This is a genomic window from Campylobacter taeniopygiae (genome assembly GCF_005406225.1).
Classification (GTDB): domain Bacteria; phylum Campylobacterota; class Campylobacteria; order Campylobacterales; family Campylobacteraceae; genus Campylobacter_D; species Campylobacter_D taeniopygiae.
On sequence record NZ_NXLY01000002.1, the window covers coordinates 1 to 57,671 of the forward strand.

The 57,671-nt window shown below is 29.0% G+C and carries 61 protein-coding genes and 2 pseudogenes (1 of these 63 running past the window's edge); 22 read left to right on the forward strand and 41 right to left on the reverse strand.

Annotated elements, in window-relative coordinates; all coding sequences use genetic code 11:
• Positions 1-1,193: pseudogene (locus tag CQA75_RS00970) on the reverse strand (hypothetical protein); the annotation flags it as partial.
• Positions 1,194-1,725: 532 nt separating this feature from the next.
• Here CQA75_RS00970 and CQA75_RS09105 point away from each other — a divergent pair.
• Positions 1,726-1,893 (forward strand): hypothetical protein, encoded by a 168-nt coding sequence (locus CQA75_RS09105; protein WP_171000062.1) that lies wholly within the window; start codon positions 1,726-1,728, stop codon positions 1,891-1,893.
• A 447-nt stretch (positions 1,894-2,340) separates the two neighbouring features.
• Here CQA75_RS09105 and CQA75_RS00980 read toward each other — a convergent pair whose 3' ends face one another.
• Both CQA75_RS00980 and CQA75_RS00985 read right to left on the reverse strand, forming a co-directional pair.
• Positions 2,341-3,108, reverse strand: coding sequence for a type II secretion system protein (locus tag CQA75_RS00980; RefSeq protein WP_137623196.1), 768 nt, complete (start codon positions 3,106-3,108; stop codon positions 2,341-2,343).
• The gene (locus CQA75_RS00985) at positions 3,074-4,297 is read right to left on the reverse strand and encodes a glycosyltransferase family 39 protein (RefSeq protein ID WP_137623197.1); all 1,224 of its coding nucleotides are present in this window, start codon (positions 4,295-4,297) and stop codon (positions 3,074-3,076) included. The genes CQA75_RS00980 and CQA75_RS00985 overlap by 35 nt, the downstream gene beginning before the upstream one ends.
• A 107-nt stretch (positions 4,298-4,404) precedes the next feature.
• On the opposite strand from CQA75_RS00985, the gene CQA75_RS00990 reads away from it, so the two are divergent.
• A complete protein-coding gene (locus tag CQA75_RS00990) occupies positions 4,405-4,989 on the forward strand; it encodes an IMPACT family protein (protein WP_137623198.1) in 585 nt (194 codons plus the stop codon).
• A 22-nt stretch (positions 4,990-5,011) separates the two neighbouring features.
• Here CQA75_RS00990 and CQA75_RS00995 read toward each other — a convergent pair whose 3' ends face one another.
• The 6 genes from CQA75_RS00995 to CQA75_RS09110 all read right to left on the reverse strand — a co-directional run bounded on the left by CQA75_RS00995 (position 5,012) and on the right by CQA75_RS09110 (position 8,724).
• Complete coding sequence (locus CQA75_RS00995) at positions 5,012-5,374, reverse strand: hypothetical protein (RefSeq protein WP_137623199.1); 363 nt, start codon at positions 5,372-5,374, stop codon at positions 5,012-5,014.
• Positions 5,375-5,433: 59 nt separating this feature from the next.
• Entirely contained in the window at positions 5,434-5,769 is a 336-nt protein-coding gene (locus CQA75_RS01000) for a hypothetical protein (RefSeq protein ID WP_137623200.1), read from the reverse strand.
• Complete coding sequence (locus CQA75_RS01005) at positions 5,759-7,336, reverse strand: ABC-F family ATP-binding cassette domain-containing protein (RefSeq protein WP_137623201.1); 1,578 nt, start codon at positions 7,334-7,336, stop codon at positions 5,759-5,761. The genes CQA75_RS01000 and CQA75_RS01005 overlap by 11 nt, the downstream gene beginning before the upstream one ends.
• A 100-nt stretch (positions 7,337-7,436) precedes the next feature.
• Positions 7,437-7,967 (reverse strand): hypothetical protein, encoded by a 531-nt coding sequence (locus CQA75_RS01010; protein WP_137623202.1) that lies wholly within the window; start codon positions 7,965-7,967, stop codon positions 7,437-7,439.
• The gene (locus CQA75_RS01015) at positions 7,964-8,227 is read right to left on the reverse strand and encodes a hypothetical protein (protein ID WP_137623203.1); all 264 of its coding nucleotides are present in this window, start codon (positions 8,225-8,227) and stop codon (positions 7,964-7,966) included. Before CQA75_RS01015 ends, CQA75_RS01010 begins: the two co-directional genes overlap by 4 nt.
• Before the next feature lie 320 nt (positions 8,228-8,547).
• Positions 8,548-8,724: a hypothetical protein gene (locus tag CQA75_RS09110; protein WP_171000063.1), complete on the reverse strand. Its 177-nt coding sequence runs from the start codon at positions 8,722-8,724 to the stop codon at positions 8,548-8,550.
• A 185-nt stretch (positions 8,725-8,909) separates the two neighbouring features.
• Here CQA75_RS09110 and CQA75_RS01020 point away from each other — a divergent pair, with 185 nt between their 5' ends.
• Both CQA75_RS01020 and CQA75_RS01025 read left to right on the forward strand, forming a co-directional pair.
• Positions 8,910-9,125 carry a transcriptional regulator gene (locus tag CQA75_RS01020; protein ID WP_137622034.1) on the forward strand — a complete coding sequence of 72 codons (216 nt, stop codon included), beginning with the start codon at positions 8,910-8,912 and terminating at the stop codon, positions 9,123-9,125.
• 54 nt (positions 9,126-9,179) lie between these two features.
• Complete coding sequence (locus CQA75_RS01025) at positions 9,180-10,133, forward strand: hypothetical protein (protein WP_137623204.1); 954 nt, start codon at positions 9,180-9,182, stop codon at positions 10,131-10,133.
• Positions 10,134-10,141: 8 nt separating this feature from the next.
• On the opposite strand, the gene CQA75_RS01030 is transcribed toward CQA75_RS01025, so the two are convergent.
• Together CQA75_RS01030 and CQA75_RS01035 are read right to left on the reverse strand one after the other, a co-directional pair.
• A complete protein-coding gene (locus CQA75_RS01030) occupies positions 10,142-10,714 on the reverse strand; it encodes a YceI family protein (protein ID WP_137623205.1) in 573 nt (190 codons plus the stop codon).
• 67 nt (positions 10,715-10,781) lie between these two features.
• Positions 10,782-11,144: an HIT family protein gene (locus tag CQA75_RS01035; protein ID WP_137623206.1), complete on the reverse strand. Its 363-nt coding sequence runs from the start codon at positions 11,142-11,144 to the stop codon at positions 10,782-10,784.
• Positions 11,145-11,245: 101 nt separating this feature from the next.
• Here CQA75_RS01035 and CQA75_RS01040 point away from each other — a divergent pair, with 101 nt between their 5' ends.
• Positions 11,246-11,947, forward strand: a complete 702-nt coding sequence (locus CQA75_RS01040; RefSeq protein ID WP_137623207.1) for a putative metalloprotease CJM1_0395 family protein — start codon at positions 11,246-11,248, stop codon at positions 11,945-11,947.
• A gap of 87 nt (positions 11,948-12,034) precedes the next feature.
• Here the strand turns inward: CQA75_RS01040 and CQA75_RS01045 are convergent, their stop codons facing one another.
• From CQA75_RS01045 to lgt, 9 genes are all read right to left on the reverse strand, one after another.
• Positions 12,035-13,756, reverse strand: a complete 1,722-nt coding sequence (locus CQA75_RS01045; RefSeq protein ID WP_137623208.1) for a GMC family oxidoreductase — start codon at positions 13,754-13,756, stop codon at positions 12,035-12,037.
• A gap of 1 nt (position 13,757) precedes the next feature.
• Positions 13,758-14,486 carry a gluconate 2-dehydrogenase subunit 3 family protein gene (locus CQA75_RS01050; RefSeq protein ID WP_137623209.1) on the reverse strand — a complete coding sequence of 243 codons (729 nt, stop codon included), beginning with the start codon at positions 14,484-14,486 and terminating at the stop codon, positions 13,758-13,760.
• 115 nt (positions 14,487-14,601) lie between these two features.
• Positions 14,602-15,312, reverse strand: coding sequence for a tetratricopeptide repeat protein (locus CQA75_RS01055; RefSeq protein WP_137623210.1), 711 nt, complete (start codon positions 15,310-15,312; stop codon positions 14,602-14,604).
• Between the two features lie 2 nt (positions 15,313-15,314).
• Complete coding sequence (locus CQA75_RS01060) at positions 15,315-17,141, reverse strand: dynamin family protein (RefSeq protein ID WP_137623211.1); 1,827 nt, start codon at positions 17,139-17,141, stop codon at positions 15,315-15,317.
• Positions 17,131-19,311, reverse strand: a complete 2,181-nt coding sequence (locus CQA75_RS01065; RefSeq protein WP_137623212.1) for a dynamin family protein — start codon at positions 19,309-19,311, stop codon at positions 17,131-17,133. Before CQA75_RS01065 ends, CQA75_RS01060 begins: the two co-directional genes overlap by 11 nt.
• A gap of 27 nt (positions 19,312-19,338) precedes the next feature.
• Positions 19,339-20,064 carry a fumarate reductase iron-sulfur subunit gene (locus CQA75_RS01070; RefSeq protein ID WP_137623213.1) on the reverse strand — a complete coding sequence of 242 codons (726 nt, stop codon included), beginning with the start codon at positions 20,062-20,064 and terminating at the stop codon, positions 19,339-19,341.
• A complete protein-coding gene (locus tag CQA75_RS01075; protein WP_137623214.1) occupies positions 20,057-22,048 on the reverse strand; it encodes a fumarate reductase flavoprotein subunit in 1,992 nt (663 codons plus the stop codon). The genes CQA75_RS01070 and CQA75_RS01075 overlap by 8 nt, the downstream gene beginning before the upstream one ends.
• Before the next feature lie 69 nt (positions 22,049-22,117).
• Positions 22,118-22,840, reverse strand: coding sequence for a fumarate reductase cytochrome b subunit (locus CQA75_RS01080; protein WP_137623215.1), 723 nt, complete (start codon positions 22,838-22,840; stop codon positions 22,118-22,120).
• 63 nt (positions 22,841-22,903) lie between these two features.
• The gene (gene lgt / locus CQA75_RS01085) at positions 22,904-23,719 is read right to left on the reverse strand and encodes a prolipoprotein diacylglyceryl transferase (protein WP_137623216.1); all 816 of its coding nucleotides are present in this window, start codon (positions 23,717-23,719) and stop codon (positions 22,904-22,906) included.
• Positions 23,720-23,810: 91 nt separating this feature from the next.
• On the opposite strand from lgt, the gene CQA75_RS01090 reads away from it, so the two are divergent.
• Positions 23,811-24,695 (forward strand): hypothetical protein, encoded by an 885-nt coding sequence (locus CQA75_RS01090; protein ID WP_137623217.1) that lies wholly within the window; start codon positions 23,811-23,813, stop codon positions 24,693-24,695.
• A 35-nt stretch (positions 24,696-24,730) separates the two neighbouring features.
• Here the strand turns inward: CQA75_RS01090 and CQA75_RS01095 are convergent, their stop codons facing one another.
• The 8 genes from CQA75_RS01095 to gatC all read right to left on the reverse strand — a co-directional run bounded on the left by CQA75_RS01095 (position 24,731) and on the right by gatC (position 31,049).
• Positions 24,731-25,519, reverse strand: coding sequence for a shikimate dehydrogenase (locus tag CQA75_RS01095; protein WP_137623218.1), 789 nt, complete (start codon positions 25,517-25,519; stop codon positions 24,731-24,733).
• Positions 25,516-26,373, reverse strand: coding sequence for an SPOR domain-containing protein (locus CQA75_RS01100; RefSeq protein WP_137623219.1), 858 nt, complete (start codon positions 26,371-26,373; stop codon positions 25,516-25,518). The genes CQA75_RS01095 and CQA75_RS01100 overlap by 4 nt, the downstream gene beginning before the upstream one ends.
• Before the next feature lie 12 nt (positions 26,374-26,385).
• Entirely contained in the window at positions 26,386-26,931 is a 546-nt protein-coding gene (locus tag CQA75_RS01105) for a DUF1882 domain-containing protein (protein ID WP_137623220.1), read from the reverse strand.
• Complete coding sequence (locus CQA75_RS01110) at positions 26,928-28,172, reverse strand: serine hydroxymethyltransferase (RefSeq protein ID WP_137623221.1); 1,245 nt, start codon at positions 28,170-28,172, stop codon at positions 26,928-26,930. The genes CQA75_RS01105 and CQA75_RS01110 overlap by 4 nt, the downstream gene beginning before the upstream one ends.
• Positions 28,169-29,677, reverse strand: coding sequence for a lysine--tRNA ligase (lysS, locus tag CQA75_RS01115; RefSeq protein ID WP_137623222.1), 1,509 nt, complete (start codon positions 29,675-29,677; stop codon positions 28,169-28,171). The genes CQA75_RS01110 and lysS overlap by 4 nt, the downstream gene beginning before the upstream one ends.
• Positions 29,677-30,147 carry a Fur family transcriptional regulator gene (locus CQA75_RS01120; RefSeq protein WP_137623223.1) on the reverse strand — a complete coding sequence of 157 codons (471 nt, stop codon included), beginning with the start codon at positions 30,145-30,147 and terminating at the stop codon, positions 29,677-29,679. The genes lysS and CQA75_RS01120 overlap by 1 nt, the downstream gene beginning before the upstream one ends.
• The gene (locus CQA75_RS01125) at positions 30,148-30,699 is read right to left on the reverse strand and encodes a CvpA family protein (RefSeq protein WP_137623224.1); all 552 of its coding nucleotides are present in this window, start codon (positions 30,697-30,699) and stop codon (positions 30,148-30,150) included.
• 62 nt (positions 30,700-30,761) lie between these two features.
• A complete protein-coding gene (gene gatC, locus CQA75_RS01130; RefSeq protein ID WP_137623225.1) occupies positions 30,762-31,049 on the reverse strand; it encodes an Asp-tRNA(Asn)/Glu-tRNA(Gln) amidotransferase subunit GatC in 288 nt (95 codons plus the stop codon).
• A gap of 144 nt (positions 31,050-31,193) precedes the next feature.
• On the opposite strand from gatC, the gene CQA75_RS01135 reads away from it, so the two are divergent.
• The 7 genes from CQA75_RS01135 to CQA75_RS01165 all read left to right on the forward strand — a co-directional run bounded on the left by CQA75_RS01135 (position 31,194) and on the right by CQA75_RS01165 (position 37,311).
• Complete coding sequence (locus tag CQA75_RS01135; protein WP_137623226.1) at positions 31,194-31,772, forward strand: hypothetical protein; 579 nt, start codon at positions 31,194-31,196, stop codon at positions 31,770-31,772.
• On the forward strand, positions 31,769-32,767 hold the full coding sequence (locus tag CQA75_RS01140; RefSeq protein WP_137623227.1) for a hypothetical protein: 999 nt from the start codon (positions 31,769-31,771) through the stop codon (positions 32,765-32,767). The genes CQA75_RS01135 and CQA75_RS01140 overlap by 4 nt, the downstream gene beginning before the upstream one ends.
• Positions 32,764-33,051: a tram-like protein gene (locus tag CQA75_RS01145; protein ID WP_137623228.1), complete on the forward strand. Its 288-nt coding sequence runs from the start codon at positions 32,764-32,766 to the stop codon at positions 33,049-33,051. Before CQA75_RS01140 ends, CQA75_RS01145 begins: the two co-directional genes overlap by 4 nt.
• Positions 33,038-33,667: a type III pantothenate kinase gene (locus CQA75_RS01150; protein WP_137623229.1), complete on the forward strand. Its 630-nt coding sequence runs from the start codon at positions 33,038-33,040 to the stop codon at positions 33,665-33,667. The genes CQA75_RS01145 and CQA75_RS01150 overlap by 14 nt, the downstream gene beginning before the upstream one ends.
• Before the next feature lie 117 nt (positions 33,668-33,784).
• Positions 33,785-35,131 (forward strand): FAD-dependent oxidoreductase, encoded by a 1,347-nt coding sequence (locus CQA75_RS01155; RefSeq protein WP_137623230.1) that lies wholly within the window; start codon positions 33,785-33,787, stop codon positions 35,129-35,131.
• 28 nt (positions 35,132-35,159) lie between these two features.
• The gene (gene pyk, locus CQA75_RS01160; protein ID WP_137623231.1) at positions 35,160-36,602 is read left to right on the forward strand and encodes a pyruvate kinase; all 1,443 of its coding nucleotides are present in this window, start codon (positions 35,160-35,162) and stop codon (positions 36,600-36,602) included.
• Between the two features lie 70 nt (positions 36,603-36,672).
• Positions 36,673-37,311 (forward strand): hypothetical protein, encoded by a 639-nt coding sequence (locus CQA75_RS01165; RefSeq protein WP_137623232.1) that lies wholly within the window; start codon positions 36,673-36,675, stop codon positions 37,309-37,311.
• A 33-nt stretch (positions 37,312-37,344) separates the two neighbouring features.
• On the opposite strand, the gene pflB is transcribed toward CQA75_RS01165, so the two are convergent.
• From pflB to der, 5 genes are read right to left on the reverse strand one after another with little or no spacing between them, the layout of a single operon-like run.
• On the reverse strand, positions 37,345-39,801 hold the full coding sequence (gene pflB / locus CQA75_RS01170; RefSeq protein ID WP_137623233.1) for a motility protein PflB: 2,457 nt from the start codon (positions 39,799-39,801) through the stop codon (positions 37,345-37,347).
• A gap of 9 nt (positions 39,802-39,810) precedes the next feature.
• Positions 39,811-41,046: a serine--tRNA ligase gene (gene serS, locus CQA75_RS01175; RefSeq protein WP_137623234.1), complete on the reverse strand. Its 1,236-nt coding sequence runs from the start codon at positions 41,044-41,046 to the stop codon at positions 39,811-39,813.
• 10 nt (positions 41,047-41,056) lie between these two features.
• Complete coding sequence (gene trpS / locus CQA75_RS01180) at positions 41,057-42,016, reverse strand: tryptophan--tRNA ligase (RefSeq protein ID WP_137623235.1); 960 nt, start codon at positions 42,014-42,016, stop codon at positions 41,057-41,059.
• Positions 42,013-42,507: a shikimate kinase gene (locus CQA75_RS01185; RefSeq protein ID WP_246023726.1), complete on the reverse strand. Its 495-nt coding sequence runs from the start codon at positions 42,505-42,507 to the stop codon at positions 42,013-42,015. The genes trpS and CQA75_RS01185 overlap by 4 nt, the downstream gene beginning before the upstream one ends.
• The gene (gene der / locus CQA75_RS01190; RefSeq protein ID WP_137623237.1) at positions 42,494-43,882 is read right to left on the reverse strand and encodes a ribosome biogenesis GTPase Der; all 1,389 of its coding nucleotides are present in this window, start codon (positions 43,880-43,882) and stop codon (positions 42,494-42,496) included. Before der ends, CQA75_RS01185 begins: the two co-directional genes overlap by 14 nt.
• A 119-nt stretch (positions 43,883-44,001) precedes the next feature.
• On the opposite strand from der, the gene CQA75_RS01195 reads away from it, so the two are divergent.
• The 8 genes and pseudogenes from CQA75_RS01195 to CQA75_RS01230 all read left to right on the forward strand — a co-directional run bounded on the left by CQA75_RS01195 (position 44,002) and on the right by CQA75_RS01230 (position 49,719).
• Positions 44,002-44,931: a DMT family transporter gene (locus CQA75_RS01195; protein WP_137623238.1), complete on the forward strand. Its 930-nt coding sequence runs from the start codon at positions 44,002-44,004 to the stop codon at positions 44,929-44,931.
• Complete coding sequence (gene kdsA, locus CQA75_RS01200; protein ID WP_137623239.1) at positions 44,928-45,740, forward strand: 3-deoxy-8-phosphooctulonate synthase; 813 nt, start codon at positions 44,928-44,930, stop codon at positions 45,738-45,740. Before CQA75_RS01195 ends, kdsA begins: the two co-directional genes overlap by 4 nt.
• Positions 45,740-46,204, forward strand: a complete 465-nt coding sequence (ribH, locus tag CQA75_RS01205) for a 6,7-dimethyl-8-ribityllumazine synthase (protein ID WP_137623240.1) — start codon at positions 45,740-45,742, stop codon at positions 46,202-46,204. Before kdsA ends, ribH begins: the two co-directional genes overlap by 1 nt.
• A complete protein-coding gene (gene nusB / locus CQA75_RS01210; protein ID WP_137623241.1) occupies positions 46,204-46,602 on the forward strand; it encodes a transcription antitermination factor NusB in 399 nt (132 codons plus the stop codon). The genes ribH and nusB overlap by 1 nt, the downstream gene beginning before the upstream one ends.
• Positions 46,599-47,440 (forward strand): annotated as a pseudogene (gene pyrF / locus CQA75_RS01215) (orotidine-5'-phosphate decarboxylase). Before nusB ends, pyrF begins: the two are co-directional and overlap by 4 nt.
• Complete coding sequence (locus CQA75_RS01220) at positions 47,437-48,219, forward strand: hypothetical protein (RefSeq protein ID WP_137623243.1); 783 nt, start codon at positions 47,437-47,439, stop codon at positions 48,217-48,219. Before pyrF ends, CQA75_RS01220 begins: the two are co-directional and overlap by 4 nt.
• Positions 48,220-48,274: 55 nt before the next feature.
• On the forward strand, positions 48,275-49,168 hold the full coding sequence (gene msrP, locus CQA75_RS01225; RefSeq protein ID WP_137623244.1) for a protein-methionine-sulfoxide reductase catalytic subunit MsrP: 894 nt from the start codon (positions 48,275-48,277) through the stop codon (positions 49,166-49,168).
• Positions 49,168-49,719, forward strand: a complete 552-nt coding sequence (locus CQA75_RS01230; RefSeq protein ID WP_137623245.1) for a ferric reductase-like transmembrane domain-containing protein — start codon at positions 49,168-49,170, stop codon at positions 49,717-49,719. Before msrP ends, CQA75_RS01230 begins: the two co-directional genes overlap by 1 nt.
• Here CQA75_RS01230 and CQA75_RS01235 read toward each other — a convergent pair.
• The 8 genes from CQA75_RS01235 to rpsU all read right to left on the reverse strand — a co-directional run bounded on the left by CQA75_RS01235 (position 49,685) and on the right by rpsU (position 56,296).
• Positions 49,685-51,400: an ATP-binding protein gene (locus CQA75_RS01235; protein ID WP_137623246.1), complete on the reverse strand. Its 1,716-nt coding sequence runs from the start codon at positions 51,398-51,400 to the stop codon at positions 49,685-49,687. The genes CQA75_RS01230 and CQA75_RS01235 overlap by 35 nt on opposite strands.
• Entirely contained in the window at positions 51,400-52,221 is an 822-nt protein-coding gene (locus CQA75_RS01240) for a hypothetical protein (protein ID WP_137623247.1), read from the reverse strand. Before CQA75_RS01240 ends, CQA75_RS01235 begins: the two co-directional genes overlap by 1 nt.
• A 4-nt stretch (positions 52,222-52,225) precedes the next feature.
• Positions 52,226-52,702 carry a hypothetical protein gene (locus CQA75_RS01245; RefSeq protein WP_137623248.1) on the reverse strand — a complete coding sequence of 159 codons (477 nt, stop codon included), beginning with the start codon at positions 52,700-52,702 and terminating at the stop codon, positions 52,226-52,228.
• Between the two features lie 11 nt (positions 52,703-52,713).
• A complete protein-coding gene (locus CQA75_RS01250) occupies positions 52,714-53,205 on the reverse strand; it encodes a YajQ family cyclic di-GMP-binding protein (protein WP_137623249.1) in 492 nt (163 codons plus the stop codon).
• Positions 53,195-54,133 carry a D-2-hydroxyacid dehydrogenase gene (locus CQA75_RS01255; protein ID WP_137623250.1) on the reverse strand — a complete coding sequence of 313 codons (939 nt, stop codon included), beginning with the start codon at positions 54,131-54,133 and terminating at the stop codon, positions 53,195-53,197. The genes CQA75_RS01250 and CQA75_RS01255 overlap by 11 nt, the downstream gene beginning before the upstream one ends.
• Positions 54,134-54,136: 3 nt before the next feature.
• On the reverse strand, positions 54,137-55,306 hold the full coding sequence (locus CQA75_RS01260; RefSeq protein WP_137623251.1) for a glutathionylspermidine synthase family protein: 1,170 nt from the start codon (positions 55,304-55,306) through the stop codon (positions 54,137-54,139).
• Positions 55,307-55,315: 9 nt separating this feature from the next.
• Positions 55,316-55,915, reverse strand: a complete 600-nt coding sequence (locus tag CQA75_RS01265; protein WP_137623252.1) for a UPF0323 family lipoprotein — start codon at positions 55,913-55,915, stop codon at positions 55,316-55,318.
• Positions 55,916-56,083: 168 nt separating this feature from the next.
• Positions 56,084-56,296, reverse strand: coding sequence for a 30S ribosomal protein S21 (rpsU, locus tag CQA75_RS01270; RefSeq protein ID WP_002780697.1), 213 nt, complete (start codon positions 56,294-56,296; stop codon positions 56,084-56,086).
• A gap of 179 nt (positions 56,297-56,475) precedes the next feature.
• On the opposite strand from rpsU, the gene ccoG reads away from it, so the two are divergent.
• Positions 56,476-57,671, forward strand: the 5' portion of a protein-coding gene (ccoG, locus tag CQA75_RS01275; protein WP_137623253.1) for a cytochrome c oxidase accessory protein CcoG. 172 nt of this gene lie beyond the right edge of the window; the window shows 1,196 of its 1,368 coding nt (coding positions 1-1,196); its start codon is at positions 56,476-56,478; its stop codon lies beyond the right edge, outside the window.

The window sequence follows — 57,671 nt, forward strand, 5'->3', positions numbered from 1 at the left end:
TTTACTCCTGAAATGAGATTGCTAACATTATCAAGTTGTCCTAAATCAAGTCCGCTTTGATCTACAGTAACTTTATCTACAGTTACATTGTCTTTATTATCTCCACCTACCACAACAGTTTCTAATTGACCATTTTCATCAGTAGAAACAACCCAATCTTGTATATTAACACTACCTCCACCATTGTTAGTTACTGTATTGCCATCTTTATCTTTACCAACATTGCCTTGATTAGAGATTACTAAATCAGCACTTCCGTTATTAACAATACCACCACCTATAGTAGCACCTTCTCCATTGGAGATTTCTAATTTATTATCACTATTGTTTGTGATAGAACCTGAAATACCTGTATCAGAAGTAGAAGTATTGACTATGGAGTCAAGTTGGCCACCTTCTTCTACTGTGATAGAACCTGTGATAGAACCATTACCTTGATTGACTATACCACCAGCTAAGCTACCACCTTCTTCTATCTTGATACCTGTGTCTCCACTGCTATCAGAGCCAGAGCCAATCACACCTTCATTGATAATACCTGCTTTTCCACCTTTAACTTCACCTGATATTTTAATTAAAGTATCAAGTTGTTTTCCACCACCTATGAAAATACCAGCATTACCTCCTTCTACTTTAGCACCTTTTTTTACTTCAATACCTTTGGCTTTGATGTCTTGAATTCCACCATCTATATAAATACCATTTTGACCAGCTTTAATGATGCTACCAGATTCTAGGTTGATTTGACCAAGTTCTGATACACCATCACCCAATCCCACAAAGATGAAAAAATTTATCCCATTGCCTTCAACATCTATAGTTCCTTTGTTGGTAAAAGTTTCTATTTTATTACTAGTTGTTATAGAAACACCATGATTATTGCTTTTTATAGTCCCTTCATTGGTAAATGTTTTAATAATTGATGGTTTGCTTCCATTAAATGTTCCAAGTAATAGAGCCGATCCATAACTAAGATTTGTATTTATGTCTATAATACCTGTATTTTTAAAATTATCTATAGTAACACCATTGCTCATATTAATTCCTTGAGTTATAGTTCCACTATTAGTAAAGTTTGTTATGGTAGCGTTTTTTATAAAGATGCTTTCATTAGTGCTTGAATTTATAGTTCCACTATTAGTAAAGTTTGTTATGGTTGATTGAGTTTTATCATCTCCCGACCAAATTACCACGCCGTATTTAGAATTTCCATTACCTATGATTCCATTATTTTCAAAAGTAGTGATAGTGACACCGTCTTTTTTATCTTCACCAATTTCAATACTAGCTTTTTTATTTCCACCTTGAATTGTTCCTGTATTTTTGAAAGTCGCTATAGTTGAATTTGATTTAATGGCTAAACCATTATGATTAGCACTGATGATTGTTCCACTATTAGTAAAATTATCTATACTAGCATTTGAGAGATAGACAGCTTCATTTTTTGAATTTATGGTTCCACTATTTGTAAAAGTATTTATGGTAGATTTTTTATCATCACTACCCCAAACAGTTACACCAAATTTAGAAGTTCCATTACCTATGATTCCGCTATTTTCAAAATTAGTGATGGTGGCACCATTGCTTTTTCCAATTTCAATACTAGCAGTATTGCTTCCACCTACTACTGTTCCTTGGTTTTTGAAAGTTTCAATCGATGAGTTGTTTTGAAAATTAATAGCGATATCATTATCACCGCTTAGTTTAACTGAACCACCTTCTTCAATGGTTAATGTATTATTAGCTCCATCTATAGTAATTTTGGTTGTTTCGGGGCCACTAACTGTTCCACAAGTTCCATTACATCCAGCACCGCTAATTGTAGCATCAGCACAGGTGCTTAAAACAGAAACTGTTGCTAAAGAAAATAAGAATTTTTTAGAAAGAGATTGATTTTTTAAATCCCCCCCCCCCGTTAGACAAGTTTTTATTTTTCATCATTTCTCCTTGAAAAATCATTTCTATATTTAAGAAATAATTTATATTATTTTTAAGCAATTATGATTATTGCAACTTGATTTGATTTTGAGTAGAGTTAAAGCTGATATTATAGGGTTTATTTTGATAGCTTTAACCCAAATTTAAAAGTTTATCTTTAAAAATAATTTATATTATTATTAAAAATAATTGTAATTATAATAAATTATAATTGAAGTTATCAAATTAAAATTTTTTATTATTATAGATAAATAAATTTTATTATTTTTTTTGAAAGTGGTTTAATAGTGGATGTATTTTTTAGATCATTTGTAAAAATTAAGATTTTTAATTTTAAAAAATATGATTAAAATAACTAAGATGTAGAAGTTACTTTATGCGATGCTTAAATTTTATTTTTAACTAAATTTTAGAACACTCTGTTATTTTTTCATTGTAGATGAGTGATTGTTGATTAAAATTGCTAAATTTAGGAATATGAGCATATCCACTTAAAGGATCAATCACTATACAAATTTGACGTTTGTATTTGGAGGTTAAGCGAATGATGCAATTTTTGCCGCTTTTTGCTAAATTTTTATCATAGAGGCTTTTGGAATTTTTAAGCGGAGAATATAATCTTCCCATTTCATCAAAAACAATTCTTGTCGAACCGCTGCAAGATCCTTTAAATTCAACTTTTTCTATATCGAAAGTTTTAAAAATATTAAATCTTTTGGTTACTTTTTCATCATCCTTATCGATCACTCCGCTTTGTCCTGAATTCATGAGTTTTTTAGGATTTAAGATATCTATGGCAATTTCTCTATCAATATTGATATCTGTTTTACCTAAATTTGCATTACCATCGCCATTTTTATCTAAAAAAATAGTATAAGTTTGCTCATAATCAGTCGCTGCAGATTTGATAAAATAGAGTTGCCATCTGCTTTTATACCATTCTCTTTTGGCCACTGCTAGATCTGAATTTCTAAAACTTTCTTGTATCATGGCTAAATTTCTAAGATAATTGATATCGTTAAGAATTTGTTTTGCGCCTAAAATCGATCTGTCTTGTTTTATATTGATTTTAACTATAGAAATAACAATACCTAAAATAAAAATAATCAAAACAAGTTCTAAAAGAGTAAAAGCCCTACTTAAAGCTTTTGATTTGATATTTTTTTTCAAATTTACCCAACTTGACTTTGATTATTTTTTGATTCTTATCATCTTCTTTATCATTTTTTATAGCACTTAAATAAAAAGTATTGCTATCTTTAATCCCATAAAATTTTAATCTTTTTTGCAAGGCATCAGAAACTCTGATCGCAAAAATATTTTGCTTTTTTAATTCTTGACTTAATTCTTTGGCAAAATGGTAATTGTTTGCAAAATTTCTTTTAGGATTTGAAACTATATAATATAAAAATTGATTTCCTATAATGACAAAATAGCAAAATAGCAAAAAAATAACTGTGCATTCTATAAAAATTTTATATTTCAATCTAAACACAGATAATCTTACGCGATAGCTTTCCATAAGAGTTTTTATCATCAAAGGGGTGCAAATAACACAAAATGGAAGAAAATCTTCCAAATAAAGTTTTTGCCTTAAAGAAAGCAAGGAGCAAAAAATAAAAGTAATACTCATCAAAAACCAAAGCAAGCTTTTTTTCTCTCTAAACATCAAACGATAAATAACATAAAAAAAATAAATAAAAACAAGCGGAGAAAAACAAGCGGAGAAAATTCCTAAAGTATCCAAAAAATACCCTCTTGGACGTCCGCTTATATCAAAGCCGTAAAAACTGATATTGATCCCAAAAAGTATCAAAGATAAATTCAATAAAAGAAAATCTTTTTTATAAATTCCAAAAAAGAAAAAGGTTAAAAATAAAATATTAAATGATTTATCCACACACAAAGAAAGGATCAAAAGAAGATAAAAAAGCCATTTTTTCTCATACTCGTAGGCACAAAGTATTGCTAATGTTAAAAAAATAACTATAGCGGCCTCATTGACCAATAAAGCACTCGCAACAGTGCCAGGAAGTAAAATAAAAAGCAAAAGCGAAAGAAAGGTATCAAGAGGCGTTTTGGTATATTTTTGTGCTAATTTATAAAGTAAAAAACAACTTAAAAAATGAAAAAACAAAATAGGAAATCTTAAGCCAAAATCATTTTGACCCAAAATAAAAGTTCCAAAATGAGTCAGATAATAAAGCAAATCATGCGAAAAAAATAAAAGAGAATTTCTTTCTCCAAAATAAATTTCAGCTTCATCACTACTGATACTTAAAGTAGAAATTCCATAAAAAAGGGCTAAAAAATCAAAGATCAATAAAATAATAAAATGCGTTTTTTTGACTTTTTTCATGAATTTAATTCTAGCAAATTAATCTTAAATTATAAATTTAGCTTAAAATTGATACTATGTTTATTTTAGTCAAGCTATATATAAATTTTAATTCACCTAAGGTTAAAATGCAAATTGTCACTCAAATTTATACAAGCAGTATTGAAATCAAAAAATCCACTTTTTTAGCTTTTCTTTGTCCTTATGAACATTTTAAAACACTTTTAAGCAATTTAAAACAAGAGCATCCAAAAGCTGTGCATTTTGTCTATGCTTATAGATATTTAAATGATTTCAATCAAATCGTAGAAGATAAAAGTGATGATGGCGAACCTAAAGGAACCTCTGGAATGCCTTCTTTAAATGTTTTAAGAGGTTTTGATCTGATCAATACAGCTGTCATTGTGGTAAGATATTTTGGCGGGATAAAACTTGGCACAGGAGGACTTGTAAGGGCATACAGTGATGCTGTTAATGAAGTGATCTGTCATTCAACTTTAATGCCTTTTGAAATTAAAGAAAAAATTGAAATTGCTATCAATATAAAAAATCTTGGACGCTTGGAGCATTTTTTAAATTCAAACGCTTTAAAATTTCAACGCGATTTTATAGATGAAAGAGTGATTTTGAGTTTTTATGTTAGTAAAAATGAAAAAGAAAAATTTGAGGTATTTTGTAAAAATTTTACACCTCTAGAAATACAAAGGCGGTAAAGCCCCATAAATGGGACTTTGATTAAATTGCACTTAATAAATCATTCAAAAGAGAGCTATTCTTTTGTTCATTCTGATTTAAAAGATCATTATGCACACTTGCACTTTGAGATCTTAAAGAAAGATCCCCTTCATTTTGTCTAAAACGATAAGCATAAACATTTGAATTTTGAGCGTATGTGCTTAAAGAATGATTTGAATTTGAACTCTCATTGTTTATTTTAGAATCCAAATTCTGCGAACTTTCATTCTCACCTAATCTGTCTAAAAGACTTGTGAAATCAGAATTAGAAGAATAATCCTCAACTTCTTTATCCACTTTTTTATACTGACCACTGATAGCATCGTATTCATACGAGCTTATGGTTTTGTAACCTACTTGCATAACTTTCTCCTTTCAAAATATGCAAAAATTATGTAAGCAAAAATCGTTCCTTTTAAAAATCAATCGTGATGAGTTGGGACATACTCCACATCAATTTCGCGATTTGCTATGAAATTTTCTTTAGCTTTTTTGCAGTTTTCATCACGCATTTTTCGGTATTCATTGCGTATAGTAATTTCTTTATCGCTTAAAGGTCTATCCTCTAAAAAGCTGATGTGAAAATAGGTATCATCAGGCTTAGAATAAGTCTTATAAAAATCGATATAATCAAAATAATCTTTTCCGTTATCAAATTCCACAACTTCTTCGATATAAATAGTCGGACCAAAACCTTTATGATTTTGAGTAAAATGCCCAAAACCTGCACTGTATTGAATTCTAAATTTAGCCATTATTTTCTCCTAAAAATTCTTCATAATTTCCTCTAAAGTCTAAAAGTTTTCCATCTTTTAGTTCCCAAATACGATTAGCAAAAGAACTGATGAGTTCCCTATCGTGACTCACACAAAGCACCACACCTTGAAAATTATACAAAGCTTCTCCTAAAGCAATAATACTTTCAAGATCAAGATGGTTATCAGGTTCATCTAAAAGTAAAAAATTTGGACGCTCTAGCATAAGACGAGAAAGCATCAAGCGATGCTTTTCACCTCCGCTTAAATTTGCGGCCATTTTTTCTTGATCGCTTCCGCTAAAAAGCATTCTTCCCAAACACTTTCTAATCTCATCTAAATCTTTAAATTTTTCACTCATAAGCCATTCATAAAGCTTTAAATTTTCATTGATGATATTACTCGTATCTTGTGGAAAATATCCAAGCTCTATAGTTGCACCTAAATGTAAATTACCACTATCTGGAGTGATGGCATTTGCAATGATTTTTGCCAAAGTTGATTTACCCACGCCATTTGCTCCGATTAAAGCAATTTTATCATTTTTTTCTATCTTAAGTTCCAAATTTGAAAATAAACTATGTTCATAAGCTTTAGAAATTCCCTTAAGCTCTAAAACTTCATTGCCAATCTCTCTTCCTAAGCGAAAAACGATACTAGGATCCCTGCGACTTGAAATTTTAATTTCCTCAAGCTCTAATTTTTCAAGTGCCTTAGCCCTACTTGTGGCTTGTTTTGCCTTAGACGCATTTGCACTAAAACGGCGGATAAAATTTTCTAATTCTTCTCTTTCTTTTAAAGTTTTATCGCGTTTAAGTTCAGCTTGTTTTGCTAAAAGCGTCGAAGCCATATACCAATCATCGTAATTTCCAGCAAAATCTCGAATTTGCTTAAAATCAACATCTAAAATTCTCGTGCAAATTTTATTAAGAAAATGCCTATCGTGAGAGATCACTACCAAAGTTCCCTCGTGTCTTAAAAGTTCATTTTCAAGCCAAGAAATTGCCTCTAAATCAAGGTTATTTGTAGGCTCGTCTAAAAAAAGCACATCTGCACCTAAAAACAATACTTGTGCAAGTAAAACTTTAAATTTATCTGCGCTTTGCAAAGTACTCATCAAAGCATCAAAATCTTTGATTTTTAAAGAACTTAAAATTTTTTCACAACGCGTTTCACAATCGTAATTTGGATCCTCTTCAGCCGTTATCATCTCAAGTTCGCTTAAGCGTTCATTGATTTCATCGGTAAATTCTTCACTCATATAAAGCTTTTCTTTTTCTTTTAAAGCCTCATATAATCTTTTGTTGGCACACATAACCGCATCTTTAATGGTGTAGTTTTCAAAAGCAAATTGATCTTGCCCTAAAACTGCGATCCTTAAGCCCTCATCAAAAACGACTTCACCACTACTTGATTCTATTTCACCTGAAAGAATTTTTAAAAAAGTTGATTTTCCAGCACCATTAGCGCCTATAAGTCCATATCTTTGTCCGCGAACGAGTTTTAAATTGACATTTTCAAATAAAAGTTGATTTGCAAAACGCATGGTAAGATTTCTTACTTCAACCATAAAGATTCCTTAGATTTTTTGAAAAATTGTAGCAAAAAAAGACTTGAAGTTAATTTAGTATAAACAATGAAAAATAAAATTTTCATTGCTATAAAATACATTAATAATCTAAAATTTCCACAAAAACTTGTTTTTTATCGTCACTAAATTGAACATTATATGAAATTTGAGCCTCATACTCCCCTCCATCAAATAAAATTCCCTTTAAAATACCTTTATCGTATTTTTTTCTCATATCATTGGGCATTTGTGGATAAGTTAATTTTAAACTAGCTTTGCAAAAAGTTGTTTTTTTATCATTACTATCTTGAGTTATAAAGCTACCAAAAGAAGTATAAACTACTTCATTGGCATAATCCTTCAAATCAAAAAGCCATTTAGAATATGCTCTTAAAACTCCGGTCGTATCGGCTGCAACAAAAGCCTCTATATCTCTTATATTCACACCTAAGGCTAATTTTAATATTTTTAAAGACTGTTCATTTAAACCGCATTCGACATAAACCCACCCATTGTCATATAAAATATTTTTTAATGCAAGCTTAACATTTTCATCATTGCATTTTGACTTGGTATCAAAACATCCAAGGAATAATAAAGCTAAAAGCAAACTTAATAAAACTTTTTTCATTGCTTATCCGTTATTATTTTAATAAATTTCATAATTTCGTCATTTTTAGCACCATCTTGACCTAAGAGATTTCTTAACAAATCCAAGTTAAGTTGTGGTGGGAATATAAGATAAGCATTTTTTGGAAAACCATTTGATTTTAAACCGATACAAAATTTTTCATCTTTATTTGTATATGCTTTTCCTGCAACGATTTTAAAAGTATCTTTGTCATAAAGCAAAGTGGGTTCTGTTTCAAAAGGTGCATATTTTTCACTCATTTTTATTTCCTTTAATTTGGGTATAAGTTAAAAATTTTTCTTTAATTTACAATGTTAAGATTTAATCTCATCTATAATTGAATTAACTTTTTCAAGATTTTGATTTCTAAGTAATACCCCGACTATAAATAAATCTATTATAGCTATACCGAAGTTACCCCAATCAAACATCTTTGAAACAGCTATCCAGAATGGATCATATGAAGATTCAGCAACAAAGCCAATGATAACAAAAGTAAAGTTAAAGCTAATCTAAAAATTCCAAATCCAATTTACTCTATGTAAAATCTTAACTACACCAAAATTACCTAATCAAAAAATTATAAACCCAAAAAAACTAAAGTTGGATTTTTAAACTTAGTATATTGAAGTCTTGCACACATCTTATCTAACTCGTCAGAACTTAAAGCTTCAAGCTTTTTCTTTAAGTCTTCATTAGACATAATAGGCTCAGAATATTTATATCCTTGACTTATTCTTTTTCTAGAAAGATCCATATTCTTTTAGCAGTTTATTTTCTATTGATGAAAATAAACTCGTAGCATCCATTCTTTCACTCCTTAAAATTAAATAAAACTATGGAATTATTTCACATTAAAACTTAATCAATAATTAAAATATTTCAAGTGTTTTTAATAAAGAAAAACTAATGTAGAATTTTAAAAATTTTAATAGGAATTAGATGATCAAAAAAAGCAAACGTGACATGGCGTATGAAATTGATGTTGATGTAAGCACACTATATAACTGGAGAAAATATAAGCCTAATTTATATCGTATTGTCATGCTAGGATTTAAATTTGATGAACTTTTAGAAAAACAGAAAAAAGACTACGAAGAACTCCTTAATATGGAACAAAAAATACAAGAAGAAATCTCAAAATTTAACAAAGACTAATTTTTAAGTTTTTTTATATAAAATTCTCAATTTTTATTATTTAAAGGTTGATTGATGTTTTTTTTAGATTTTTTAAGTTATTTTAGTTTGATTTTTGAAATTTTAACGTTATTTTTAGCTTTTTATTTTAAAAATACGCGTATATTTTTTATCACTCTTGCTTTACTTATCTTTCATTTGCCTTATTTTTTCAATAGTATATTTCAAGCTCACTTGTTTGTTTCTTTATTTTTGCCTTTGATTTTTGTTTTACTTGGAGTAAAAAAAATATCCAATAAAATTTTAGAAAAAAGCAATCTTAGCTCTTTTTTAATCATCATTTTTATAGCAATTTTAGGTTTTATCCTTCCAAATAACACCAATTTCAATGCTAGTAATTTAGACTTTCATTTAAATTTAATTTTACTTAAACCGATCAATGAACTTGCTTTTTTATTTTTTATCCTTTGTGGTTTTATCTTGATTATACAAAGCTTTAAAAGAAAAGAATATTATCTTTTGTTAGCCTTTGTTGGAGCAAATTTGCAATTTCTATTTGATTTTTTTTGCGGTGTTAAATACTTTGAATTTGCTAGTTTGATTTTTTGCTTTGTTATTTTGTATCAAATATATCAAAATTTATTTTTTGATGCTTTGACAAAATTGCCCAATGAAAAAAAATTGATGCATTATCTTAAAGGAAAAGATCATTACATCATCGCCTTGCTTCATTTTAATGAATTGCGATACACTCAAGAATCTTATGTCAAGCTTATTTTAAAACAAATTGCTAAAATTTTAAAACGCTTTAAGACAAAAATTTTTATACAAAACTATGATTTTATTTTAATTTTTGATGACAAAAATACTGCTTTAAATCATCTTGCTTTTCTAGAATCGACTTTAAAAAATACAGAATTAAAATTAGAAAATGAAAGCTTTAAACCAGAATTTAAACTTATGTGGGAAGAAAATAAGGATAAAAGTTTAACTTATATTTTAGAAAATCTAAGAGAAAAGCTCTCTTAGATTTGATATTATTTTTCGTTTGCTTCTGCATCAATACTTAAAGTAATATCATCACCTAAAGTAAGTGTAGAAGTTCCAGCGCCAAATTTAAATTCAGAACGCTTGATTTTTCCATTTAAAGAAAAACCTACTTTTTCTTTACCATCTTTTCCTTTAGCCATACCGCCTATTTCAGTATCTAAAACCACTTCTTTTGAAACTCCAGCTATAGTTAAGATCCCTGTCATTTTTCCTTTTTCTTTACTAAGTTTTTCATATTTTTTCATTACAAATGTCATATCAGGATATTTTTTTGCTTTAAAAAAGTCATCTTGTCTTAAATGATTATCTCTAGTTTGATTATCAGTATTAACAGAGGCTACTTTGATTACAGCTTCAAGTTTTTTAAATTCATAAGTTTTAGGATCAAAATCTATAACTGCACTATAATCTTGAAAATTTCCCTTTACGTTGCTGATTTGCAAATGTTTAATTTTAAAACCGATATCTGTGTGAGCTTTATCTAAAGTATATTCTTGTGCAAATAAACCTGTACTCAAGAAAGATGCAACAACTAAAGAGCTTAGTAGAATTTTTTTCATTTTTTTCCTTTAATAATAATTTTGGTCAAAGAAATTATATGAAAGAAAAAATAATCAATAATTAATATCAATTTAAAGTATTGAGTAAAAATTTCACAAAATCATCAAAATTTGGCAATTTTAAATCTTTCATTTCTCTTTGCTGTTTTCCCCACATACATTCTGGAAAATAAGCGTCATCTTTAAAACGAGCCATTACATGAAAATGAACTCTTGGAACATAGTTTGCAAATGAGGCTATATTGATTTTTTCTGGATTATAAAATTCAATCATAGCTTTTTCACAAAGTAAAATTTTATCAAAAAGTTCTCTTTGTAAATCACTTGGGCAATCGCTTAATTCTTTATGAGGATACTGAGTAAAAATCTTTATCCAAGGAATTTGAGACTCTTCTTTTTCTATGTAAATTAAATCGTTTTTATAAATCATTTTTACGCCTTATTAAATTAAAATCATAAAAAATATTTTACAAAAATTATCAAATTTTTAAGATAAAATGGATAAAATTTAGAAAAACATTAGGAGAATAAATGCAAATTGGCTTAAATTATAGCTCATATTATCATTTTAATCACTCTTCTAATGACTCAAAAAATGGTAATTCTATAGACTTAAAAGATAATGATTCTATAGATGCGAAAAATGACGATGATACCTCATCTAGCGAAAATAATCAACAAGATACACAAATGATCAATGGCGTTAAACTTGACGCTAAACAAATTCAGCAACTTAGAGAACTCCAAAATATAGATAGAAATGTAAAAGCACATGAAGCCGCGCATCAAGCCGCTGGTGGTGGATTAGCTGGAGCTGCAAGTTTTACTTACACTAGAGGACCTGATAATCAAATGTATGCTACTGCAGGTGAAGTTCCTATCAGTATGCAAAAAGGAAACACTCCTGAAGAAACGATAGCTAATGCTCGTCAAATAGTAGCCGCAGCTATGGCCCCCGCAGATCCTAGCCCACAAGATTACAAAGTGGCTGCAAATGCAACAAAAATGGAATTTGAAGCTAGAGCAGAAGCGATGAAAATAAAAGCTGAAGAAGCTAAAGAAAAAGAAGAGGAAAATAAGGAAAAAACAGAAGAATCAGATAATGTAGATTCAAAAAATTCTAAACAATCATCCCCTGATGAAACCGCGGATAAAAAATTTAAAAAATTCGTTGCTACAACTTATCAGCAAAATTCTAAAAATAATTACATTCATTTTAGTATCGCTTCTTGATACTCTAAATATACTTTGATTTTATTTATTTTGATGCAAAAAAATACTAAGACATTGTATCATCAATAAGCTTGAAAGCAAAAGCTTTCAAGCAAGAATTTTTCCACTTTTATGATATTTCAAAATCCCTTCAGCGCAACGATAAGCCAAAGCTCCTACAGTATCTGTTGGATTGTAACCACCATTGTGTTGGAAATTGCCAGCGCCTACAACAAAAAGATTATCCGCATCCCAATGTTGCAAATAAGTATTTACAACACTCATTTCAGGATTTGCACCCATGGTTGTTCCACCAGTATTATGAGTGGTTTGATAAGGCACAATGCTATAATTTTTAAGATAAGAACCTTTTTTAATTGATTTTACACCTTTCATTCTTTGTGCTATTTGAGCTGTTTTATCTGTAATGAATTTATTTAAAGCTCTGTCTTGATCTGTAAAATTATAAGTTAAGCGTAAAAGTGGCATCCCGAAAGCATCTTTATAAGTCGGATCTAAACTTAAATAATTATTTTTATGTGGTAAAGAAGCCCCTAAAGAACCTATGGTTATCGAACGCGTATAGCTTTCATTAAAAATTTTCTTAAATTGTTCACCCCATTTAGGTGCTCCCTTAGGTAAGGCAACTGATTCATTTGGAGTTGTTCCTTTTTGTGTTACTAATAAAGCCGCACCATGAAGAAATTTTTCTTTAGAGTGATCAAAATTATCTGCATTAAAATCATCGCAAGTTGTCCCCAAAGAACCAGAACCCATAAAAGTATTAAACTGCTCATCAAAAAAAGCAGTGCTAGAGGCTCTTATTTGATAGCAATAGTTTTTACCCAAAGTACCCTTGCCTGTTTTTGGATCGTATTGTGTTCCAATATCACTCACCATTAAAAGTTTAGCATTATTAAATACAAAACTTGTAAGCACGACTATATCAGCAGGTTGAATATATTCTTTCATAGTTCGAGTATCTACAAATTTAACTCCTGTAACCTTGCCGTCTTTTTTTAGAATTTGCGTAACATTGCTATAAGTGCGTATGGTATATTTACCTGTACTCATAGCTTTAGGAATAACCGTTGTTATAGGACTTGCCTTTGCTCCATATTCACAACCATATCTTTCGCAAAAAGAGCAGTATTCACAAGGAGCTAATTCTTGACCATCTGGATTGACATAACTGGATCTAGAAGTGCCTGCTGGCAAACGGTAAGTATGCAAATTCATCTCTTTTGCCGCATTTTCAAAACGTTTGAGTATTTTTGTATTTTCTAAAGGTTTTTGAGGATAAGGACTTGATCTAAAAGAACCCATTTTTTCAGCAAGTGGGTTTGGCTCTCCAGAAATTCCACAAGTTTTTTCAAATTTATCATAATAAGGCTCCATATCCTCATAAGTTAAGCCCCAATCTTGCAAAGTATAATCATCGCCTAATTTATTTCCATATCGCTTAAAACTTCTACTTTTGATTTCAAAATCATAAGGAGTAAATCTAAATGTATGTCCACTCCAATGGACTCCAGCGCCACCGACATTGTTTCCAAGCAAAAAAGAGCCGAGTTTTCTCATTGGTAAAGCAAGTTCTCCAGGACTATGGCAAAAAGTTAAAGTATCCTTAGAACAATCTTGCATTAAACCATAATTAACTCCATATCTCCAAGCATCATGGATAAAATTAAAATTTTCAGTACTTTGCATATGCCCTCGTTCTAAACTAAGGACATGAAGTCCAGCCTTTGTAAGTTCTGCAGCTATAATACCGCCTGTCCAACCTGCGCCTACTGTTACCACATCTATCTTTTTTAATACTTCAGCCATTTTAATCCTCCATATCTGCTAAACCCACAGGTTCGATATTAAAAAATTCATCACTTGAAATTTTATCAATATAACTCATTTGAGCACCAGGATACTGCATCATTCTCCAACCATTTTTATTGTCATTTCCACCATAAATTGGATCTGCTAAAACACCTGCAATTGTCATTTCTCTTAAAAGGGTAAAAAAATAAGAAGATTTAAAACCTACAGTTTGAATTTTACCTTTTTCAAAATCTCTTAAAATTTCATCTTGCTCTTTTCCCCTAAGCGAAGAAAAAGATTTTTTATAACGTTTTTTAGCATTTTCTTCAAGAGCATGAACACCCTCTAAAAAAATATCCTTACGTTTCATAGGGGTTTGATATCCTTGCTCTTTTTTGCCATCTATAAAAGGCCCTTGCATATATTCTCTATCATTGTATCCATACGCCGAGGCTAATTGATTATCAATAAAATAAGGAACACCTAGACCAATAGCTCCTTCTCCTTGCTTATCCTTAGGATAAATTCTTTCACAAGCTGCACTCAGAGTATCAAATTCAGTTTGAGTTTGAAAAAACATTCTGCCTCTAATTTTGTTTGATTTAGTTTGTAAAGATTTTGGAGAACCTGTAAGCTCTGCTGCTTTTAATACAGCACCACCACCTAAAGTACTTGCAGCTACAACAGAGCCACCCAGAAGTCCTAATTTAAAGAAACTTCTTCTATCTATAATATTATCTTGCATTTTGTTTCTCCTTTACATACGCAATTAAGATTATGTTACTCTTATTAATATTAACTAGACTTTAAATTAGAAAAATAATAAATATTACTAAAATTGATGGGGAGCTATAGAAATTCTAATAAATTTCTATAGTTTTAGAGTTTAATTCTTTATAAGCAGCACAAGCTTCTTTATGTTTTTTATCACAAGCCATACCAAAATAAATTTTAGCCTTTTGCAAATCTTTTGTTTCAAGCTGGTTGTAGCGTCCAAGAAGATAACACGCTTCAGCATAGCCTAAATTGCAAGCTTTAAAATAAAAAGATAGGGAATATTTTACATTTTGCCTTACCAATTCCCCTTTTTCATATAAAAAACCCAATTTATAACAAGCAGCAGCGTCTTTTAACTGACAAGATTTTTTGTAAAAATAAGTCGCCATCTTTCCATCTTTATCTTTTTCATAAAAAAGAGCTATATTGTTACAACTTTTCACATCTCCTAAATTACATGCTTTATTAAAAGCCAAAATTGATTCGTTGGCATAGCCTTGATTTTGCAAAATAAGCCCCATGTTAAAACAGGCTTCAGGCAAACCTAAATTACATGCTTTATTATAAAGTTTATAAGCAGCGTTAAGATCTCTTGAAATTCCTTGAGCATTTTCAAGCATATAAGCCATAGAAAAACAAGATTTTGCACTATCTTTTTCGCAAAGTTTTTTAAACATATCATACGCTTTAGAAAATTTATTTTCTTCATAAAGCTGCAAGGCTCTTTCTAAATCACTAAAAGCAAAAACGAAACTGCAGTAAATCGATATTAAAATTAGAATTCTTTTTAGCATTTTTATCCCTTTAAAAGTTCGAAAGATTTAATAATTTGGTTTTTTCTTCTATCAAGTTCTGTTTTTTTAAGCTCTATAAAATGTTTTTTATTTTCGATTAAAATTTTATTGTCCTTAAAAAAATTCTTGATCATTTTTATAATAACTGGCTTATCAATCAATAAATTTTCAAATTCATAAACATTAAGCTCCTTTAAAACCCTTTCATAAATTTCACTTTTTTTGGGATAAAATAAAGCAAATTCGGAGCTATCTAACTCATAAAGAGTGCGACTTTGATTTATTTTATCACTTAAAAAGCTAAGGGTGAGTCTTGTCGCGTTTTCATAATTTGCAAAAGCTTTTAAATTGAGTTTTTCAAAAAATAAATCAAGCTCTAATGCATTTTTAAACAAAAGTTCTTTAAAGTCTTTTAAAAAATATTCTTCACTCGCATTTGAAAAAACTCTAAGCTCACTAAAATTTCTATCGCTTTGAAAAACATTATCTTTTTGAATGTTTGAAAATTCTGATTTAAAAAATAAAATTTTCTTTTCCAAAACATTTACCAAATTGACTAAATTTTCCTTAATTTGCTCAAAAGAATGATAAATTTCATTTTTAATTTTTTTAAATTCTTTATTCATAGAATCCGAATGATAAAACATCGATAAATAAGTATCATCAGTTGAAATGTAAGGTATTTTATAGGCATATTTTACGTATAAATTTTTTGTTAAAATTTTTTTTGATTTTTGATAAAAATAAGCTTCTTTTTCTTTAATGCAATTAAAAATTTCATTTGAAATTTTTTCACCGATACTTTTTAATTGATTTAAAATTTGATGATTTAAAATTTCAATTTCTTTTAAAAATCCTTCATATATAGAATTTGCATGTTCTTCATAAGTTTGAAAATTTAAAAAAAGTTGATCAAAAATATCTAAAAAAAGCTTATTTTCATTGTCTAAAATTTTGCATAAATTAAATATTTTCCTTCTTGTAAATTTTTCCTTTACTTTTTGATCATCGATAGATTGTAAAAAATCAATTAAAAGTTCAAAATTAGAATGCTTATAGCTTTCTTGAATTTTAGCTTCTTTGCAAGATATAGCGATAATATCTTTAAAATATTGAGAAAAATTTTTTCTAACATAATTTAAAACATTATCCAGTTCTTGTTCATTTAATTTATCTTTTTGATTTAAAACACAAATACTATATTCGCCCAAAATTTCCGTATTTTCCTTGATAACCTCTTCTTCGCTTTTTTTTCCTGCATTATCAATTAAACTTAACCAAATAGCTGCATGGATATTTTTTAACTCGCTTAGTGTGGTTAAGGTATCATTTTCGTTTGCATTCAAACCAGGAGTATCAATAAGAGTGATTTTTTTCAATAAAGGCACCGGAGCAAAAATGTGTAAATTTTTAGCCTTTTTAATCTCATTTCTTTGATCTGTATATAAAGCAAGATTTTCTATTTCAGTAATCAAATCGCTACCATCTTCAAATTCCACTCTTAAAAAGTATTCTTTTGCATAATGTAAAAAAGTTGGCTTAAAAGTTACAGGAATGACGCCTGTAGGCAAACATTCTTTTTTTAAGATCAAATTTAAAAGACTTGATTTGCCGCTAGAAAATTGCCCGATAATTGCTATATTGATATTTTTATCTAATGAAAAACATAACTCTTTCAATTCTTTGCTTAATTCACGACTTGGATGCATAAAAGGTTCATTAAGATTTTGACAAATTGTTTTAATTTTTCCGCTAAAACTATCATCATAATAATTAATATAAGCTTTTTCATAAGAACTTATAAAATCATTTAAAATATTAATTTGCATGTAAAAGATCCATTTTAAGCTGTTTTAATTTAGCAATATTTTGCAAATTATCTTCAAAAGAAGTGAGTATATTGCTATTTTTATCATTGATTTTATTCATTAAATCTTCAATATTTTTTAGCTTTTCTTTTTGAATTTCTTCATAATCTTGAAGTTTTTTATCTAAAAAATGAAAAAATGCTCCATTGATATCAAGACTTTGCAAAATATTTTCAAAATTGAAATTTTGAAAAATAGTATTAATGCTTTGAGTCAATTTGATTTCAAGATCAAATAAATCAATATTTTGATTTATAATATTTTCAATTTCAAGTTTTAGTAATATTATTTTTTCATCATTGAAAATATTTTCTATATCTTTAGAAATTTTATCTTTAAAATTTTCAAAATCATTACTAAAATTTTCTTTTAAAAAATCATATTTCAAAGACAGATGAAGTTTTAATTCTTCAATTTTTTTCATATTTTTAAATTTAACTTCTCTTAAAATATCGCTTATACCATCTTTAATCGTTGTATCTATAATCATTAAAATACGTTTTACATCAACTTTTTGAGATTTATTTTTAAAATATTTTAATTCATCAACTAGCCTATCTTTAAGCTGTTTTGCGAGTAATAATACAAGATTATCAATCCCACTTTCTAAATTTTGAAGTTCCACAATAGAATTTGAAATCTCATCTTTGGCTTCTTTTAATATTTTTTTTTGATTTTGCATCTGGAGTAAAAATTGCTTGTTTTGTTCGTCTAAATTTTGTTCTTTTTCTTGTATAAATTTATTTTGCAATTCATATTCTTTTAAAAGATAATCTAACTCTAATAATAATTCTTTTTTATAAGATTCTAAGGCAATTTTACTTTTTTCTCCAGAATAAAGCTCATTAAATAAATAATTTTCAAATTCCTTCATTCCGCTTTTTTCAAGACTTTCTTCACTTGCAAGATTTTTATAAAAATCATTGGCCATTTTCGCACTTACTGATAAAAAGTCAATCTTTGCGACTAAATTTTCATCTTTAAGCTTTTCTTTGAGAACCTGTTTAATATAATTTTTCACCTCATCAAGTTCTTGTTTTTTTAGCAGATCAGCTTTTGTTAAGATGATTAAAAATTTACTCAAACGTGAATTTAATAAACAATGAGTTAAAAACTCGATATCTTTTTGAGTTAATGCTTGTGAAGCATTCATAAGATGGATTAAAAAATCACTCTCTTTTAAATATTCATTTGTCAAAATTTCTCTTTGAATAACCACATCATCAAGCCCAGGAGTATCAACAATGCAAACATTATTTTTTAAAAATTCCAAATCGCTTTTAATCTCTATTTTTTTAATCAAAGCTGAAATATTATTTTTAGCAGAACTAAAATTTTTTAAATCTTCTAAATTAATTTTTTGACTTAAGGTCTCATCTTTTATATATTTATCAATATCAAGCTCTAAAACCAAACGATCAAAAAAAGCTTTTAATTCTTCATTAAAGCTAGAAGTTTTTAATATATTTTGCCACTCATATTTATCCCAAAAATAAATCATAACTTCTTTATTTGCACCATAACTTATAAGAGTTAAATTAGCCGTTTCTGGAATATTCGATACCCCTAAAATATCTTTTTTTAAAAGAGCATTTAAAAAACTAGATTTCCCTGAATTCATAATTCCAGTCACTGCGATATTAAAATCTAATTTTTTAAATTTATCTTTTTTTTTATGAAGTCTTATTTTTGCATTCTCATCAAAACTTAATTTACAAAGCTCTAAAGCAATAATATCTAATTGATCACATTTTTTTAAAAAAAGTTCTTTTTTATCTACAGCTTTTATTTCCATTTTTTCAATGAAATTAAAAACTTCACAATTATCTGAAATTTTTTGCAAAATTTGCAAAGCATCTAATAATTCTTGTTTTTTAACCCATCCTGATTTACAAAGATTTATCGCACAAATTTGTGCCTTTTGAATGCTAAAAATATCCACTCTTAAATGAATTTTTTCAAAAATAATTCTAAATTCATTTAAAAGAAAATATCTTTCATAATTTTCTTGATTTACGCTTAAAATGATAGCAAGTTCTGATACATCTAAAATATTTTTATCCTCAAAATTGAGATTAAAATCTAAAAATTGAAGTTTATTTTGCCAAATTTTTTGAAGCAAATCTTTCATGTTTCCCCTTTAAAAAAGGGGAATAATCTATTTATTTTTTTGTGCAACAAGTTGTCTTCTCATATAAGCAATTTTGCTTTGCAAAGGTAGATCTTTAGGACAATTATCTTCACAAGCAAGTAAAGACATACATCCAAAAACACCATCATCATCACCGACTAATTCATAAAAATCTTCTATACTTCTATGATCATGCGGATCTTGTAAATATCTTGCTGTTCTTAAAAGTCCCGTAGCTCCTATAAAATCAGGTCTCATAAGCTTAGTTGCACATGAAGCAACGCAAATTCCACATTCTATGCAACGATCAAGTTCAAAAGTTTCATCCGCAACTTCAGGTTCTATTCGTTCTTCTAGTGCTGAAATATCAGTTTCCTTTTCATTATGAACCCAGCTTTCAACACGTTTGCACATACCTTCAAACCATTCTCCAGTATTCACGCTCAAATCTTTAATATGTCTAAACGCTGGCATAGGCATAAGTTCAATAACACCATCTTCATAATCTTTTGTCAAAGTCTTACAAGCAAGTTTTGGCACACCATTGATCATCATGGCACAAGATCCGCAAATTCCAGCACGACAAACAAAATCAAAACTAAGATCAGCATCCATCTTTTCACGAATCAAAGTCAAGCATACAAAAACAGTCATAAAAGGAGTTTCTTCAAGCTCATAAGTTACAAAATGTGGTTTTGAAATTTTGCTTAAAGGATTATACTTAAATGCTTTTATAGTTAATTTTCTACTCATAATCCACTCCTATTCTTTGATTTGGTTTTTTAAATTTTGCTTGAAGTTCATAAGGCATTAAAGCATCTTGAATTTCATAACGACTCTTGCCTTCTGCTTCCATTTTTTCACGGATTGCATCCACTTCAGCTTGGCGTTTTTCACTTAAAGGATTTTCGATAATATTACCTTTTGCTCCATATCCACGGAATGCCGGTGGCATTTCCATTTTCATAATATCAAGATCTTCATATTCTACACGTGGCAAGGTTTCACCTTCAACCCAATAAGTATTTGTTCTTTTCATCCAATTTAAATCATCTCTTTTTGGATAATCTTCCCTATAATGCGCTCCACGACTTTCTGTTCTTAAAAGTGCTCCATAAGCAACACAAAGTGCAATTTTTAACATTCTAGGAACTCTATACGCTTCTTCAAGTTCTGGATTAGCACAATCAAGCTCTTTACAATGTACTTTAACATCTAAAGAATCTTTATAAAGTTTTTCCAATTCATCAACAGCTTCTTTAAGTCCTTCTCCAGTTCTAAAAATAGCTACTTTATCCCACATAATCTCTTTCATTCTGTTTTTGATTTCAAAAACATCATGTTTGCCTTCTTTATCTACTAAAGATTTAAGATATTGATATTCTTTACTTAAGAATTCTTTAACAACATTTGTATCAACAACTTCTCCGTTATTTTTACAATATTGTGCAAAATAATCCCCTACAATCATTCCGGCAACTACAGTTTCGGCGCAAGAATTTCCACCCAAACGATTAAATCCATGCATATCCCAACAAGCCGCTTCACCGCAAGCAAAAAGACCATCTAACCATTGACTTTCACCGGTTGGCTTAGTTCTAATTCCGCCCATAGAATAATGCTGCATAGGTAAAACTGGCGCCCAACCTTTTGGACCCTCATCAGCCGGATCAATTCCATTAAAAGTTTTACAAATATCTTGCACATCGCGGAGATTTTTTTCAACATGAGCACGACCAAGTATAGAAATATCAAGCCATAAATGATCCCCATAAGGACTTTTAACACCTTTTCCTTTTCTAATGTGCTCCATCATTCTACGACTAACAACGTCGCGACTTGCAAGTTCTTTTTTCTCTGGCTCATAATCAGGCATGAAACGATAACCATCTACATCACGTAAAATTCCACCATCTCCACGACAACCTTCAGTAAGTAAAATTCCACTTGGAACTATAGGAGTTGGATGAAATTGTACTGCTTCCATATTTGAAAGTCTGCAAAGTCCTGTTTCAAGAGCTATAGCCGCACCTGTGCCTTCACAAATAACGGCATTAGTGGTTTGTTTGTAAATTCTTCCATAACCGCCTGTTGCTATCATAGTTCCACGTGCGATATAAGCGATCAATTGTCCATTAGTTAAATCTCTTGCAATCACACCTAAACATTTTTTACCATCATGGATAATTCTTACCGCTTCCATTCTATCAATAATCTTAACTTGATGTTTAATAGCCTCATTTGCTACACCATAAAGCATACAATGCCCAGTTGCATCAGCTATATAACAAGTTCTCCATTTTTTGGTTCCACCAAAATCACGTGCATTAATAAGGCCATGAGCTTCTTCTTTTTCTTCAATAACTGTTTTTTGTGCATTAATAACTACAGTTCTTGGTCCTTTTGTTACTCTAGTCCAAGGCACACCCCAAGCTGCAAGTTCCCTAACAGCTTTTGGAGCGGTTTGTGCAAACATTCTTGCTACTTCCTGATCACAACCCCAATCACTTCCTTTAACTGTATCTGCGAAATGAAGATCTTCATTATCTCCTTCACCCTTAGCACCATTTGCAAGACTTGCTTGCATTCCTCCTTGAACGGCTGCAGAGTGAGAACGTTTTACCGGACAAATACTCAAAAGTGTCACACTTTGACCACTTTTTGCAACTTCAATTGCAGCCCTAAGACCTGCTAAACCTCCGCCTATTACCAAAGCATCACTATATTGTATATTCATAAATTTGCTCCATTAGTAAGTTTATATCATTGCAATGGTTAAATTAGTAAGTTTATATCATTGCAATGGTTAAATTTGATAATTTGCTAAACCAATTTTTACAAAAGCTAAAAGACTTAAAATACCTAAAGCTAAGAAAAATATACTTATAACCCATTTAGCTACTTTAAGTTTTTTTCTGCTTTCTTTTGCATTTTTTCCTTCAAACCAACCCCATTTAACGCAAAGCCTATAAAGACCTATACTTCCATGAAGCTCTACGCATACTAAAAGCACAGCATAAAAAAGCCACATAAAATGACTTATTACTCTATCTCCTGACATAGCATCGCTGATTTTATCCGCATTTGTAATGACAAAAATAAGATGAGCAGAACCCAAAAAAAACATTAAAAATCCAGTCAATGCCTGAACCCACCAAAGCGAAGTATCGCTATGTTTCATTGTTTTAGCGTGCACTCTTAAAATTTGATATTGGCGATAATTAATAGGGAATTTTCTCATAGCCAATAAAGCATGGACAAAAAATATCACTAAAACACAAGTTGCTAAAAAAGAGGTAATATAACTCATGATAGGATTATTATAAACAAATTTTAATTCTAAGAAATGAACAACAGAATTAAAAAAATCCCCGCTTACTAAAATTGTAGACACGAAAAACATATGCGCCCACATAAAAAGACCTAAAAAAAGACCTGAAGCACTTTGGATAAAGTCTAATTTTGCAGGCATTTTGCTTTTTTTGCCTTCAATGCTCTTACCCAAATAACCTTCGATAAGCCCACTCATCTATACTCCTTTACAAAAAAATAAAAAAACTTTTGATTATATTACAATAATCTTTAATATAAATTAAATATTTACTTTTTTAAATTTTATCCAAACATAAAATAACAATGCAACAATAAGCATGATCAAACTTAAAATTTGTCCCATACTCATTCCCCAAAGTACAAAACCTATTCCAAAATCAGGCTCTCTAAAAAATTCACAAATAAAACGTGCTAAAGAATACATACAAGCATAAACAATGATTAATTCTCCGCAAAAAGTTTGTTTTAATCTTGCTATATAAACAACAATAAAAACAACAATGCCTTCCAAAAAAGCCTCATATAGCTGAGATGGATGTCTTAAAACTCCATTGACATAAATTCCCCAAGGCACATCAGTTATACGGCCAAAAAGTTCTTGATTTAAGAAATTTCCAATACGTCCAAACACATAAGCTAAAGGCACACTTAAAGCTACTAAATCTAAAAATTTCCAAGGATTTTCTTTGTATTTTTTACAAAATAAAAAAGTTGCTATTAAAAAACCAATAATAGCTCCATGATAACTCATACCACGAATTCCTACAAATTCATTATTAACATAAGGATTAAAAATTTGCCAAGGATGAGTAATATAATACATTGTATGGCTATCATAGATTAAAATATATCCAAGCCTTGCACCCAAAATCACTCCAATTTCTACCCAAACAAAATAACTATCCAAGCATTTATTACTAATGCCCATATTCATCTTTTTGGAAAAAAACTTAGCTAAAGCTAAAGCTAAAATCAAAGCTAGTACATACATAATTCCATACCAATGCACTTTGAGTCCAAAAACACTGAACGCAACAACATCAAAATTTGAATAAATATGTCTCCAAAATTCCATATATTTTCCTAAATTTTTGTTTTCTAAAATATAGCAAAAAAACTTTAACTTGCTATAATTATATAATTTTAATCATTGACAAGGATAAATCATGAAAAAATATTTTTTTATTTTTATTTTTTTATTTTTAAGCGCTTGTAGCAATACCAGTAGCACCTTTGTAAATGTTTCGATGCCTAATTTTAAACCTCAAACTCCTATTAAAACGGAATCTATAGATTCTGGAATTACCATTGCTCTTGAGCCCATTAACATAGAACAAAATAATAATTATTCTGATTATTTTGAAAATTCTGTACTTAAAATTCGCATAGAAAAAGAGATTGAACTTTTAAAAGAAAATTTAGAAGAACAAATGGCTACTGTAGCAAAACTTAAAGGTTATAAAATAGTCAATTCAAATCCTGATTACACCCTTAAAAGTTTAATCAGCATTTATATAGAAGAACAAAATCCGCAAAAATCAGATAGTTTTGTAAGCGGGGATTATGTTAAATCCAATCTAGGAATTCAATTCCAAGGAAAAATAAACTTTATTGACGCTCACAATCCCCAAAATTCAACCGATTTAACAAGCAATACTAAATTAAATTCCTTGATCGCTCTTACTTATCCTATAAAAAATGATGATGGAATTAATATGTTTAAAACCACTATATCCACAGTTCCAACTCAACTTAATAAAGGTTTAGAGCGTCCTGCATTTGAAATTGATAGAAGTTTTATAGCTTTTTATAAAAATACCCTAAATACACTCTATAACAATCTTCCAAAAGCTATAGATATAGCACAATCTTCAAATAATCCTGAAAAATTTAATAGCTTTGATAATAATTCCTCCTTTGAAGAAAACCCTTTACAACAATCTAACCATACTTTTAAAAATATCCCAAATGATAACTCTAATGTAAAAAAAGAAAATGATATAAACAATAATACAAATAAAAATCAAGATGGAGTTATTATTTTTGAATAAATTTTTTGAAAAATTCTTATAGAATTTTTCAAAAATTAATCCAAATTTAAAGCTTGTATCATCGCCTTTTTTATTTTTTCTCTTTGATTTTTAAGATTAAAAAATAATTCAAAAGCAAACACTCCTTGCCACAAAAGCATTTCAAGTCCATTTTTTACTTTCAAATTGTATTTTTTACAAAGCTTATAAAAAGGAGTTTCTTTATTGTAAATGACTTCAAAAGCAAATTTAGCATTAGGTAAGAGCTTGTGTAAAATTTCTTCAGAACAAGGTAAATCATCATTTACCAAACCAGCCGAAGTGGAATTAATAATCAAATCAAAATCAAAGTCTTTTAAATCTTCATAAAGACTATTTTTATAAGTATTGAAATATTGAAGTCTTTTAGCACTACGATTAGTGATATAAACATCCACGCCTTTTTGCTTTAAAACATAAGCTAACACAAGAGCCGTTCCACCTGCTCCTAAAATCAAAGCTTTTTTGATGTTTTTAAATTCTTTAATGGCTTGTAAAAAACCTATTCCATCTGTATTGTAAGCATAGATTTGATTGTTTTTAAAGCAAAGGGTATTAGCAGAACCTACATGAGTTGAAACTTCATCTTTAAAATCAGCAATTTCATAAGCTTTTTCCTTAAAAGGAGCGGTAATATTTACAGCATCAAAACCTATTTTTAATAATTCTTCTTTTAAAAATAAATCATTCTTTAAACAATAACGAGTATAAATTCCTTTTAATCCAAGAAGTTTAATCGCGTTATTATGCATTCTAGGTGATTTAGAATGCATAATGGGATTGCCTACAACGGCTAAGAATTTCATTTTAAAGTGAAAGAAAATGCGTCTTTAGCTACTTCTTTTCTAATTTTAGCAAGCTCTTGTGAAATATTTGCTTTGCTAAATGGTCCAATTAAAACCTTAGTTATTTCTTTACCTGCAACTGTTGTTTTATAAAGCTTATATTCATAACCTTTTTTTCTAACAGCTGCTAATTCTCTAGATTTTTGATCCAAATTATTTACAGAAAAAATTTGTACATAAATTCCAGAAGGCAAACCATCCGGATTAACAGGTTTTGCATCAACATTTTTAAATAAATCATTAGCGTTTTGTTGCTGATTTTGTTTTACAGTGTGTTCTTGTTTTTTAGTTGTGGTATCTTTTGCTGTAGTAGGTTTTTTAACCTGCTCTTTTGGTTGTTCTTTTGGCTTTTCTTCAACTTTAGGAGCTTGTGAATTTGCAACAGTTTGCTTTTTCTCATCCGAAGTATTAGAATTTGACTCTTGTTGAATATTATCTTGATCAGGTAAGGCAAAATTTGCATTATCAAGATTTTGATCTAAGGTACTAGTTTCTAAGCTACTATCGTTTTGATCACCTTGAATTTGTTTTCTTAAAGCTTCAAATTGATCTTCTGCAGAATTATCTGTAGCAATAGGCATATTTTCAAAAGAATTATCTGTATTACTATCTTGAGCAGTGCTTGTAGGTTCGCTAGGTAAAACTGTTTGATTTTTATTATCATCACCACCGCTGTTAATCAGCTTCATAACAATCATAATGATTAAAAATAAAATAATTAAAGCAATCACTCTTAAAAGAATTTTTTTTATCTTTTCGCTTTTATTGCTTTTTTCTAAAATGATATCATCAAAATCATTTTTATTATTTTCCATATTTTTCCTTTCTCACATATGTTTAGACCAAGAACTACCGCGTTCTTTTTGATAAACCTCATAAGGTAAAACTAAAATATTAAATTCCCTTGGAACGTCCATGCTTGGAAAAACTTTCCATTCTACAGGCATTTTACTTGCAAACATCATTGAAAGTTTAGATGCTAAAGAATAACCTTCGTTTAACGAAGTATGACCTTTGTGAATATACAAATGTAAATGTCCTGGAGTTTTTGTTCTATAAGCAGTAAAATTTATAAAACCTTCTTCGCGCAAAATAAGTTGAGCACGATGATAAAATCTTTCAGCATTAAAGCCATTATAGTCAAAAACAATATTTTCAACTTTATTATCTTTAGTAATCAAATCATGAGCAACGATAATTTTTTTAGCCGCATGCTCTCTCATAATACTTAAATTTAAAGGAGAGTCAATTTTTTCAAATTTGTCAAAAAACAAACGCCCACGATGGGTGATTTTATTGACAATTCTATTTCTCATGACATAATAATGACTACCGATTATCTTAATTAATGACATATCCATAGGTGAAATCAAAACATAGCCTTTGTATAAATTATAAAATTTTTCGCAAGTTCTTCAAGTTTTAATCTAATGTCTTTTTGCAAATTAATATTATTAATATCATCTAAAATATCCGCTATATAATTTGCAACAATTTCCATTTCTTTCTCTTTAAAACCTCTAGCAGTAAGCGCTGGTGTTCCTAGTCTCAATCCACTAGTTATAAATGGACTTCTAGTCTCACCTGGAACTGTATTTTTATTTGCAGTTATACCTGAATTTCCCAAAGCTATATCTGCATCTTTTCCGCTAAATTCACGATCTAAAAAGCTCATTAAAACAAGATGGTTATCTGTACCATCGCTTACAAGCTTATATTTTCTATCCATCAATACTTTAGCTAAAACTTGGGCATTATTTCTTACTTGTTTTGCATAAATTTTCCATTCTTCGCTAAGATTAAATTTAAAGCCCACAGCCTTAGCAGCAATCACATGCATTAAAGGGCCGCCTTGAATTCCTGGGAAAATTGCCGAATTAATTTTTTTAGCGATCTCTTCATCATTACTCATTATGATGCCACCTCTTGGACCTCTTAAAGTTTTATGAGTTGTAGAACTTACAACGTGAGCATGAGGAAAAGGATCAGGATGTTCTCCAGCAACAACAAGTCCGGCAATATGCGCTACATCTGCAAAAAGATAAGCACCAACTTCATCTGCAATTTCTCTAAATTTAGCAAAATCGATAAATCTAGCATAAGCACTCGCACCACATACTATCAATTTTGGCTTAACTATATGAGCTATTTCTCTGACTTTTTCATAATTAATTCTTCCATCAAGCTCTACACCATAAAAAAAGCTTTCATAAATTTTTCCAGAAGAACTTACTTTAGCACCATGAGTTAAGTGGCCACCATGGCTTAAATCCATACCTAAAATTTTATCACCTGGATTTAAAAGAGCCGCATAAACGCCTTGATTGGCTTGAGAGCCTGAATTAGGTTGAACATTAGCAAAATTGCATTTAAAAAGTTTTTTACATCTCTCAATAGCCAAATTTTCTATTTCATCAACAACTTCACAGCCTCCATAATATCTTTTATTTGGATATCCTTCAGCATATTTATTTGTCAATACGCTTCCCATAACCTCCATAACCTCAGGTAAAGTGAAATTTTCACTTGCTATCATCTCAAGGCCTTCGCATTGACGCTTTAATTCTTGATTTACCAAATTAAAAATTTCTTGATCAAAACACTCTAAACTCATTCTTTACCCTCCTTTAATTCTGATTTTAATGGCCTCATGGCCGGAAATAAAATAACATCTCGGATAGATTTTTTATTAGTTAGCAACATAACCAATCTATCAATTCCTATTCCCTGTCCTGCCGTAGGTGGCATACCATAGCCCAAAGCATTAACAAAATCTTCATCCATTTCACATGCTTCTTCATTACCTGCATTTTTTGCTTCTATTTGTTTTAAAAATCTTTCATATTGATCTAAAGGATCATTTAACTCATTAAAACCATTAGCCAATTCTCTTCCGCAAATAAATAACTCAAATCTTTCAGCTATATTAGGATCTTCATCGCTACGACGAGAGAGTGGGCTAATAGAAACTGGAAAATCTGTAATAAAAGTAGGATTAATCAACTTACTTTCTACATAATTATCAAATAATTCTGCTTGCAAATGTCCTAAATCTAATTTTTCATTAGCTTCAAAACCATCAGATTTTAATTGAGTTAAAATTTTATCTTTATTTTCTATAACTTCATCACTTAAACCACCATATTTTTTGAGGGCTTCCTTGTATGAAATTCTTTCAAAAGGTTTTGAAAAATCGATTTTATGACCATCAAATTCTATTACTTTTTCTAAATTTAATTGATCCAAAAGTAAAGAAAAAAGCTCTTCTGTGAGATCCATCAAATCTTTATAATTATGATAAGCCCAATAAAATTCTATCGTTGTAAATTCTGGATTGTGTGTTAGATCCATACCTTCATTTCTAAAACAACGATTGATTTCAAAAACCGCTTCAAAACCTCCGACTATAAGTCTTTTTAAATAAAGTTCTGGTGCGATTCTTAAAAATCTTTCAACACCTAATGAGTTATGAAATGTTATAAAAGGCTTAGCATTAGCACCACCTGCAATTGGATGCATCATAGGTGTTTCAACTTCTAAAAAACCTTTGCTTTCAAAAAAATGACGGATTAGGCTTACTACTTTAGAACGAATTAAAAAATCTTTTCTAACATCTGAATTCATAATCAAATCCACATAACGTTTGCGATATCGTTGTTCTATATCTGTAAGCCCATGATATTTTTCAGGTAGCGGAACAATGGATTTGGTAGCAAGTTTTACCTCACTTGCGTGAAGACTAAATTCACCTGTTTTAGTTACAAAAGGAAAACCTTTTACTAAAACAATATCTCCCACCTCAAGATTTTTTTTAAGTAAATTAAATTGTTCTTCGCCGATGCTATCTTTGCTGAAATAAATTTGTAAATTAGTATTTTCATCTTCTATATTTGCAAAAATAGATTTTCCAGCTATTCTTAAAAGCTTTAAACGTCCTGCAACAATTCCAAAACTATTTTCATCTCGCTTAGTTTCGCTTTGAAGTACATAAGAAAATTTGGTTTTAAAATCCGATAAAGACATTTCTTTTTTTAGAAAATGCGGATAAGGATTTATACCAGCTTTTCTAAATTCATTTGATTTTTCTATTCTTTGCTGTTCTAAAATATTATCAAACATTAGATTTTTACCTTAATTTTTTGATTACAATCATCGCAAATTCCATAAAGTTGCATTAAATGCCCCGTTAGTTTAAAATTATATTCCTTAGCAATTAAAGCTTGTTGTCTTTCTATAATAGAATTTTCAAATTCAATAATTTTACCACAATTTTTACAAATCATGTGATCATGATGTGGTTTATTGGCTAATTCGTATTTTTTTCCAGCTGAACCAAAAGAGATAGAAGTAACCATTTCAGCTTCTTCGAGTAAATTTAAAGTTCTATAAACAGTAGCAATACCGACATTTAAATCCGGTTCAACTTGCTTTATTTCCATATATAAGCTCTCTGGTGTATGATGCGTATCGCTATGATATAATGTTTTTAATAATATTTCCCTTTGTTTTGTGTATTTAAGACCACCTTGTCTTAAAATTTTTTTAAATCTTTCCAATAATACATCATATTCTACATTTTCAATCAACATTTATTGTTCCTCTTGAAAGCTGTTGAGATTGTTGGTTGTATTTTTTATTTTATCAAGACTATCTTCAGCTAAAGGTTGATTCATGATAAAAGAACCTGTATCTTTGAGTAATTCTAAAGTATAACTATCTTTGGCAAAAGAATTTAATTTGCTATTTAAAAAATCGATTCTTGCTATGCAAAAAACAAAAATAGCAAAAATAAAAAATATTTTTGCACAGCCAAAAATAAATCCGCCTATACGATCTAAGAAACCCAAACCACTCAGTTTAACTAATTTTGAAAGAAAATTTCCAAGTAAAAGACAAACTATCCAAAAAATAATTAAAATCACTAAAAAACCTGCAAAATTAGCCAAACTTTGATTCTCAATTTTATAAAAAGTATTTTCTATAAAAGTAGAAGCTGATGAAGAATATTTTGAAGCGACAAACACACCTCCAATAATCCCCAAGATTCCAAATACTTCTTTAATCAAACCATTGATAATACCTTTAAGACCCAAAAGTAAAGTAAAACCTAAAATAAAAGCATCAAACCAATAAAAATTCATACTCATCCACTTTCACTATATCTTTAAATTATTCTACAAGCAAGTATTAAATAATAAGTTAATCATTCTATAATCTTAGGCACAACAAAAAAATTCTCATCTTTTTTTGGAGAATGTTCTAAAACATCTTTAATGATATCTTTATTTTCTATTTGATCCAATCTTAAAGGAGTGCCACCTTTAATGGTGCTTACTGTGATCTCTGAAGAACTTAAATCCAACTCATTAAGCTTTTCAACAAAATTAACAATTTCCTCAAGTTCTTGCACCAATTTGCTCCTTTTATCTTCTGCAATTTTTAAAGCGCTTAATTTTTCAAGTTTGGTAAGCAATTCTTCATTTATTTGCATTTTGTAACCTTGATTAAAAATTTAAATGATAATAAAAATTATAACATAAAAAAGCTTTAATTATTTTACAATATTTTAGAATTTATAAATTTATGTTACAATAATGCTAACTGAAATCATAAAATAAAAATTAAGGATCAAAATTTGAGCTTAAAAGATAATTTAAAATCTATTAAAACAGATCTTAATGCTGAAGAGAAAATGATAGAAAATTTTATAAAAAGTGAAAGATTTATAAAAAAATATAAAAAATATATATTTTTAATTGCAATTATCGCTGTTCTTTGGTTTGCTATTAGTTTTGGAATTTCTAAAGTTGAAGAATACAATAAGAAAGAAAGCAATAGAATTTATACCCAATTGTTAAAATATCCAAACGATACAAACCTTTTAAATCAATTAAAACAAAAAAACGTTAATCTTTATGCTGTATTTCTTATCAATGAAATCCAAAATGATAATAACAATACAAATTTAAAAAATCAACTCAAAGCTATAAGCTCTGATTCTGACATAAATCCTTTGTTACAAAATATCATTTTTGCATTTTTAGGAGAGAAATCGATATTTTTAAAAGATTATGATAAACTTTTAGAAGCTTGCAAACTCTTAGAAGAAAATAAAATCGAACAAGCAAATGTATTGCTTTCTCAAATTAATGAAAATTCAGGCCTTAAACAAATTGCTAAAAATCTCAAACATTATCAAGGTATTTCACAATGAAACATTTTTTTATAACCTTATTTGCCTTAATTTTTATTTGTGCTTGTGGTACGAAAAGACAATATTTTGAGCCGGCTTATACAGATGGGGAATTAAATCATAATGGTAGCTTAAAGGCCACTATCGTTGATTGGAATTTATTTTCTGCTAAACTTAGCAATAATCAAATCATTTTAAAAAATACTCAAGCGACTCATGATTTTAAACTTGATAAAAACTATATTCTCTTAGCCTATCAAGATGGAGAATTTATCGAGGCTGATGATAATGGAAATTTAAAAATTTATAATAGCACCCATGAAGAAACTTATTCTTATAAATTTGACGCTACTGTTGTAGGAATTGCCTTAAATGGAGATGATTTAGCACTTGTGTTGGCCAATAATAGCATTGTTTTTGCAAATCGTTCCTTAGGTATTAAATTTATTCAAACCCTTACTCCAGCACCTGCTCAAGATAATCGCGTTGCAAATCCGATATTCTTAGATAATGTTATTATTTATCCTACTTTGGATGGAAAAATCATGGTTTTATCAAAAGATACTTTGAAAATTGTCAAAGATATTGTTGTTTCTGCGGAAAACTTTTTTAATAATATTATTCATCTAAGCATACAAAATAATCAAATTATAGCAGCCACGGCAAAAAGAGTAATGATAATTGACCCTAGAAGAACTATTTATCAAGACTTTGATATAAAAGATATCGCAGTGAGTGATAATGCAATTTTTATATTTGAAAAGAATGGAAATATTGTTAAAACTGATTATAATTTAAAAATACTAGAACAAAAGAAATTCGATTTTGCTATCTTTACAAAAGTGAATTTGTATCATGGTCATTTATATGCTTTTGAAAAAACAGGGTATTTAATAAAATCAGATTTAAATCTTGAAAATATACAAATATTTAAATTCTCAGAACCTGTTGAAAAAATGTCTTTTATGGGCGATGGTAAATTTTATTATGGAGATAAAATTTTAGATTTGCAATGAGTATTTTAAAAGAAGCAATGGATATTTTAAATTTAGATCTTAAAACTTTTGATCTAAAAAAATTGAGTACAAAAAAAACTTATTTATGTGCCTTAAATAAAGAAGTTGTACTTTTTATCTATACTGGTAAATCTCGTTTTGTCTTAAAAAATGCCTTATTTTTAGATAATTTATCAAGCAATTTTAATTTAAATAAAAAGTTTTTTTTTACCAAAAGCGTTCTTTGCTCCAAAGCAAAGCAGTATCTTAGTGAAAAGGGATTTGATATTCATGTTGTTTTGTGACATTGGTAATTCTAATGCTAATTTTTTAGAAGATCATAAATATTTTACACTAAGTATTGAACAATTTTTAGAATTTAAAAGTGAACAAAAAATTTTTTATATTAATGTCAATGAAAATTTAAAAAATTATTTAAAATCGCAAAAAAATTTTATCGATTTGGAACCATTTTTTGTTTTTGATACTATTTATCAAGGTCTAGGAATTGATCGTATTGCTGCTTGTTATACCATAGATGATGGAGTGATTGTAGATGCTGGAAGTGCCATTACAATTGATATTATCGCCAATTCTATACATCTTGGAGGTTTTATCTTGCCAGGGATTACAAATTTTAGAAAAATATATGCCCACATTTCACCTAGATTAAAATGTGAATTTAATACCCAAGTAAGTTTTGATGCATTCCCACAGAAAACAAAAGATGCTTTAAGCTATGGAGTTTTTAAAAGTATTTATTTACTTATTAAAGATACAGCGCAAAATAAAAAACTTTATTTTACTGGTGGAGATGGACAATTTTTAGCAAATTATTTTGATAATGCTATTTATGATAAACTTCTTGTTTTTAGAGGTATGAAAAAAATTATACAAGAAAATCCTAATTTATTAATATAAAATGTTACAAAAATTCTCATTAAAAATATTATTTTGATATATTTTAACCATTTGTAAAACAAATTCAATTAAACTTTTATAAATAAAATTCTATGATTTATAAAAAAAGGAAAAATAATGCCTAAAAAAGAATTTGATATATTAATCATAGGAGCTGGAATTTCTGGATCTGCATTATTTTATGAAATCGCACGATATACAGATATCAAAAATATCGCTTTAATAGAAAAATATCATTCTCCTTCAACTTTAAATTCAAAAGGAACAAGTAACTCTCAAACCATACACTGTGGCGACATTGAAACAAATTACACCCTAGAAAAAGCTAAAAAAGTCAAAACAACAGCAGATATGATAGTAAAATATGGAATTTTACAAAACGCCCAAAATCGTTTTATGTTCTCTCATCAAAAAATGGCCTTAGCTGTTGATGATATAGAATGTGATTACATGAAAAAACGCTACGAAGAATTTAAAGAACTGTATCCTTACATCAAATTTTTTGATAAAGAAAAAATCAAATCCATTGAACCTAAGGTAGCTCTTGGAAAAGATGGGATAAATGATAGACCTGAAAATATTTGTGCTATGGGCGTAGAAGCTGGAGAAATTTTCACAACTGTTGATTTTGGGAAAATGAGTATCAGTCTTATCGAGCAAGGGCAATTACAAAACAAAAATACTTTTGTAGCTTTTAATGAAGAAATTATCCATATAGAAAAAAAAGATGGATATTTTCTTTTAAGAACAAATACTTATCAAGAATATTATGCCAAAGCTGTCGTCGTAAATGCTGGTGCACATTCTTTATATTTGGCACATAAAATGAATTTAGGTTTGGATAAATCTTGTTGGCCTGTTGCAGGTAGTTTTTATCTCACAAAACAAAAATTACTCAATGGTAAAGTTTATATGGTTCAAAATCCAAAATTACCTTTTGCAGCACTACATGGAGATCCTGATTTACTTGCCGATATGAATACACGTTTTGGGCCAACCGCACTCGTTATCCCGAAATTGGAACGCTATCATGGATTAAAATCTGTACCTGAATTCTTTGAAGCTTTAAAATTTGACAAAACTGTTTTTAAAGTTACTTTAAATATGTTTAAAGATTCAACTATTAGAAATTACATACTCTATAATTATCTTTTTGAATTACCTTTTATCAATAAAAATATCTTTGTAAAAGATGCTAGAAAAATAGTTCCGAGTTTAAAAGCTAGTGATATATATTATGCAAGAGGTTTTGGAGGAGTTCGTCCTCAAGTAATTGATAAAAAAAGAGGGGAATTGATGCTAGGGGAAGCAAGTATTGCTGAAATTCCTGGAATTATTTTTAATATGACTCCTAGTCCAGGTGCAACGAGCTGTTTAGGCAATGCACAAAGGGATGCGAAATTGATGTGTCAATATTTAGGAGCTAAATTTGATGAAGATAAATTTAATTCGGAATTATTGTAAATATTAAAAACTTAAAATAAGGATTATCATGCTTAAAAAAACAAAAATTGTAGCAACTGTTGGACCAGCAAGTGAAAGTGAAGATGTTTTACGTCAAATGATTATTAATGGTGTCAATGTCTTTCGTTTAAATTTCTCTCATGGAACTCATGAGTATCATAAAAACAATCTTGAAACCATACGTAAAGTTGCTAAGGAACTCAATACTAGAATAGGAATTTTACAAGATATTAGCGGTCCAAAAATTAGAACAGGGGAATTGAAAACCCCCTTTGATCTAAAAAAAGGAGATAGGCTTGATTTTTATCATGAAAAAATTATAGGAGAAAAAATCAAGGAAAATCATTATAAACTTAGCATCAATCAAAGTGAAATTCTAAATATGCTTAAAATTGATGATTATATTTATTTATATGATGGTTCTATTCGTGCTAAAGTAGTCAGTATTGATTCTGACAAAATTCAAACTCTTATTGAAAATGATGGTTTTTTAAATTCGAACAAAGGGATTAATTTTCCAAATACTAAAATTAACATTGATGTTATCACTCAAAAGGATAAAAATGATTTGATTTGGGGGATAGAAAATGGGGTTGATTTTCTTGCCATTTCTTTCGTTCAAAATGCTCATGATATCAATGAAGTGCGAGAAATTTTAATAAAACATAACGCCAAAATAGCCCTTTTTGCTAAAATAGAAAAATTTGATGCAGTTGAAAATATAGATGAAATTATTGATTCTAGCGATGGTATTATGGTAGCACGTGGCGATTTAGGTATTGAAGTGCCTTATTATAAGGTTCCAAACATTCAAAAAGAGATTATCCGCAAAGCTAATAATGCCTCTAAACCTGTCATTACAGCCACTCAAATGCTTTTTTCTTTGGCAAAAAGCAAAACCGCTACAAGAGCTGAAATTTCAGATGTAGCAAATGCAGTATTAGATGGTAGCGATGCTGTAATGCTTAGCGAAGAAAGTGCTGTAGGTATAGATCCTGCTAATGCTGTTGATATCATGTGTCAGACAATCATAGAAACAGAAAAAAACTATCCTTATAATAAATTTAATGATTTTGAAAATTTAGACAATACAGATAAAATTATGCGTTCAAGTGCAAATTTATCTAAAGATTTGAATGCTGATGCGATTTTTTCTCTCACAAGTAGCGGAAAATCAGCAATGAAAATTTCTAGATATAGGCCTAGCATGGATATCATAGCCGTAGCTCATTCAGAAAAAACTCTTAATTTATTAAGTATAGTATGGGGGGTTAATCCAGCTATTTTAGTTAATAAAAGCGATCATTTAACAGAATTATTAAAAAACACAGTTAAATTAGGTATAGAAAAAGATTTTATCAATGAAAATAAATGTTATATATTAACAGCGGGTTTTCCAACAGGAGTAGAAGGAACGAGTAATCTTATTAGAATACTTGAAAAAGATCAAATATCTTATTATTTAAAATAATTTTTAAATAATATAAAATTTTTATTAAAAAAGTCGATATAAAATATAACCTCACTATTAAGGAGCAAAAATGCAAGTGAATACTTATTCAAATATCGCTAGCATGACTCAAACCCAAGTTAGCAATAAGAAGGTAGATGAAGATGCTAAAAAAAATACCAAAGATGCAAACCTTCAAAGTGCTAGTTCAAGCAAGGATATCAATAAAGATGCCCTTGAAAAACTAAGCTCACTTGGAGGAAAAGGTATTACTCAACTCTATATGGTTCAATTCCAACAACAAACTATGAATACAGTTTTTGGCACAAGCAATGCTCAAGCTGGAATTGAAGGTCTTTTAAATGGAGGAAATTTAGATACCGCAAAATCTATTCTTTCTAGTATTGATTTTACATCTTTAGGTTATAGTGGTAAAAATCCACTTTCAATGAATACCGATGAATTAAAACAGCTTGTAAGCGAAGATGGATTTTTTGGCGTTAATAATACGGCAAATCGTATCGCTGATTTTGTAATCAATGGAGCTGGAAATGATGTCGATAAACTTAAAGAGGGGCTTGATGGGATAAAAAAAGGATTTGAGCAAGCAGAAAAAATGTGGGGTGGAAAGCTTCCTCAAATCAGCCAAGATACAATGGATGCAGCAATTAAAAAAGTTACTGATCGCATTGACGAACTTGGAGGAAAAACTCTAGATCTTCAAGCTTAATCCATAAAGATGTTTAAAATTATTTAAACATCTTTAATTTTTTATATCAAAGGTAAAAAATTTACTCTTAAAATCATTCGGTAGTGTTTTATACTGATTAATAGCAGCTTCATAATTTTGCACTTCTTGATAAAGCAAACCTAAAGCAGCTTTACTTTCTTTATTATTTTTATCAGTTAATTTTGAAAGTTGCAATAAAGCTATAGCCGAATTTGGATTATTTGCCCCTATGGCTGCAACTGCGGCTAAAAATAAAGTTCTAGTATCTTTAATTTTATAATCATCAATTAAAATATTATAAAGTGCATAAGACTCTTCAAATTGCTTAGCAAAAATATCTAAATATGCTAAAGTTTGTATAATACTTTCGCTTTCAAATTTAGAAGTATTCATTAATTCTTTAAATTTATTTCTTTCCAAATTTAAAAGTCCCGAAACATGCATTAAATCAACATAAAATTCTCTAGCAATATTAGGACCCCCAAAAACACTGCGATAATCAAGTTTTAAATTTTTAAAATGAATTTGCGCATTTTGGGCATACTCTTTAATATTAAAATTAGAATTTAAAGAATTAAAATATAAAATATTCGCAATAATATCTTCTGGCAGTTGTGATCTTAACTTGGCCATTTCAACATCCATACGATTGCTAAGATTATTATTTTTAGCAATGATTGCTTTAAGCATTAAACTTAAAGGCGTATCAGAAGTTTTTTCATCCAAATACGGAAGCATTGAGACATAATCATTTTTAACTAAAAACAGCATACTTTTTTGCATATTTGCTTTAAAATTCGTATCAGCACTCATATTTTCAACAATTTCATTATAAAGTTTAGTTGTATCTAAATCATTTAATTTAGCACAAAATAAAGCAAAAACTCCTGCTAAATAATTTTTAGGATTTAAATGATAGGAGCTGAAAAAATATTTGTAAGCTTGTTCATAATCTTGCATCTGTGCGTAAGATAAAGCTAAATTATACTGTAAAATACTATGTTCTGGATAATTTTTCAACAATTGCTGAAATTCTTCATTGGCAAGTCTTAATTGCTGATTTAAAGCATGATTAATAATATTAGCAATTTTTACATTTGTAGAAGATAAAACATTACTCGTTGTTAAATACTCTCCTGAATCCGCACTATCATCGACAAAATTTGTAACATTAGCTTTTTCTATATATAATGATGCTTGTTTAGAATCAAAAACTTGATAAGGGGCGTAATAAAAAAGCAAATCAAATTGATTTTTTAAATTTTTCAATAAATCCTTAGAAAAATGACTCTGTGCTATAGCGATATTAAACAAATCATTGTTTAATCGCACTTTTATTTTATAACGATCTAAAATTTTATATTGATCTTCCTCTTTCTTATAAGCATTTTGCAAACGCATAAGCATATCCTGATAATCACCCGTTTTAATATCAACAAGACTTAAAGCTGCCAAACTTTGATTGAAGTCTCTATCGATTTTCATAGCAGTATTTAAAGAAGATTTAGCTTTATCATATTCTCCCATTCTAGCATATAAAAGACCCAAAGAAAGACTAGGTTCAAAATTTCCTTGAGAATTTAGCTGTTGTACTGCCTTAGCATCAAAATCCATCTTAGCATAAATTTTAGCTGATAAATATTTAGAAATATCATTATAAGGATCAATATTTACCTGCTGAAACATTTGCAAAGCCTCTGGATAATACCCTTTATAATAATCTATCAAAGCCAAATAATAATTATATAATTTTGATTTTCCTTCCTTAGGAAGATAAACTTGTGCTAAATCAATATAATATTTAAATTTTTCTTCATCATTAAGCTTTAAAGCACACACAGCAGCATTAATAGCAGATACAGTTTGATTTTCACCACTAGCTATAGCTTTTTTAAAGCTTTCAAAAGCCTCTTGCAATTTTCCTTCATTCATTTGAGAAACGCCTAAATTGTAATTAGACAAAGATTCATTATAAATTGCAATTTGTTTATATAATTTCAAAGATTGTTGAATTTCTCCCTTAAGATAAAGTGCATTAGCTTTTTGTATCATAGCATCCACTTTAGCCATATCTTTATACTTATAAGATTCATCAGGGACAATTTCAGATTTTTCAACTGGTTTTGAAGCAATAATATCTGCTTTAATATTTCCTTCGCTAAAAATCAAATAAGTTAAAGTAAAAACCAAAATACAGATAATAACTAAAGAAACTCCAACAAGAGACATAAATTTTCTATCTTTATACCAAGGGATTAATTCTTGACTCCCAGTTTTTTCAAAAGAAGAAAATTCTTCAGGTGCACTTTCTCTTGTAAAACTAAAACCTACATCATCTTCATTGGATCCTTCAGATAAAGATACAAATTCTTCATCATCAGGGGCTTGACCTTCTTGCCCCTTAAATTCTCCTAAACTTTCATCAAGTCTTTCTTTATTATTTAAATCGTCTTCTGATCTTTCTAATACTATATCTTCTTTTTCTGCCATTTATTTTCTTTAAAAATATTTTCTTAAAACATCAGGAATAGCAATTTTTCCTTCTTTATCTTGATAATTTTCCATAATGGCAACCAAAGTTCTACCTACAGCTAATGAAGAACCATTTAAGGTATGGACTAATTCATTTTTACCTTGCTCATTTTTATAGCGAATTTTGGCACGTCTTGCTTGAAAATCACGACAATTAGATACAGAACTAATTTCTCGGTATTTATTTTGAGAAGGAATCCAAACTTCAAGATCAATAGTCTTTGCAGCGCTAAAACCCAAATCTCCCGTACAAAGCATCAAATGTCTATGAGCCAAACCTAAAGAGCTTAATAAATCACTCGCACACTCTACCATTTCATTAAATACACTATCACTTTGCTCAGGTTTAGTAATACTTACAAGTTCTACTTTTTCAAACTGATGCTGACGAATGATCCCTCTTGTATCACGCCCTGCACTACCCGCTTCTTTTCTAAAACAAGCGCTATAACAAGTCATTTTTATCGGTAAGTTTTCACTGGTTAAAATTTCCCCACTATAAAGATTGGTTACTGGAATTTCAGAAGTTGAAATAAGATATAAATCCTCATCATCGACTTTATACATATCATCTTTAAATTTTGGCAGTTGTCCAGTTCCAAACATCGTAGCGCCATTAACCAAATAAGGCACATTGACAAAATTAAAACCACGACTTCTATTAAAATCGATCATATAATTAACCAAAGCTCGGCTCAATAAAGCACCTTCGTTTTTAAGTACACAAAAACGACTTCCAGAAATTTTAACCCCTCTTACAAAATCAAGCCAATCTAAACTTTCACCCAAATCATGATGTTCTTTTGGCTCAAAATCAAAACTTGGCGGTGTGAGGACTTTTTTTATTTCCACATTTTCATCTTCATCCTCGCCAACAGGAACAATATCATCCGGAATATTTGGAATAGCATGGGCAATATTTTCAAGTTCATCTTCTAAAGCACCCACCTTTTGACTTTGTTCGTTGATTTTAATTTTATTTTCACTCAATTTTGTTTTCAACTCTTCTTTATCTTGCGCACTTGCAAGTTCTTTACTGAATTTATTTTGAAAGGCTTGAAGCTCTTCTAAAATTGTCCTTTCTTTTTTCAATAATGCAAATAAATCAGCTAATTTTTTTAATGCTTCCTCATCAACTTTTTTATTTTTTAATTTTTGACTCACCTCATCAAATTGATTTTGTAATTTTTTTAAATCAAGCATCTTACACCCCTTATAAGCCTATTTTAGTATAAATTTTTTGCATCTTTTCTTGAGCAATTTTTCTTGCTTTACTCGCACCAAAATCCAAAACCTCTTTCAAATAAGAAGGCTTATTTAAAAGCTCATTGTATTTTTCTCTTATTTCTTTGAAATAATCAATCACCAACTCATTTAAATACATTTTAAAATGTCCATATCCCTCGCCTCCCTTTAAATAACGATTTCTCAAATTTTCTTGTCCTTCATTATCTAAAAATAATTTTGCTATTTTAAAAACATTACATTCTTCAGGATTTTTAGGATCTTCTAAAGCAGTGCTATCTGTTACTATCGATGAAATTTGCTTTTTTAAAGTTTTATCATCATTAAAAATATCGATAGTATTTTTATAAGATTTACTCATTTTAGCCCCATCAGTCCCTACAATAACGGCAAGATCTTCGTTGATTTTAGCTTCAGGCAAAATAAAAATTTCTCCCCATTCATTATTTACTTTTAAAGCGATATCACGTGCGATTTCTACGTGTTGAATTTGATCTTTACCTACAGGAACAAGTTGAGTATCAAAAAGTAAAATATCTGCTGCCATTAAAACAGGATAAGAAAAAAGTCCATGAGAAGCACTTAGCCCTTTAGCAATTTTATCTTTATAGCTATGCGCACGCTCTAATAAACCCATAGGGGTAAATTGTGATAAAATCCAATAAAGCTCCATCACTTCTTTCACATCACTTTGTAACCAAAAAACACTTTTTTGTGGATCTATACCAAAACTCAAAAAAGCTGCGGCCGCTTTTATTGAATTTTCTTTCAATTTTTCCCCATTTTGCAAAGAAGTCATAGCATGATAATTAGCGATAAATATAAACATTTCACTTGTATTTTGCGCATCTATCATTTGTTTAATCGCACCAAAATAATTTCCGATATGCAAATCTCCACTAGGTTGAATTCCGGTTAATACTCTCATTTAACTACCTTTTTTAATTCACTTATAAGCTCATCAATACTTTTATTTTCAATATCCAATATCACATCAGCTTTATCTTCATAAATTTTTATTCTTTCATTATATAACTTTTTTGCTTTAATTTCATCAAAAAATAAAGGTCTTTTAGCAATTTCATCTTTATTTAAACGCTTTTTCAAATACTCAAAATCAGCCCTTAAATAAACACTCAATCCGATTTTTTCCAAATTTTTTACATTAACAAAACCGCCACCACTTGCAATACAAGCATTTTGACAAAAAATAAAAAAATCAGCTAATTTTTGTTCTTGTTCTCTAAAAAAACACTCGCCTTTGTTTTTAAAAATTTCATTAACACTTTGCTTAAATTTCGTCTCAATCAATAAATCACTGTCTAAAAAAATTCGGTCTAACTCTACAGCCAATGCTCTAGCTATAGTGCTTTTTCCACATCCCATAAAACCGATGAAAATAATATTATCCATTCTCATCATTTTCCTTGCTTCCTTTTTTACGTGAAGCAATGATTAAAGGCACTCCCTCAAAATCAAATTCTTTTCTTATCTTATTTTGCAAATAACGCTTATAGCTAAAATGCAAGGCTTTTGGACGATTCATAATTAAAGCGATTTTTGGAGGAGCAACATCATATTGCACAGCATAATAAATTTTAACCAATTTTCCATAATCATGTGGCAATGGGTGTGCTTTGGTTGCACTTTCAATTAAATTATTAAGTTTTGAAGTTGGGATTTTTTGTATGAAATTTTCAAAAACTTGCAAAATTTTATCAAGTATCACATGCACTCTCTTACCACTTAAAGCTGAAACACTAACAATAGGTGCATGGGCTAAAAATTTAAAACGATCGAGTTTTAATTCTTTAACCGTTTTATCAAAATCAAGCTCACTTTTATCCCATTTATTTAAAACTATGATAACACCTAAATAATACTTTGCAATAAGTCCTGCTATTCTTTCATCAAGTTCATTAAAGCCTTCATCTGCATCTAAAACCAAAAGTGCGATTTGAGAATTTTGCAAAATTTTTTCAGTACGATTTAAGGCAAATCTTTCTAACCCTTGAATTTTTCCACGTTTTCTAATCCCTGCAGTATCTACAAATTCTATTGTTTTATCTTGATGAGTTATAGCTTCATTTACAGGATCGATTGTAGTTCCAGCTATACTACTAACGACACTACGTTCTTGTTTGACTAAAGCATTTAAAAGGCTTGATTTTCCAACATTAACACGACCTACAATCCCTACTCTAATATGATTTTGATCTATCTCTTTAAATTGCAATTCTTGTTTGTTTTCATCATAATGCTCTAAAAAATCCTCTAAATCTTGTTCTTCATCAGGAATCAAGCTAGTTTCATTTAAAAATTGCTCTAACCAAGTATAAAGCTCATCAAGTCCTACATTATGAGTTACTGAAATATTGAAAATTTCTTTTACACCAAAATTTGCAAATTCCCATGCTCTTTCTTCATCTTTTTTATTATCCACTTTATTGATAACCAAGGCTAGTGGTTTATTTAATTTTTTTAAAGAATAAAAAAAACGCCTATCTTCTTCATCAGGAGCTAATTTTCCATCAACAAGATAAAGAATAATATCGCTTTCTTTGGCAACTTTTAAAGTATTTTTTTTAACATTTTTAAAAAGCTCATCACTCTCATCAAGTCCGCCACTATCAATAATAAAAGCATTTTTAGAGCCAATACAAGCTTCAGTTTTATTTGTATCTCTTGTTGTGCCAGAAATTTCACTTGTGATTGCTATTCTTCTTTTTGCCATCCTATTAAAGAGGCTTGATTTTCCAACATTAGGCTTTCCTATTAATATAATGCTTTGCATTTTTTTCCTATTTTTCAAAGTAAAATTTTTTAAGAAAAATTATATAAAATTTGCCTTAATATTAAGCAAAAAAAGACTAGAATTAATCCATTTTTCAAGTTAATCCTCAAGGAATAAAAATGCGAAAACTTATCAGACATAATCTTGGAATTTATTTTATGCTTTTAGCGTGTTTAGATTTTACGCTTATGGGAGCTTGTGCTAAAATTTTAAGCAAAGAAATAAGCTCTATTGAAATTATGTTTTTTAGAAATATCATAGGAGTTGTATTTTTACTTTGGTTATTGAAAAAATCAAAAGTTCACAAAGAAGGTGGGCATTTTTGGCTTTTAGTTTTTAGAGGTGTTGCGGGCACACTTTCACTTTATATGTTTTTTTATAATATCTCAAACATCACCTTAGGTGGAGCCTTTGCTTTTCAAAAAACAGCACCTATTTTTATCACCCTCATTGCTTTTTTTGTTTTTAAAGAAAAACTAGAAAAAAAGGCTTGGATAGGAATTTTTATCGCTTTTTTAGGCATGCTTTTAATCACTCAACCTTGGGCTGATAAAGCCTATCACTCGGGCTTTGATTTAAAAAATTCCATCATAGGAATTTCAAGTGGCTTTCTAGCTGCTTTAGCCCTTACAAGCGTGAGAAAACTTAGAAAATCTTACACCACAGAACAAATTGCTTTTTCATTTATTTTTCTTGGCACACTCATGCCTTTACTTTCAATGATAGGAGCTGAATTTTTTCAATCTAAAGATTTTCATTCTTTGCATATGGATTTTATTTTAGCTCCATTTGTAATGCCTAGTTTAAAATCATGGATCATTATTTTAATCATGGGAATTTTAGGCACCATTTATCAAATTCATGTCACCAAAGCCTATGGGATAGCCAAACAAGCTGGTATTGTCGCGGGTGTAAGTTATTTTGATGTGATTTTTAGTTTAATTGTTGGATTAATTTTGGGCGATAATTTACCAAGTGCTATGGTTTTTTTAGGTATAATAGGGATAATTTGTGGAGGATTAATCTTAGTCATAAAAGGAAAAAAATGAAAAAAATGATATTAATCGCTGGTCCTTGCGTCATAGAAAGCAAAGATTTAGTATTTAAAGTCGCTGAACAACTTAAATTTTTTAATGAAAATGAAAATATAGAATTTTATTTTAAATCCAGTTTTGATAAAGCTAATCGCACAAGCATTGATTCTTTTCGTGGGCCTGGAATTGAAGAAGGACTTAAAATTTTACAAAGTGTCAAAAATGAATTTAACATGAAAATTTTAACCGATATCCATGAAAGTACTCAAGCATCAATTGCGAGTGAAGTCGTTGATGTACTTCAAATTCCAGCATTTTTGTGTCGTCAAACTGATTTGCTTGTTGGGGCTGCTAAAACCAAATCAAAAGTCAATATCAAAAAAGGCCAATTTCTAAACCCAAGCGATATTAAATATAGCGTTAAAAAAATTCTTCAAACTAGAGGTATCAATGAAGAAGGCTATGAAGTAGCGAAACAAAATGGAATTTTTGTTGCCGAAAGAGGTGCTAGCTTTGGATATGGAAATTTAGTTGTAGATATGAGATCTTTAGTTATTATGCGTGAATTTGCACCCGTTGTATTTGATGCGACTCATAGTGTTCAAATGCCAGGAGCTGCAGGAGGAAAAAGCGGAGGTAAAAGCGAATTTGTAGAGCCTTTAGCAAGAGCAGCAGCAGCAGTTGGAGTGGATGGATTTTTCTTTGAAACCCATATCAATCCTTGTGAAGCTCTATGCGATGGACCAAATATGCTAGATATTTCACGTCTTAAAAATTGTGTTGAAACACTCTTAAAAATACAAAATATTATAAAGGATATTTAATGAAAATTATCGAGGGAAAACTAAATCTTAATTCTAATGAAAAAATTGCAATCATCAATGCAAGATTTAATCACATCATCACCGATCGTCTTGTTGAAGGTGCTAAAGATGCCTTTTTAAGACATGGAGGTAAAGAAGAAAATTTAAGCCTTATTCTTGTTCCAGGGGCTTTTGAACTTCCTTTCATCTTAAAAAAAGCTATAGAAAGTCAAAAATTTGATGCTATTTGTTGCATAGGTGCTGTTATTAGAGGCTCGACTCCGCATTTTGATTATGTTGCAGCAGAAACCACAAAAGGTATTGCCAATGTAAGTTTAAATCATAATATTCCTGTAAGTTTTGGCGTACTCACCACTGATACTATAGAACAAGCCATAGAAAGAGCAGGAAGCAAAGCTGGAAATAAAGGTTTTGAAGCTATGGTTACAGTTATAGAAATGCTTAATTTAAGCAAGGAAATTTAATGGCAACGCGTCATCAAGTCAGACAAAGTGTTGTTTCTTTGCTTTATGCTTTAGAAATGAATGAAAAAAATGAAAATTTTATTGATGATTATTTAAATGAAAAAAAGATTCGCAATGAGCAAAAAAAATTTACTTTAAATTTATATCAAGGCATTATTCATAATCTTTGCGATATTGATGAGAAATTAAATACTCATCTTAATGAAAACAAAATTGAAAAATTAGGATATATTGAAAGAGCTATATTAAGACTTGGAGCTTATGAGTTGCTTTTCACAGACACACCTAGTGCAATCATCATCAATGAAGCGATAGAATTAGCTAAAGAATTAGCTAATGATAGTTCTCCTAAATTTATCAATGGAGTTTTAGACTCACTGATTAAGGCTAAAAAATGAAATTATGCGTTGCATTAGATCTTACCACCAAAGAAGAATGTCTTAATATAGCCAAAGAATTAAAAGGCTTGGATCTTTGGCTTAAAATAGGCCTAAGAGCTTATCTAAGAGATGGTTTTAAATTTATAGAAGAATTAAAAAAAATAGATCATTTTAAAATCTTTTTGGATCTAAAAATTCATGACATTCCTAATACAACTGCGGATGCTTGTGAAGAAATTTCCAAACTTGGAGTTGATATGATCAATATTCATGCAAGTGTTGGAAATATAGCCATGCAAGAAGTGATGAACAGACTTAATAAATTTTCTAAACGCCCTTTAGTTTTGGCTGTTTCTGCTCTAACTAGTTTTGATGAAGAGCATTTTTTCAATATTTATAAACAAAGCATTGATGAAGCTGTAATTAATTTCGCTAAAATGTCTTATCAAAATGGGCTTGATGGTATGGTATGCTCTGTTTTTGAAAGCAAAAATATCAAAAACAATACTCATCAAAATTTTTTAACATTAACACCAGGCATTCGTCCTTTTGGAGAGAGTAATGACGATCAAAAACGAGTTGCTAATTTAGAAACAGCTAAAGAAAATAAAAGTGATTTTATAGTCATAGGACGCCCTATATACAAAGATAAAAATCCTAAAGCGGTCTGCGAAAAGATTTTGGAGCTTATATGAGCAAAGAAAAAATAAATGAAGAAAATATAGATCAAATTTATGAAAACAATCAAAAAAAAGAATGGGATATTTGCAAAAATTTTGAAGAATGGATCAAAACCCAACCCGATAAAGAAAAAGCCTTAAAAGAATTTTATCAAAAGTGTGGGATAAAGTATTGAATTATCAGCAATTAGAATGTGATTATTTTAATCTTTACAATCAATTTATTAGTGTCGATTCTACTATTTCTTTTGAAAAAAATAATCGAATTTTAATCAAAGATTTTGTATTTTTTTATCATCAAATCTTAAAACAAAAAGATTTTAATTACTTAACGGGCATAAGAAATAAAATCGCCCTAAAAGTTCAAAAATATATGCAGCAATATTCTATAGCACCCAAAAGTCTTAATCTTTCTTGTTTAAGAGAAAATAAACATATTGAATTTTTTGAAATGTTTTATAAGGCTTTGGGCTATTTTGTCGCTTTTAGACAAAAACTCAATGAAGAACAAAAACTCCAAATCATTATATCTAGCATTGATGAAAGCTTTGGATATAAATTTTCAATAGAAAATTTTCAAAATTTAGATCATTTTAAAAAAAGCGATATTTTAACCCTTCCAGAAAGGTGCCTTAATAATTTTCACCTAGCAATGATTCATCTTTGTATTATGATCCTTAATCCTCTTAACTTAAAAGATTATAATCAACATCTTGATAAGGCGATTAATTATCTTATTGATGGCTCTTTTAATATTTATGAGATCATCTTAAAAGAATATTCTTTATTGTATCCAAAAGATCAAAATTTTAAACAAGAACTTGCCAAACTTAAAGAATTAGAAGTCCAAATTCTTATGCAAGAAATTTCAAAATTAAAACTATCAAACAATTACAAAGAACTATGTGGAGAAATTCTTTACAATCTAGAACTTGAAAAAATAACCCAAAAATAATCTTATATTAGCTCTAATATGCTTTAATAATAAAAATTTTTAACAAGGAAAAATTATGCATATTACGCCTGAATATTTATATCAAAAAAGAAGGAAATTTTTAAAATTAGGCATTGGAGCACTTATAAGTTCAACTTTAATCAGTTCCAAACTTTCCGCTTTTAACTTCATTAAAGATAAAAATCTTGATAATTTAAAAATAAGTGATGAAGAATTGGCTACAAATTATGTCAATTTTTATGAATTCTCCACCGATAAAAAAAGAGCTGTAGCCTTAGCTCAAAATTTTAACACTCAAAATTGGAAAATTGAAATCAGCGGAGAAATTGAAAAACCTATAACTCTTAGCATGGAAGATATTTTAAAATTTCCTTTAGAAGAAAGAATTTATCGATTTCGTTGCGTTGAAACTTGGTCTATGGTAGTTCCTTGGATTGGTTTTGAATTGCGTCATCTAATAGAAAAGGTAAAACCGACTCAAAAGGCTAAATTTATTAAATTTACAACACTTTTTGACAAAAATCAATTTCCTGATCAAGATGCACTTTTTCCAACTATAGACTATCCTTATGTTGAAGGGCTTAGAATGGATGAAGCAATGCATCCGCTAACCTTGCTTGCTGTAGGAATGTATAAAAAACCTTTAAAACCACAAAATGGGGCTCCTATACGCTTAGTTGTTCCTTGGAAATATGGTTTTAAAAGTATCAAATCGATTGTAAAAATTGAATTTGTAGAAAAACAACCTCTTACAACTTGGCAAAATTATGCTCCAAATGAATATGGTTTTTATGCCAATGTTAATCCAAATGTATCCCATCCAAGATGGTCTCAAGCAAATGAAAGAGCCTTGGGTGATTTTTTCACAAAACCTACTTTAATGTTTAATGGCTATGAAAAAGAGGTTGCAAAACTTTATGAAGGCATGGATTTAAAGGTTAATTTTTAATGAGTAAATATTTTAATTTTTTTGCTTTCATATTTTTCTTAGCAAGTTTGATTTATTCTTTTTACAATATCATAAAAGCCTTTGATTTTGTAAAAGAAATTTATTTTAATACAGGAATTTTTGCTTTAATATTTTTAAATTTAAGTTTATTTTTTTCTTTATTTAAATTCAAATCAACCAAAAATTATCCCAAAATTTTGGGATTTTTTGCAACTTTTTGGGGTGCTATTCATTTTTTAAACTATTTTATTTTTGATAGAAATGCCCAAATTTCAAGACTTTTAAATGATATTTTATTCCATTTTTTAGAAACAACTGGATTTATAGCTCTTATTATCATTTGTTTGATGTTTTTAAGTTCTTTTAATTGCTTTAAGAAAATACGCAAAATAAGAAAATTAGGATATTTATGCTTAGTTATTTCAAGCTATCATTACTTTTTAAGTCCTAAAATTCCTATGTTTTGGGAGTGGAGTGCTTTAATTATAGCAATGATTTATTTTATTTTACGCTATGTTAAAAACCTACGATTTTGCTTTTATCGAAACTAGAATTAAGTTCTTTTTGTATGCTTTCTAAAAAATCTTGCATGTGAAAAATTCCTTCTTTGGAAATTGCGACTTTTAAGGCTGTATTTTTTATGATCATTAAAATTTGTGCCCCACTTAATTCATAATTAGCTAAGATATTAATATCAAATTTTTTATCAAATTCGGCTTTTTTGGGTAAAAATTTTTCCCACATTTTTAGCCTATCTTTAAAATCAGGCTTTTTAAATTCTATTTTATAATCAAATCTTCTTGAAAATGCCGTATCTAAACTTTCTAAAAAATTCGTAGTTGCAATCATCACTCCGCTAAAACGCTCGATCTGTTCTAAAAAGATATTTTGCATTTGATTATGCATCTTATCACTTCCTGCACTACTCTCAACCCTTGTGCTTAAAAATTGATCCGCTTCATTTAATAATAAAATAGGACTTTGTTTGCAAGTTTGCACTATATTTTTATAGGTATCAAAAATTTTCCTAACATTTTGCTCGCTTTCTCCTACCCATTTGCTAAGAATTTTAGAGCAATCAAAACTAAGAACTGATTTTTTCATCGACTTAGCCATAGCTAAGGCTGACATAGTTTTTCCTGTTCCAGCAGGTCCATAAAAAATAATTTTAGCTTCTATATTTTTATTGTTTTTTATACCCCATAAATTTAATCTTTCAAGCACTTTTTTATCTTGTTGCTTAAGAATGCTTTCTAAAAGCTCTTTGGTATTTTCAGGCATAATAATATCGTTGATATTAACCCTTGGTTCTATGAGTTCAAAAATATCTTGATCTTTTAAAACATTTTCAATTTTAACTTTTTTACTTTGTTTTGGCTCAAAATTAATCACTCTTTGTAAAATTTCATCTGTAATAAAAAAGCTTTTTGAAATATCTCCAAAAGAATTCAAATACTCATCATATTCTATTAAATTTAAAAGTGGAGAATTTTCTTGTAATAGTCTTTTATTTTTATGCTTATCAAGCTCATCTTCACTAACAAGAGACAATAAAAAATTCATTTCTCTAAAAGTCGAATTTTCATTGCTCAATAAATATTCTTCTCTTAAAAGTGTTAAAAAAATAATTTGCTCTTTTTGATTGAGATTAAATTCCTTAAAGATATCGGATAAAACATTATAAAATTTACTTTTTTTCAAACGCTCTTTAATATAATCTTCGCAAAGTTTAATTTGCTCTTTTAATTCACTATTGTAAGCACTTTTTCTAATAAAACTCAATCTTTCATAAAGTTCAACGCGCATAAATTCATCTTTAAGATATTCTAAATAATCAGCGTAAGCTTCTTTTTTGCTAAAATCTAAATTATTGGATTTTGATTCTAAAAATTCTAAAAAATACTCACTCAAGCTTAGCTCACACTGCAATAAATTTAAACTTAAAGTTTGATTTTTATTACTTTCAATATTTTTAAAAAAACTTGAATTTTGATTAACAAAACCTCTTTCTATCAGTTTTTTTAAATCTCCTAAAACATCTAAATATGCATATTTTTCCATGCCAAAAATACTGGATAATAAAGTAAATGCATTCACAGAAGCAACAGAAATAACATAATGCTTACAAAGTTCTCTTAAAATCAAAGCTTCATTTTTAGAACATTTCAGTTCTTTATATATTTGAGTTTTTTCTATGGTTTTTAAATTTAAAAATTCTTTGAGTTTTAGCATTATTTCTTAAATTCCTCTATTTCATTATTAAAAAAATCAATACAAATATTTTCATCTAAAAAATGATTTTCAAAAGGTAAATAGCATATTTTAATCCCATAAGGAGTCAATAAAAAATTATCATTAAAATCCATTGTATCAATATCCTCAAAACATTCTGCACAAAATTTTTTAAGTTTTTGATGCAAAAGATCTAAAAACTGATGATTTTTTATATCATATAATTGATTTAAATGAATAAAAGCATTTTTTTTAATATCATAAACAAAATTGTTAAGCTCTAAAATCGGGCGTTCCATTTCATCTTTATAAAAATAATATTGCTCTTGAAAACTCAATTTTCCATCTTTTAAAAATATAGGTTTTTGAATAATTTGCTCAAAATCAAAATCTTTATTGCTTAATTGATGAATTTTTTTAAATTCATCATTTTTTAAAAAATCCAAACAACTTTTAATTTTAATATTATTTTGATCTTCAAAAAGATATAAATTTGTAAAACCTAATTTTTGCGCTTTGATTTTTTTATTATCCAGTATTAATTCTTTTGCTTCGTTAATTACATAGATATCATCTTGATCTTTCCAAACCTTTGAAATTTTAAAAATAGGAATTTCTTTGCTTGTATTAAGATCGCTTAGGACTATAAAGCTGGGGCTTGTTTGATTGATATCCTTATCAAATACAGGTATAAAAGGCGCATCCTCATAAATTATGGCAAAAATTTGCTTGTCTTTTAGATCATAAAAATACGCTTCGCCTTTATAATTTTTAGAAAAAAGTAAGCTGATAGCAAAAAATAAAAATAAAAAAAATTTCAAAATTTTATCCTTGGTAACCCAAAATGATTTTTATACGCGAAACTGTATCAAAAAAACTGATTTTATTTTTAGAAACTGCATAAAAAATTTCGTAATTTTTTGCTTTTAAATTTTGTTTAAATCCACTAGCTGTTTTTTGCAAATTTTTTCCTTGCCATAAAGGTTTTGCATTTAAAATATCACTTAAGATATCATCATAATATTCATTTTTAAAAAATTTTTTATTAAAAACTTTTTTATCATAACATGCAGCATTTAAACAAATTTTATCTTTAATTTTCAAATTAAAAAAAGCTTGACCTAAATGATAAACCTCTAAATTTAAGGTTTGATTTTCTTTTATTAAAAATCCAAAATCACTCATTTTAAGAAAAGGTGAATTTATGATTATTGCTATACTTTGACTGAGATTATTTTGATTTTTTACGGCACACGCATTAAAAAAGAATATTATCAAAAAGAAAAAAAATATTTTTTTCACAATTCTAAACCTTATTTTAAATTTTTAAAACTGATATTTAGCTCAAGATTAAGCTCACGAACAATTTTCATCACAGCTTGCAAATCATCAATTTGTTTTGCCACAACACGAATTTCATCTCCTCTGATTGAAGAATTCACCTTTAATTTACTCTCTTTTATAGCCTTATTGATTTTTTTAGCATTTTCACCATCTATAGAATCATTTGCTTTTAAATTTAAATGAAACATGGCTCCATTTTCACGAGAAAGCTCCTTAATAGCACTAGAATTAATACCTCTTTTGATAAGTTTAGAAATAACAATATCTTTTAAAACATCGAGTTTTGACTCACTTGAGGAGCTAAGTTTGAAAATGCTGTCTTTTTCATTCAACTCAATTTCAGTTTTAATACCCTTTAAATCATATCTTGAGTCTAATTCTTTTTTTGCCTGCTCAAAAGCATTTTTAAGCTCTTGTTTATCTATTGCTGCAGAAATATCAAAACTATGTTCACTTGCCATTTTTTATCCATTCTTCAAGATTTTCATAAACTCTACTCATTAAAGTATCAATAGCTTCTTTAGATGCCCATGCAATATGAGGAGTGATGATAAGATGATCTTTATTTTTAATGTTTAAAAGTGGATGATTTTCTAACATAGGTTCTTTTTCCAATACATCAAGCCCAACCTTGATATTTTTTTGATCCATCACCTTTGCCAAATCTAACTCATTTATAATGCCGCCTCTACCAACATTGATCAAAACCGCATCATTTTTTAATAATTCTAATTTTTCCAAATTTAATAAATTCATCGTTTTATTATTTAATGGAGCATGGATACTTATAATATCGCAAATCTTTAAAAGTTCATCTAATTCTAAACGTTCAAATTCAGAATTTGTATTTGCCCCACTTGTAGAGTAATAATAAATTTTAGCTCCAAAAGCCTTTGAAATTTTAGCGACTTCTTTTCCTATAGAACCAAGTCCTATAATACCATGTTTTTTACCTTCCGTGCTGACTAAAATTCTACTAAAATCTGTAAAAATAGGACTTTTGCACCATTTTTCATTTTTTACCCATTGATCATAATAAGGAATATGATTTAAAAAAGCAAAAATCAAAGCAAAAGTATGCTGTACAACACTCATTGTAGAATATCCTGCAACATTTTTTACCACAATATTTCTTTCCTTAGCATAATCAACATCAATATTATTTAATCCCGTGGCAGTTTCTAGTATAAGCTTAAGATTAGAGCAAGCATCTATAATTTCTTTATCGATCACTACTTTATTAGTCATCGCAATATCAGCATCTTTTAAACGCTCAATCACTTGCTCTTTATCTTTAGTTGTATCATAAAGTTTGATTTCTCCAAATTTTTCAAAAACACTAAAATCATAATTTCCTAAAGTTGCCGCATCTAAACATACTATTTTCATCTTTTACTCCTTAATAATATGTCCAACAAATTTTGAGGAATTATCAAGTATCATTCCACCTTTTCTAAAACCTAAACCACACCCTTCATAAGCAAAAAATACTCCTGCTTGATAAAACTCATTTTCATGAGAATTTAATTCTACATATTCTTGATAAATGAATTTGTTATTTTCATAAGGTCCTTCATTTTCATTTAAAATTTGCTCGTCTTTAATAATACTTACATTAGCCCCTTCTCTACCAAAAACCGGCTTTTTAACATAAGTTTTTCCAACTAAAGGCTGATCTTTTGTTTCTAAAAGTAATGGATGATTAGGGTAAAGCTCGTACAAAATTTTCATAATGCCTTTTGATTGAAATATCAAAGTATAAGCAGGATTTAAAATGATGGCCTTTTGATTACGCATGATCTGCGTTAAAAGCATAGCAAGATCTCCTTCTTCTATCGCTATATCTTCCCAAGGTATCAATTTAAACCAATATTCATAGTTAATTCCATCCTTAAAAATACCCTCATCACTAAATTCCACCTCATCCACATAAGAAAAATTAGTTTCAAAACCCGCTTCATTAGCAATATGAGTTAATAATTTCGTTGTGATTTCCTCTTCTTTGATTCCAGCGATACTTGAAAAAAGAATTTTCCAGCCTTGATAGTAATTTTCAAACAAACTAGTATCATCATTAAGCGTAATTAATCTTTTAAAATTTTCCATCAAGGATTCATAAATATTATTAAATTGATAACTTTCATCCATATTGTTTTGTTTTAAAATTGCCCATTGTAAAATTGCACTCTCAAAAAGAGATGTTGGAGTATCCGCATTAAACTCTAAAAGCTTAATAGGTTTTCCATCCAATCCTCCCGCAAAATCAAATCTTCCATATAAATGCCAATGAACATCATTTTCCCAACTCATTTTAATAGCATCTACAAGGTTAAAAGGAATACCTAATTCATCAAAGCGATCATTATCGATCACATTCTGTGCGGCTGCTACAAACATATCATAAAGCTCATTAGCCGCTTCATAATAAGCATTTGCCTCATTTTCTTTAACACAAACTAAAGCATCACTGATATAATCACTACCATCTTCGTCAGTATGCCAAGAAAAGCCTATACTTTCTAAATAATCCTTTTGAAGCTTATTAACTTTTAATAATCTCATACACCTTCCTTAAGAACCAAAACCAAAACTAAAACCAGAACTTGTTTTAGATCCACCTTTAAAAAAGCCCGATCTTGAAGAACTAGAAGATTTACTTGTACTTGCCTTATTAAAACTATTCACACTTCTTTGATAAGCACTTTGACTTGTAAAGGCTCCACGTTGTTGATTAATAAAATTTTGATTGCCAAAAAGTTTTGAACCAATCCAGTTTCCTATAATAGCTCCAGCAGCACTTGTAAGTAAAGTTTCACCTAAACTCAATCCACCACTATTCATTTGATGATTACTTTGAGTAAGATTAGAAGTTCCATTATCTATTTTCTCGGCCTCTTGTTTTATAAGCGCATCCATTTCTTCTTTGCTTAAAATTCGTTCTGTACCATTTAAATCTTTTAAAATTACCACGGTTTCATCGTTAGGAAATTGATATTTTATTTTATATTGACCCGGTGCAACTTCTTCTATGACAACAAAAGCACCTTGCATATTTGAAATTTGATTTGAAGTATCTGAGTTATCGCTACTACAAGCAACCAAAGCACCCCCTGCTACAGCTGCTAAACCACCTATCATACCGATTTGAATAATTTTTTTAATCCTTTTCATAAATAAGCACCCCTAATAATCAAAAAAATTAATGATTAATTCTAACAAAAAATAATAAATTCATTCTTTGATATTAGAAAAATTAAAATAGTTTTATACTTAAAAAATTTTTAATTGAGTTTTAAAGAAGATTCAAGGATTATCAAAAGCCTTGAAAAGGCCTTTGATTTAAAGTCTTGATTCGTATCGTCTAAGCATATAAAGTCTTTTAAGCATTTTTTTACGTGCTGAAATTTTTTGTTTTTTACGAATTTCAGTCATAGGCTCAAAAAATCTTCTCGCTCTAACTTCAGTTACAACAAGATTTCTATCAACTTGTTTTTTGAATTTACGATATGCTTCGTCAAAAGACTCGTTAGGATGCACCTTAATTCCTGGCACTATCCTCACCACCTTTCGTAATTTAATTTTGCTTAACAAAATTTCATTGTTAAGAGAAAGATTATAAAATATTTATCATTAAATATTTCTTATTAAAGGTAACTTAGAAAACATTTAAAAAATATTTTAGTTTTTATGAATTATAATAGCCATAGAAAACAGAAATAAAAAGGAGTTAAATGCAAAATTTTATTACCGATTATACGAAAAAGCGTTATATTCTTTATGGTATTATTAGTATTATTGCATTAAGTTTGCCATTTATTAGAATCAATGGGAATCATTTTTTTCTTTTAAGTTTTGTCCATGCTAAATTAAATTTATTCTTTGTTTCTTTCTCCACTCAAGAATTTTATCTTATGCCTTTTGTCCTTATACTTCTTTTTTTATTTATATTTTTTATAACGACATTAGGGGGTAGAATTTGGTGTGCTTGGAGTTGTCCTCAAACTATCTTTAGGGTTATTTATAGAGATTTAATCCAAACAAAAATTTTAAAAATTAGAAAAAATATCAACAATAAACAAAAAGAATATTCCGGTCAATATTTAAAAAAAACAATTGCCGTTATTTTATTTTATTTTATCTCTTTAATTGCTATAAGTAATTTACTTTGGTATTTTGTTCCGCCAGAAGAGTATTTTGAATACATAAAAAATCCCAATGAGCATTTTCTTTTGATGGGAATTTTATTTTTTGGAAGTCTACTTTTTACCCTTGATGTCACTTATCTAGCAGAAAAATTCTGTATCTATGTTTGTCCATATGCTAGAATACAATCAGTTATGTTTGATCGCGATACTATGCAAGTTATTTATAATGAAAAACGCGGGGGAGTTATTTTTGATGGTAAATTTAAACTTCATAAAAAACCTCCTCAAGGAGAATGTATAGGATGCGAAGCTTGTGTAAGCGTTTGCCCAACACATATTGATATTAGAGCAGGAATGCAGCTTGAATGCATTAATTGCTTAGAATGTGCCGATGCTTGTTCTAAAATTCAAAATAAATTTAATCGCCCAAGCCTTATTAACTGGACAAGTGTCAAATCAATAGAAACCGATCAAAAAATTAAATATTTTCGCTTTCGAACTGTTGGTTATTTAATCGTTATTACAATTGTCTTAATTGCCTTATTTGTTATGGGTAGTAAAAAAGAACACATGCTTTTAAATATCAACCGAAGTAGTGAATTGTATCAGATTTCGCGCGTAGGTGACAATATAGAAGTTTCAAACGCATATACATTTTTATTTCAAAATACAGATATAAAAGATCATGAGTATTATTTTGAAGCTAAAATAGAAGGTATTGACAACGGTATTGAAATTATTCGTCCGAGTAAACCTTTTAAAATTTCAGCCGGAGAACAGAG

Bases quoted from the DNA above. Each gene is read 5' to 3' on its own strand.
- CQA75_RS00985 (WP_137623197.1), bottom strand. From the start codon at position 4,297: ATGAAAAAAGTCAAAAAAACGCATTTTATTATTTTATTGATCTTTGAT.
- kdsA (WP_137623239.1), top strand. From the start codon at position 44,928: ATGAAAAAAATGATATTAATCGCTGGTCCTTGCGTCATAGAAAGCAAA.
- CQA75_RS01015 (WP_137623203.1), bottom strand. From the start codon at position 8,227: ATGAGTGAAAAATATGCACCTTTTGAAACAGAACCCACTTTGCTTTAT.
- serS (WP_137623234.1), bottom strand. From the start codon at position 41,046: ATGCTTGATTTAAAAAAATTACAAAATCAATTTGATGAGGTGAGTCAA.
- CQA75_RS01030 (WP_137623205.1), bottom strand. From the start codon at position 10,714: ATGAAAAAAATTCTACTAAGCTCTTTAGTTGTTGCATCTTTCTTGAGT.
- CQA75_RS01055 (WP_137623210.1), bottom strand. From the start codon at position 15,312: ATGCTAAAAAGAATTCTAATTTTAATATCGATTTACTGCAGTTTCGTT.
- CQA75_RS01230 (WP_137623245.1), top strand. From the start codon at position 49,168: ATGAGTAAATATTTTAATTTTTTTGCTTTCATATTTTTCTTAGCAAGT.
- CQA75_RS01250 (WP_137623249.1), bottom strand. From the start codon at position 53,205: ATGGCAAGTGAACATAGTTTTGATATTTCTGCAGCAATAGATAAACAA.
- CQA75_RS00995 (WP_137623199.1), bottom strand. From the start codon at position 5,374: ATGCAAGTAGGTTACAAAACCATAAGCTCGTATGAATACGATGCTATC.
- CQA75_RS01120 (WP_137623223.1), bottom strand. From the start codon at position 30,147: ATGTTGATTGAAAATGTAGAATATGATGTATTATTGGAAAGATTTAAA.
- CQA75_RS01010 (WP_137623202.1), bottom strand. From the start codon at position 7,967: ATGAAAAAAGTTTTATTAAGTTTGCTTTTAGCTTTATTATTCCTTGGA.
- CQA75_RS01090 (WP_137623217.1), top strand. From the start codon at position 23,811: ATGAAAAAATATTTTTTTATTTTTATTTTTTTATTTTTAAGCGCTTGT.
- CQA75_RS01045 (WP_137623208.1), bottom strand. From the start codon at position 13,756: ATGGCTGAAGTATTAAAAAAGATAGATGTGGTAACAGTAGGCGCAGGT.
- lgt (WP_137623216.1), bottom strand. From the start codon at position 23,719: ATGGAATTTTGGAGACATATTTATTCAAATTTTGATGTTGTTGCGTTC.
- ribH (WP_137623240.1), top strand. From the start codon at position 45,740: ATGAAAATTATCGAGGGAAAACTAAATCTTAATTCTAATGAAAAAATT.
- CQA75_RS01185 (WP_246023726.1), bottom strand. From the start codon at position 42,507: ATGAGAATGGATAATATTATTTTCATCGGTTTTATGGGATGTGGAAAA.
- CQA75_RS01070 (WP_137623213.1), bottom strand. From the start codon at position 20,064: ATGAGTAGAAAATTAACTATAAAAGCATTTAAGTATAATCCTTTAAGC.
- CQA75_RS01125 (WP_137623224.1), bottom strand. From the start codon at position 30,699: ATGAATTTTTATTGGTTTGATGCTTTTATTTTAGGTTTTACTTTACTT.
- CQA75_RS01100 (WP_137623219.1), bottom strand. From the start codon at position 26,373: ATGGAAAATAATAAAAATGATTTTGATGATATCATTTTAGAAAAAAGC.
- CQA75_RS09105 (WP_171000062.1), top strand. From the start codon at position 1,726: ATGGTTAATGTATTATTAGCTCCATCTATAGTAATTTTGGTTGTTTCG.
- CQA75_RS01075 (WP_137623214.1), bottom strand. From the start codon at position 22,048: ATGAATATACAATATAGTGATGCTTTGGTAATAGGCGGAGGTTTAGCA.
- der (WP_137623237.1), bottom strand. From the start codon at position 43,882: ATGCAAAGCATTATATTAATAGGAAAGCCTAATGTTGGAAAATCAAGC.
- CQA75_RS01035 (WP_137623206.1), bottom strand. From the start codon at position 11,144: ATGATTTATAAAAACGATTTAATTTACATAGAAAAAGAAGAGTCTCAA.
- CQA75_RS01140 (WP_137623227.1), top strand. From the start codon at position 31,769: ATGAAACATTTTTTTATAACCTTATTTGCCTTAATTTTTATTTGTGCT.
- CQA75_RS01020 (WP_137622034.1), top strand. From the start codon at position 8,910: ATGATCAAAAAAAGCAAACGTGACATGGCGTATGAAATTGATGTTGAT.
- CQA75_RS01060 (WP_137623211.1), bottom strand. From the start codon at position 17,141: ATGCAAATTAATATTTTAAATGATTTTATAAGTTCTTATGAAAAAGCT.
- pflB (WP_137623233.1), bottom strand. From the start codon at position 39,801: ATGGCAGAAAAAGAAGATATAGTATTAGAAAGATCAGAAGACGATTTA.
- CQA75_RS01235 (WP_137623246.1), bottom strand. From the start codon at position 51,400: ATGCTAAAACTCAAAGAATTTTTAAATTTAAAAACCATAGAAAAAACT.
- CQA75_RS01145 (WP_137623228.1), top strand. From the start codon at position 32,764: ATGAGTATTTTAAAAGAAGCAATGGATATTTTAAATTTAGATCTTAAA.
- CQA75_RS00990 (WP_137623198.1), top strand. From the start codon at position 4,405: ATGCAAATTGTCACTCAAATTTATACAAGCAGTATTGAAATCAAAAAA.
- CQA75_RS01165 (WP_137623232.1), top strand. From the start codon at position 36,673: ATGCAAGTGAATACTTATTCAAATATCGCTAGCATGACTCAAACCCAA.
- CQA75_RS01025 (WP_137623204.1), top strand. From the start codon at position 9,180: ATGTTTTTTTTAGATTTTTTAAGTTATTTTAGTTTGATTTTTGAAATT.
- CQA75_RS01050 (WP_137623209.1), bottom strand. From the start codon at position 14,486: ATGCAAGATAATATTATAGATAGAAGAAGTTTCTTTAAATTAGGACTT.
- CQA75_RS01095 (WP_137623218.1), bottom strand. From the start codon at position 25,519: ATGAAATTCTTAGCCGTTGTAGGCAATCCCATTATGCATTCTAAATCA.
- msrP (WP_137623244.1), top strand. From the start codon at position 48,275: ATGCATATTACGCCTGAATATTTATATCAAAAAAGAAGGAAATTTTTA.
- pyk (WP_137623231.1), top strand. From the start codon at position 35,160: ATGCTTAAAAAAACAAAAATTGTAGCAACTGTTGGACCAGCAAGTGAA.
- lysS (WP_137623222.1), bottom strand. From the start codon at position 29,677: ATGTTTGATAATATTTTAGAACAGCAAAGAATAGAAAAATCAAATGAA.
- CQA75_RS01260 (WP_137623251.1), bottom strand. From the start codon at position 55,306: ATGAGATTATTAAAAGTTAATAAGCTTCAAAAGGATTATTTAGAAAGT.
- CQA75_RS01195 (WP_137623238.1), top strand. From the start codon at position 44,002: ATGCGAAAACTTATCAGACATAATCTTGGAATTTATTTTATGCTTTTA.
- CQA75_RS01110 (WP_137623221.1), bottom strand. From the start codon at position 28,172: ATGAGTTTAGAGTGTTTTGATCAAGAAATTTTTAATTTGGTAAATCAA.
- CQA75_RS01005 (WP_137623201.1), bottom strand. From the start codon at position 7,336: ATGGTTGAAGTAAGAAATCTTACCATGCGTTTTGCAAATCAACTTTTA.
- CQA75_RS09110 (WP_171000063.1), bottom strand. From the start codon at position 8,724: ATGGATCTTTCTAGAAAAAGAATAAGTCAAGGATATAAATATTCTGAG.
- CQA75_RS01040 (WP_137623207.1), top strand. From the start codon at position 11,246: ATGCAAATTGGCTTAAATTATAGCTCATATTATCATTTTAATCACTCT.
- trpS (WP_137623235.1), bottom strand. From the start codon at position 42,016: ATGAGAGTATTAACCGGAATTCAACCTAGTGGAGATTTGCATATCGGA.
- CQA75_RS01065 (WP_137623212.1), bottom strand. From the start codon at position 19,311: ATGAAAGATTTGCTTCAAAAAATTTGGCAAAATAAACTTCAATTTTTA.
- CQA75_RS01265 (WP_137623252.1), bottom strand. From the start codon at position 55,915: ATGAAAAGGATTAAAAAAATTATTCAAATCGGTATGATAGGTGGTTTA.
- CQA75_RS01080 (WP_137623215.1), bottom strand. From the start codon at position 22,840: ATGAGTGGGCTTATCGAAGGTTATTTGGGTAAGAGCATTGAAGGCAAA.
- CQA75_RS01155 (WP_137623230.1), top strand. From the start codon at position 33,785: ATGCCTAAAAAAGAATTTGATATATTAATCATAGGAGCTGGAATTTCT.
- gatC (WP_137623225.1), bottom strand. From the start codon at position 31,049: ATGCAAATAAATGAAGAATTGCTTACCAAACTTGAAAAATTAAGCGCT.
- nusB (WP_137623241.1), top strand. From the start codon at position 46,204: ATGGCAACGCGTCATCAAGTCAGACAAAGTGTTGTTTCTTTGCTTTAT.
- CQA75_RS01150 (WP_137623229.1), top strand. From the start codon at position 33,038: ATGTTGTTTTGTGACATTGGTAATTCTAATGCTAATTTTTTAGAAGAT.
- CQA75_RS01255 (WP_137623250.1), bottom strand. From the start codon at position 54,133: ATGAAAATAGTATGTTTAGATGCGGCAACTTTAGGAAATTATGATTTT.